The organism is Streptomyces griseus, assembly GCF_001715295.1.
In the GTDB taxonomy this organism is placed as follows: domain Bacteria; phylum Actinomycetota; class Actinomycetes; order Streptomycetales; family Streptomycetaceae; genus Streptomyces; species Streptomyces griseus_G.
Genome location: NZ_MDKB01000003.1, coordinates 323,625 through 381,295, shown reverse-complemented (window position 1 = coordinate 381,295; position 57,671 = coordinate 323,625). Strand labels below are relative to the sequence as shown.

Sequence of the window (57,671 nt, the reverse complement as noted above, 5' to 3'; positions counted from 1 at the left end):
GCGGCGCCGATGGCCGCCTGGTACGCGGAGAGCGGGGCCGAACTCCTCACCGGCGTCCGCGTCGACCGCGTCGAACCGGGCGCCGTCCACCTGACGGACGGCCGGGCCGTCCCGGCCGGAGCGGTGGTCGTCGGTATCGGCGCGCGGCCCGCCACCGGCTGGCTCGCCGGCTCCGGCATCGCCCTGGGCCCGGACGGCTCGGTCCTCGCCGACGCCTCGCTGCGCACCTCGCTCCCCGATGTCCACGCGGTGGGCGACTGCGCCTCCTTCCCCTCGGCCCGTTACGGCGAGCGGCTGCTCGTCCACCACTGGGACAACGCCCTCCAGGGACCCCGGACGGTGGCGGCCGCCCTCGCGGACGGCCGCCCCCGGACGTACGATCCCGTGCCCTACTTCTGGTCCGAGCAGTTCGACCGCTTCGTGCAGTACGCGGGCCACCACGCCGGCGCCGACGCCCTGGTGTGGCGGGGTGACCCCGCCGAGCCGTCCTGGACCGTGTGCTGGCTGCGGCGAGGGGTCCTCGTCGCGCTGCTGGCCGTCAGCAGGCCGCGCGACCTAGCCCAGGGGCGCCGGCTCGTCGAGGCGGGGGCGCGCGTGGACCCGGAGCGGGTGGCGGACCCCTCCGTCCCGCTGAAGTCGGCCACGCTGTAGCGCCGTGCGCGCGGGGACGCCCCCGGCGGGGGCCGAACCGGGTGCCGGCGCGGCGCGCCGCGGCACGCCGCGGCACCCCGGACGGGCGGGCCCGGCTACCGGCTGTCGGTCCGGGATGGCAGGCTTGTCCCTGTGACCGAGATTGACGCAAAGATCGATGCTCTCGTCCCCGCATGGCTCCACCTTCCCGACATCGCGGAAATGCTCGATGTCCAGGTGACGCGTGTAAGGCAGCTGGTCAAGGAGGGCCAGCTCATCGCCGTACGCCGCGGTGAGAACCGGGCGCTCCAGGTGCCTGCCGCCTTCATCGACGGCGACAAGGTGGTCAAGGGCCTCACGGGGACCCTGACGCTCCTGCGGGACGACGGCTACAACGACGAAGAGATGCTCGAGTGGCTCTTCACCCCCGACCCGACCCTGCCCGGGACCCCGGCGCAGGCCCTGAGCGAGAACCGCGGTACGGAGGTGAAGCGCCGGGCCCAGGCGCTCGCCGTCTGAACCGGACGACCGTGAGCGGGAGGCGGGCCGTGGCGTACGGCCCGCGTCCCGCCGTCCCGGGTGCATCGGCACCGTGCCGGCGCACCCCGGACGGCGGGCCACCCGCGTACGTGCTCCACCGGCGTACGCGTTCCATGACGTACGCGTCGGCGCGCACCGCCGCACCGGTGTACGCGCCGCACCGGTGTACGCCCCGGCGCCGCACCGGTGTACGCGATCCGCACCGACGTACGCGATCCACCGACGTAACGGGGGGAACCACCATGTCCACGCCTCGCGCGCGGCTTTCCGACGCCCGGCTCTACCTGTGCACGGACGCCCGCAGACGCCAGGGCGACCTGCCCGCCTTCCTCGACGCCGTGCTCTCCTCCGGCGTGGACGTCGTGCAACTGCGCGACAAGGGCATGGAGGCGGCCGAGGAGCTCGACCACCTGGCCGTGTTCGCCGACGCCTGCCGGCGTCACGGCACCCTCCTCGCGGTGAACGACCGGGCCGACGTCGCCCACGCCATCGGCTCCGACGTGCTGCATCTGGGACAGGGTGACCTGCCGGTGCCCGCCGCCCGGGCCGTCCTCGGCCGGGGCGTGCTGATCGGCCGCTCCACCCACGCCGAGCCGGAGGTCGACGCTGCCGTCGCCGAGGAGGGCGTCGACTACTTCTGCACGGGCCCCTGCTGGCCCACCCCCACCAAGCCCGGCCGACACGCCCCCGGCCTCGGCCTCGTGCGCTACGCCGCCTCGCTCCGCCCGTCCCGTCCGTGGTTCGCCATCGGAGGGATCGACGCCGGCAACCTGGACGAGGTGCTCGACGCGGGTGCCCGCCGGGTGGTCGTCGTCCGGGCGATCACCGAGGCGGAGGACCCGGCCGCGGCCACGAAGGCGCTGGCCACCCGCATCAGGGAGCGCGCCGCCCTCTGACCGGGGAGAGCCCTGCGGGCGCCCGGCCGGGACGGCTTCCCGGGCCTTTGGGGGCAGCTGTCCGAAGGGTGGACAACAACCACCTCATTCCGGGCAATTCCGCTGACACGGTTGGGGTACCGCCCAGCCCTGGTTAACCTCCCAGTATGGCCCTTGGCACACCTTCCACCAGGACTGATCACGCGCGCACCGTGCGGGATCTGCTTGCGACCGGTAAGACGTCGTACTCGTTCGAGTTCCCGTCGCCCAAGACCGAGAAGGGCGAACGGAACCTCTGGAACGCCCTGCGACGGGTCGAGGCGGTGCGCCCGAGCTTCGTCTCCGTGACCTACGGCGCGGGTGGCTCGACGCGTGAGGGGACGGTGCGGGCGACACAGCAGATCGCCGCCGACACCACCCTCACCCCCGTCGCCCACCTCACCGCCGTCGACCACTCCGTCGCGCAGTTGCGCAACATGGTCGGGCAGTACGCCGACGCCGGTATCCGCAACATCCTCGCGGTGCGCGGGGACCCGCCGGGCGACCCGATGGGCGAGTGGGTCGAGCACCCCGAGGGCGTGCGCTACGCGGCCGATCTCGTCCGGCTCATCAAGGAATCCGGCGATTTCTGCGTCGGCGTCGCGGCCTTCCCGGAAATGCACCCGAGGTCGGCCGACTGGGAGACCGACATCCGGCATTTCGTCGACAAGTGCCGGGCCGGTGCGGACTACGCGATCACCCAGATGTTCTTCCATCCGGAGAGTTATCTGCGGATGCGTGACCGGGTGGTCGCGGCGGGTTGTGACACCCCGGTCATTCCCGAGGTGATGCCGCTGACCAACGTCCGGCAACTGGAGCGATTCGCCCAACTCAGCAACGCCGTCGTGCCGTCCGCGCTGAAAGAGCGGATCCTCGCCGTCAAGGACGATCCGGCCGCTGTACGCTCCACTGGCATCGAGTTCGCAACGGAGTTCTGCGCGAAGTTGCTCTCCGAGGGTGTCCCGGGGCTGCACTTCATCACGCTCAACAATTCGACGGCAACGCTCGAGATCTACGAGAATCTCGGACTGCACAAGCAGTCCTGACAGGCCGCATCCGTCACCGACCGGGCGGCCGTAGAAGGGGGCGGGCGTGGGCTGGACGGTCCTCTACATCGCATTCGGCATGGTGGCGCTGTGGCTGCTGGGCGAGGTGCTGCTGCAGTACAAGGCGAGGCTGCGCTGGCGGCTCCTGGCCTTCGCCGGCTTCCTCGGCGTCGTCGTCGGCGTACTGATCCCCTCCGTGCTGGTCATCGCCGTCGGCGCGATCGCCTTCGCCACGGGCCAGACGTACGTGACGCTGTCCTTCCGGCGCGGCTTCTCGACGGGCTGGGCGCTGGGCGGGAACCCGGGCGCGAGCCGCCGCCGGAAGGCGTCCGGCGGCGGGGCGCGGAAGCCCACGCTGGAGGTCTCCGGACTGGAGTACGGGGAAGCCGCCCCGGTGGACGCAGTCCCGGACCCGGCCACCGCGGTCTACGAACCGCAGCCGCTCCCGGACGACACCGGGCAGTACGGCGTCTACACGGACACCGCAGGCGGTGCCCCGGCCGGCGACGGGGAGCGGCAGGACGGGCAGACGCCGTACGACGGCTACGACCCGTACGGCGGGTACGCACCTCAGTTCACCCCCCAGCCTCAGGACGCCTACAGCGCCCAGGCCGCCTACCAGGACCCCGGCACCTTCCAGGGCCACGACGCCGGCTACGGCGACCCGTACGCCAACGGCACGCCGCAGGGTGACTACGCCGCCTACACGGATCCGTACACCGGGACGAGCGACACCCCGGGCGCCGGGCAGTACGCCTCCTACGAGAGCTACGGCGCCACCTACGAGCCCTACGGGCAGCAGCAGGCGGAGCAGCCCCTCGCCGGGCCCTACGACCCCTCCGACACCCCGCCGGGCGGGGTCTGGGTCCCGCAGCAGCGCGGTGCCGGGCAGCACCCCCCGATGCCGCCCGAGGCCCCCACCGGGCCCGCCCCGTACGGCAACGGGTACGACACCGGCCAGAACGAGCAGTACCGCTACTGACCCCCGGGCGGGCCGGAGGCCGACGGCCCGCGGGTCACCGCGACCCGCGAAAGCCGTCGCCCTCCACGACCAGCCCGGCGACCAGCGCGCCCGACATCCCCGCGTGAGCCGGACCGCCCCCCGGGTGCGACCAGCCACCCGCCCGGTACAGGCCGGGCAGCGCGGTGCGGTTCCCACCGTGCAGAAAGGCGCCGTCCGCCCCGGCGAGGGCCGGTGCGGGCACCGCGCCCCCCTCGGCGCCGGTCTCGGCAGCCGTGTCCGCGGGGGTGCGCGGCTCGGCGTGGAGTATCCGCTCGCGCAGGCCCGGGACGGCGGCGGACGCCCTGTCGATCACGAGGTCGGCGAACCGGTCGCGCAGCGCCCCGTCCGTCCAGTCCACAGGGCCGTGCGGTGCCACCGTCGCCATCAGGGTCACCGCCTCGTGCTCCTCGTCCGGGCGGGTGCCGGGGTCGTCCGGCCGCAGCACCGTCACCGTGGGCCGCACGGCCGTCCTGCCGCCGAACACCGCCTCCTGCTCCGCGGCTCCGTCCCCGGTGTGCACCACCGTCCGGTGCACGGTGCCGGGCTCACGCGCGCCGCGCAACGACAGCAGCACCAGGAAACGGCCGGGCACCGAACCGGCATCCGCCGCCGGCTCTCCCACGCCCCCGCCCGCCCCGCCCTCATGACCGGGTATCAGGCCGGGACGCGGCTGCGCGCCCAGGACGACGTGATCGGCCTCCACGCTCGTCCCGTCCGCCAGCTCGACCCCTGCCGCGCGGCCGTCCTTCTCGGCCACCCGGACGACTTCGGCACCGAAGACGAACGTCACCCGGCGGGCCAGGCAGCGCTCGTACACCGCGTCGGCGAGAGCCCGCATCCCTCCGGCGACGTACCAGCTGCCGAAGGTCTGCTCCATGTACGGCAACAGAGCCGCAGCGGCCGGCGCGCGCCGCGGGTCCAGGCCGTACGACAGGGCGTATCCCTCCAGCAGGGCGGCCAGCCGGGGATCCACGAGCTCCTGGGCGCCCACGTCGGCCACCGTCCGGGCCTGCCGTGCGGCGCGGAACAGCCTGCGCCGGCGCACCGCGGGATAGGGGTCCTCGTGCAGCACCCGCGGGTCGGCGGGCAGGGGCTCCTCCAGCAGGGGCCTGCGCGAGCGCTCCCAGGCGGTACCCGCCCGGTCCATGAACGCGTCCCAGCGGGCCCCGGCGCCCTTGCCGAAGGCCTGGTCGAGCGCGCCGAGGACCCCGGCCCGTGAGGCGTTGGGCAGGGAGACGGCGGTGCCGTCCGCGAACAGGTGGCGGCTCGCCGGGTCCACCTGGGTGAGCGTCACGCACTGCTCCAGCGGCTCCCTGCCCGTCTTCAGGAACAGGTCGCGGTAGACCGCGGGCAGATGGAGCAGCGAGGGGCCGGTGTCGAAGACGAAGCCGTCACGGGCGTACCGGCCCATGGCGCCGCCGTGCGTCTGCGACCGCTCGTACACCGTCACCCGGTGGCCTGCCACGGCGAGCCGGGCAGCCGCCGCCATCGCGCCGGTCCCGGCGCCGATCACCGCAATTCGTGCCATGCCTGCGACCCTAAGGGGTGGCACCGACAGCTCACTCCTGGGGCCGGTGGCCGCCCGCTCCCGCCAGGTTCCTCTCCTCACGCCGCCGCGCCCGCCGGCGCAGGAAACGGCGGATCCGGGAGGCGAGGAAGAGGAGCACCACCATGCCGAGCAGCAGCAGGGTCCCGGCGACGACGGCCGCGGCGACCGGGTGGAAGACGGCGAAGACGATGATCCCGGCGACGCCGAGATCCTCCGCGAGGCTGACCCCGACATTGCTGAAGGGCTCGGGCGAGGTGTTGACCGCCATCCTCGTGCCGGCCTTCACCAGATGGCTCATGAGGGCGGCCGACCCGCCCACGGCCGCTGCGGCGAGCTCCGGCAGCGACCCGTCCTCCCCGGCCAGCAGGGCCGCGACGACCGCGCCGGACACCGGCCGGACCACCGTGTGGACGGTGTCCCAGGCCGAGTCCACGTACGGGATCTTGTCGGCCACCGCCTCGCACAGGAAGAGCACGCCGGCGACCACGAGCACGTCGGGCCGCTGCAGCGACTCGGGCACCTCGTCGGTCAGGCCGGTCGCGCCGAGCACGCCGAACAGCAGGATCACCGCGTAGGCGTTGATACCGCTCGCCCAGCCGCTCGTGAACACCAGGGGGAGTACGGACACGGAGGCGATCGTAGCCACTCGCGTACAGGGCCGGGCAGGCTCCGGACCCCAGACCTGAGTATCCCTACCTAGCGGGGGAGATGAGTACGCGCGCGGATGGGCTCCCGCCCGGGCGGACGGAAGAGTGGGGACCACGGAAGGGGCGCGGCGCCCGGACCGCCGGCACGGGGCGGCGGAACGGAGCCGCATCCCGGACCGAACGGGGGTACGGCGCGGGGCCCGAGACCACGGGGGATCGAGGTCACGGGGGAGGGCTCCGTGGATACGAGGACGCCGGGTCCGGCGGAACGCGAGGGGGATCGCGTCCGCCGGACCCGGCGTCGTACGTCCGCGAGGCGCACGACGGGCGGCGCGGCCGTTCCCCGGCACACCGGGGGCTCCGGCCGCGCGCCCCGGGCGGGGTCCGCTCAGCGACCGCTGACGCGGCCGTGCAGGAGCAGGGACAGCGCCGAGTGCACGTCGTCGATCGTCCGTTCGGGCTGGAACGCCTGCCAGTCCAGGGCGGCCACGAGGACCATGCCCACCAGCGCGGCGGCCGTCAGCTGGATGTCGATCTCCTCGCTCAGCTCACCGGCGGCCACTCCGTCGCGCAGGACCCCCTCGACCACGGCCACGGCCTCCTGCCGCAGCACCAGGAGCGTCGACTGCCAGGCGCGGTTGGTGCGCCAGAGCTCCGCCACGTACAGCTGGGTGAAGGCCGGGTAGCGGTCGATGAAGGCCAGACCGGCCCTGATCATCGCGTCCAGGGCCTCCACCCGGGTGCCACCGCGCTCGTCGGTCTGCTCGGCGGCTGAGCGCAGCGACCGGGTGAGCAGGCCGACGCCGTGCCGCAGCAGCTCCTCGAAGAGCTCCGTCTTGCTCTTGAAGTTGTAGTAGACCGTGCCCTTGGCCACTCCGGCGCGATCGGCGATCTCGTCCACCGTGGTCGCCGAGAACCCCTTCTCCGCGATGAGGGTCACCGCCGCCTCGTAGAGTTTCTGCCGGGTGGCCTGGCGGCGCGTGGTGCTACTGCTGTCCATGTCACCGATTCTCACAGGTTGCGGGGCGCTCACAGACTCAGCTCCGGGTGGAGGCGGTCCAGGGTCCACACCTGCTTGCGGCGGGCGGCGAGCGCGGTCAGGGCCAGGGCGCCCGCGGTGAAGGCCGACAGGACGGCGCATCCCAGCCAGACCGGGCCGAGCCCGCCGCCCGTGATCAGCCGGCGCAGCCCCTCCACCACATAGGTCATGGGCAGATACGGATGGATGGCCCCGAAGAAGCCGGGACTGGTCTGCACGGGGTAGGTGCCACCGGCCGAGGTCAGCTGGAGCATCAGCGCCGCGAGGACGAGGATCCGCCCCGCCGCTCCGAAGCGGGCGTTGAGCCACTGGATGATCGCTGCGAAACAGCAGGTCACCAAGGCCAGGAAGGCCATCGTTCCCGCGGTGTGCGTCATCTGCAGCCCCAGCCGCCAGTGCAGGACGGCCATCAGGGCGCCGACCTGGAGCAGGCCGATCCCCACGACCGGCAGCCAGCCCGCGACGGCGATGCGCCAGGCGGGAGCTCCCGCCGAGAGCGCGCGCCGGTTGAGCGGCTGGATCAGCATGTACGCCACCATCGCGCCGACCCAGAGGGAGAGCGGGATGAAGTACGGGGCGAAACCGGTGCCGTAGTTGGGCGCGGCGTGCAGCGAGGAGGAGGCCAGCTGAACGGGGTCGGCCATGACACCGGTGCGCGCGTCGCGGTCGTCCTTGTCGTAGTCGGGGATCTTCCCGGCGCCGTCGTGCAGTCCCTGGGCGAGGGTGGCCGAGCCGTCGCCGAGCCGGTGGAGCCCGCTGTCCAGACTCGTGGCACCGGCCTTCAGCTTCTTGATCCCGGCGTCCAGGTCCTTGGCCCCGGTCCTGGCGGTGCCGAGCCCGGTGTGCAGGGCGTCGGCGCCCTCGGCGACCTTGTGGGCACCGGTGTTGAGCGCGTGGATCTTCTTGACGGCGGCCTCGACATCGGTGTCCAGGTGCGGTGAGCGTTCCGCGAGGGCGTCGGCCTGCTTCTGCAGCGTCGCCAGCCGGGCCCGCAGGTTCGTCAGGTCGCCGTCGTCCGCGGTGACCAGGGCCTGCACGTCGTCCGAGACGTCCGCCACGTCCGCCGCCGCGGTCCTGGCGCGTTCCAGCTCGGGGCAGACGTCGGTGCCGGCCGGTTCCTGTTCCTGTTCCTGTTCCTCGCATCGGAGCCGGTAGATCCCGGCGAGGTCGTCCGAGGCCTTGTGGGCGGCGGCCGAGGCCGGGGGCGCCGCCTCCACGAGCAGGTCGAGGTTGTCCCGTACGGCCTTCGAGGAGCCGGAGACGAGGCGGGCCGTGTCCCCGATGGCCTTGCCGTTGTCCTTGAGGAACGGCCGTACGTCGGCGGCGGCCTTGTCGACCTTGTCGGCGAGCTGCTGCGTGCCGGCGGCGACCTGGCGGGAGCCGGTCTCCAGGTCCCCGGCCCCCTTGTTCAGCCCGGTCACTCCTCCGGCCAGCCTGCCGCTGCCCGACTTCGCGTTCCTGAGCCCGTCCACGAGGTCCTTGGAACCCTTGGTGGCCGTGGTGATCCCGGTCTCCAGGTCCCCGGCCCCCCGGGCCGCCTTCGCCGTCGCGTCGTGGAGGTCGGAGAAGCTGATGAAGATCCGGTCGAGGAATCCGCGCGAGGCCTTGGTCGAGGCGGCGCTGCGGACCTCGGCGAACACCGTCCTGGAGATCTGCCCCACGATGTAGTTGTTGGCGTCGTTCGTACGGACCTGAAGGGCACCGGTCTCCGGGGAGTCGCCCGCGCCGGAGGCGATCCGCTCGCTGAAGTCGGACGGCATGGTCAGCGAGAGGTAGTACGTCCCGTCCTCGACGCCCTGCTCGGCCTCGGCGGAGCCGACCTCGTGCCAGTCGAAGACCTCGGAGTCGAGCAGCCTGCCGGTGATCTCGTCACCTGCCGCGAGACGCCCGCCCTCGGTGCGCGCGCCCTTGTCGTTGTTGACGAGTGCGACGGGGATGCGGTCGAGCCGTCCGTACGGGTCCCAGAAGGACCACAGGTACAGGGCGCCGTACAGCAGGGGCAGCAGCAGCAGGGCCACCAGCGCGGCGCGGGGCATACGCCCCCTGCCGAAGCGCTTCAGCTCAAGCGCGGCCAGTTTCGGCGCTCGCATCCGCCGTCTCCTTCCCGGTCGTCGTGTCGTCGGCGGTGGTGTCGCCGGCCGTGCGGTCGAGGGTCTCGGCCTCCCCGGCCGTGCCGGTGGCCGTCGGGGTCCCGGTCCGGACGGTGAGTGTGTCCTCGGGGGCTTCGCTGCACACGGCGAGCACGGTCGTTCCGCGGTCCGCGAGGGTGCGCAGCAGCTTCCAGGCCTCCGACCGGTCGGAGGCCGGGAGTTTGAGGTCGGTGTCGTCCACCGCCAGCAGGCGTGGACGGCCTATCAGTGCGAGGGCGAGGGAGAGGCGCAGTGCTTCGAGGCGTTCAAGGTCCCGTACGGAGGTGCGCCCGGCCTTCGGCAGGCCGGTGAGGTCCAGCCCGGCTGCCTCCAGGGCGGCGTCGATCGCCGCTCGCGCTGTCGCGGCCCGAGTGGCGGGCGAACGCAGCAGGGAACGCGGCGAACCGTCGAAGCGGCGCTGCAACAGGGCTCGCTCCCGCAGGTGTTCGGCGACGGTGAAGGCCGGGTCCAGTTCGCTGACGCCGGGTACCGGGCCGAGCGCGCTGATCCGCCGCACCGCCGCCGCCCGGCCCGGCAGACGCAGGCCCGCGACCTCCGCCTGCCCCTGGGTGGAGCGCATCCGGCCGGTGAGAGCGAGCAGCAGGCAGGTGCGCCCCGAGCCCGAGGGGCCCTCGATCGCCACCAGCGTTCCGGGATCCGCGTGGAGTTCCACACCCCGGAAGGCCCAGCCACGCGGCCCCTTCAGTCCGAAGTCCTCGGCGCTCACCGCCGCACCCTGCGGGCAGTCCACGGCACCCACCCCCGATATCCGTCTGCTTTTGAACTGACTGGTCAGTGCAAAAGTTAGCCGGAACCCGCGTTCGAAGCAAAGTGGGAGGTCGGAGGCGGTTTCTGAGGGATTGTCAGTGCCGGGCGTCACGATGGGTACATACGGCCACCAAGCCGTCACACGACAGGAGGTTCGTCATGGCCAGCTCGTCCGCAGCCGCCGCCCCGCGGCGCCGCGCAGGCAGCCCTGCCCCCTCACCGACCGGCCCGGCAACCGACGTCCACCCCGTGCTGCGCCGCACCACGGCACCACCCGCCGCACTCGATCTCCTCGTCCAGGCACACGCGGGCCTGGACGAGGCCGCTGTCCTGGACGCGCCCAACGAGCGCTACGCCACCGCGCATCTTGCGGCGCTGCGCACCGCCGCCGCCGTCCTCGCCGCCCGTGGCCGGCCCGAGACGAACAGGCGCCGCCGCGAGAAGATCCGCAGCGCCTGGGAGGTCCTCCCGGAGATCGCGCCGGAACTCACCGAGTGGAGCGCCTTGTTCGCCTCGGGGGCGGGGCGCCGCGCGCGGGCGGAAGCGGGCATACCCGGTGCCGCCACCAGCCGCGACGCCGATGACCTGCTGCGGGACGTGGCGATGTTCCTCCGCCTGGTCGAGCGGCTCCTGGTGCTCCAGCCGGTCCTCCCGCAGTCCCGCGGGGACCGGACCGTGTAGCGGCCCACGGGCCATGGCCCGTGCGCGACCCCGCCGGCGGAACGCCGGGGGCCGGGGCGCGGTCGGCGGCAGGCCCGGCCGAACCCTGCGGTCCCCGGCCAGCCCGCGGCAGGTGACCGTACGCGGGTGACCGGTGCGGCGGCGTGAGGCAATAGGGTGGAGAGCACCCGTACCACCTGCACCGTTCACGCTCCGCCGTCCGTGGCGGCACCGTGCCGAGGAGTCAACTGCCGTGTCGGACCAGCTGCGCCCCCGCGCCTCCCTCCGTACCGCTGTGGTCTGGGAGGTCCTCAGGGACGCTCTCGAGCGCCGGGTCAAGGCGACCGGCAGGGAGGTCCTGGACGTACTCGACACCGGCGGCGGCACCGGAAACTTCGCGGTGCCCGTCGCACGGCTCGGCCACCGGGTCACCGTCGTGGACCCCAGCCCGAACGCCCTGTTCGCCCTGGAGCGCCGCGCGGCCGAAGCGGGCGTCGCCGACCGGGTCAGGGGTGTCCAGGGCGACATCCTCGGCCTGTTCGAGGTGACGGACCGCGCGGGATACGACGCGGTCCTGTGCCACGGGGTCCTGGAGTACGTGGACGACCCCGCCGAGGGCGTACGGAACGCGGTCGACGCGCTCCGGCCGTCCGGCGCCCTCAGCCTTCTCGGCGCGGGGCTCGGCGGCGCCGTCCTGGCGCGGGCGCTCGCCGGGCACTTCACCGAGGCCCGGCAGGCGCTCACCGACCCGGCGGGACGCTGGGGTGAAGGCGACCCGGTGCCCCGCAGGTTCACCGCGGAGCAGCTGACCGGCCTGGTCTCCGCCGCAGGTGTCGACGTCGGCGCGGTGCACGGCGTGCGGGTCTTCGCCGATCTCGTGCCGGGCGCACTGGTGGACACCGAGCCCGGAGCCATGGAGGCCCTCCTGAGGCTGGAAGCGGCCGTCGCCGAACTGCCGTCCTTCCACTCGGTGGCGACCCAGCTGCACGTTCTGGGCGAGAAGCGCGCCTGAGCCGGGCGGAGGGGTCGCCGGTGCGCATCCCGGAGTGACCGGGGCGCGGCTGATCAGCAACGCAGCTGCAGACGGAGTACAGCTCGGAGCACCCGATCGGGGCGCGGGCCCCGTATGATCGGGTGAAACCATCCGGCATGACGGATCGGAGGTCGGGGAATCTACGCCTCAGCAGCCGAGCCGTCGTGGCGGTCCGGACTGGCTAGGGCTAGAGGGCAGGTTTCACGGGGGTGAATCCCTGCCTATCCTGGAAGGGCCGCATCCCCGGCCGCCCCCCGCGGCCGACGACGAGGAGGACTCCGTGCCGCTCTCGGAGCACGAGCAGCGCATGCTCGAGCAGATGGAGCGAGCGCTGTACGCCGAAGATCCCAAGTTCGCGACAGCGCTTGAGGGAAGCGGGCTGCGCAGGTACACCCGGCGACGGGTCTACCAGGCGGTGGTCGGCTTTCTGGTGGGTATCGCGCTCCTCATGGCCGGAATGGTCGCCCAGCAGATCTGGATCAGCGTGGTGGGGTTCCTCGTCATGCTGGGCTGTGCTGTGCTGGCGGTCACCGGGTGGCGCAAGGCGCCCAAGCCTGGTGAGCAGCAGCCGGCAGGGAGCGGGGGCGGAGGCGAACGCCGACATCCCAGGCAAGGCCGGTCGATGATGAACCGGATCGAGCAGCGGTGGCAGCGCCGCCGCGACGAACAAGGTCAGTGAGCGTGCCGAGCCCCGGCCGGCGCCGGGCGGCCCCCGGCCCTGGCCGTGGAGCGCGCACACCGACAGCGTGACGCCGGACCTTCCACGTGAGGGGCGGTCGCCTTCCCGGCGACCGCCCCTCACGCATGCCGTCACACCGCCTCGCGTTCCGCGCGGCGCAGTACCGCCCTGAGCCCGCCGCCCGGCTTCAGGCCGGAGCCGCCTCCGCCCCTGCCGGAGCCGCCTCCTCCCCTGCCGGAGCCGCCTCCTCCCCGCTTCCGCCCCGGCGTGCGCCACGTCCGTCGGCGTGGGCGGGCACGGGACTCGCCCCTGCCGCCCAGTGGCCCTGAGGCGTCGGGCTCCGGACTGGCACGCCTGGGCCGTGCCCCGTTCGGACCGTGCCGGTCCGGGCCCGGGGCCCCGCGCCCGAGCCGTGCGGACCGGGCGCGGGGCCCGGGGAGCGGTCTCAGCCCTGCTGACGAGAGGGGCGGCGCAGGAGCGCGGCCCAGCGGTCGCGGCCCGGCCGCCGTGCCCACCGGCGGGCGAGCGCCGCGCGGTGCTCGGACAGGGCCCATATCACCCGAACGGCCGAACGTGGGGCGAAGGTCGCCCGGAGCCGGTCCAGCCGCCCGGCCGAGGCCCGCAGCCCCTCACGTACGGCCGACACGTCCTCCGCCGTCCCGGTGACCGCTCGCGGCTCGGGGGCGTAGAGCACCTGCTCGACCGCCCCCGCCACCCGGTGGACCGCGGCCGCCGCCGTGTCGTCGAGCCGGCCCAGCCGCACGACACGGGCCGCCGCCTTCCTGGGCGTCTGCGCCTCGTCCGGTGCGATGCCGTGGTCCCAGGCCGTGTCGGTGACCTCCCGCCAGGCGGCCATCACCCGGGACGTCACGTCCGCGGGCGTACGGCCTCCCGACGAGCCCAGCCGCCGCGCGCGGATCCGCAGGCGCCAGAGCATCGGCGACAAGGGGAACGCGAGGACCAGGAGGGCACCGAGCGTCCACAGCGCGACGGTGCCCGCGGGCGTCCCGTGATCCGTGGGGTCCACCGCTCCGGGTGCCTCCGACGCACCGCACTCACCCTGCCGCCGCATCTGCGCGGGGCAGGTCTCCGACGTGGACGGTGCCGACGTGGGCGCCGCGGAGGCCCCCTCCGACACCTCGGCCGGACTGCTCGGGCCGCCCTGCGCGGGTACGTCGGGACGGGTGTACGCGGGGGTGGTGCCCCGGGACGGCGTGGGCTCGAAGCGGGTCCAGCCGACCCCCTCGAAGTACAGCTCGGGCCAGGCGTGCGCGTCCCGCAGCCCGACCGAGACGGAGCCGTCCGCCTGGACCGTGCCGGGGGTGAAGCCCACCGCGACCCGGGCCGGGATACCCAGCGTCCTCGCCATGGCGGCCATCGTGAACGAGAAGTGGACGCAGAAGCCTTCCCTGTCCTTGAGGAAGCGCTCGATCGCCGACACACCCGTCCCGGACGTCACCGTCGTGTCGTAGCGGAAGCCGCCCCCGGACGCGAACCAGTCCTGCAGTTTCACCGCCCGCCCGTAGTCGTCGGCCGCGCCCCGCGTCACCCGCTCGGCGGTCTCCTCGACCACGCCCGGCAGCGAACCGGGAACCCGGGTGTACTCACGCGTCAGCTCCGCACTCGGCGCCCTCGCCCCGGCGAGCTGCTCGGCCGTCGGCTCCACCACCAGGCTGCTGACCTCGTACCGGGCGCCGCCGGTCGTCTGGCCGCCGTCCCCGACCAGGGTCCGCCCCTCGGGCTCGTACCTCCAGCGGCCGTCGACGTCCACCTCGCTCGCCGGGTAGGGGAGCGGCAGATACGTCTGCTGGTACGACGGCGAGGCGGAGACGGCGGTCCGGATCTCGGTGACGGCGACGTCCGTCCCCAGGCCCGCCGGCTGCGGCAGTCTGTCGGGCACGTCCTTCAGCCGCCGGGTCGAGGGCCGCCACTCGTTCCCGTCGAACTGGTCGAGGGCCAGGATGCGCAGATAGAAGTCCTGCGGATCGCCGGCGTCGGTTCGGTACGACAGCACCTCCCGGTTCTCCGGCTGGTTCAGGTTGTTCTGCAGCGAGACCAGCGGGTTGACCGCGGAGATCGTGCCGCCGCCGCTGCCCTTGCCCGTGCCGCCGCCCCGGCCGCCCAGCAGCCCGCCGTCCAGAGTGGGAAGCGCGGCGGGAACCACCAGCGCGATCCCCAGTGTCACGGCGCCGATCCGGCGGCCGGTGCGGACCGGGGCCCGGGACGCAGCCGACGGACTCTCCAGTCCCGAGGCCAGCCCACCCGACGACCGGGAGACCCCGCTGAAGACCTTCCCCCACGCCGAGAGCCGGTCCCGGCTCTCGGCCAGCAGAAGGAGCAGATAACCACTCGCCGCGAGCAGGAAAGTGAGCCGGCCCGCCCCGCCGTCGGAGAGCCCGGCAGCGACCGAGTAGAGCGCGAGCAGCGGCAGGCCGGCCGGTGCCGCGGTACGGAAGGTCACGGCGAGGGCGTCCACGGCGAGCCCTATCAGCAGCACTCCGCCGATCAGCATCAGCTGGATGCCGTCCGTCGCGGGCGCCGGAGTGGCGTACCTGCTGACGTCGTCGGAGCCCGCCGTGAGCAGCTCCGCGAGTGCCCGGACAGCCTGAGGGCCGGGCACCAGGCCCACCACGGCGTGTTCCCGGGCGAACGCCACGGTCAGCAGGACCAGGGTGACCACCACCTGCGACGAGACGGTGAGGATCCGTGCCGGTGAGACCCGGCGGGCCAGCGCCCCCACGCCGCCCTGCACCGCCAGCAGGAACCCGGCCCGCAGGATCCACGTGGACGTCTCGACCAGGGGCACCAGTGCGACGGCCGCCGTCATCGTCGCCACGAAGGCGCACAGCGCCAGCCGCGTACGCGCGCTCATGACCATCCTCCGGAGAACCCCGTCGCCGTGCCGGAGTGTGTGTCTGCGGGGCCCTCGCCCGCCTGCTGCCACAACCGGGCGAGCTCCACCCCGGGCGGCACCGCCACCGCGGTCCAGCCCGCCTCACGCAGGAGCCGCAACCGGTCGGCGGCCGGCGCGGCGGCTGTCGCTTCCCCGCCGCGCACCCACGCGGAGCTGTCCAGTACGAAGGCGACGGCGGCACCGCTGCGCTGCCGCATCCGGGCCGCCACCGCCGTCTGCTCCTCGTCCAGATCGCCGAAGAACGCGATCAGCAACCCCTGGGTGTTCCCCCGCAGGACGTCGTACGCCCGGGAGAGACCACCTCCGTCGGAGTGGTCGACCACCGCCAGGCTGTCCATCATCAGGCCCGCCGCCTCGGCGGACTCCTGGCTCGCCCCCGAGAAGCCGTCGGAGCTCTCGCCCGGTACGGCCCTGCCGTCGTCCGTCAGCAGACGCACGGCGAAGCCGCGCTCCAGCATGTGCACGAGCGCGGAGGCGGCCCCGGAGACCGCCCACTCGAAGGCGGAGCCCGGCCCGGCGCCCTGATAGGCGATCCGCCGGGTGTCCAGCAGCACCGTGCACCTGGCCCGCTGCGGCTGCTCCTCCCGGCGCACCATCAGCTCGCCGTAGCGCGCGGTGGAGCGCCAGTGGACCCGCCGCAGGTCGTCGCCGTGGCGGTACCCGCGCGGAATGATGTCGTCCTCGCCCGCCAGGGCGAGCGACCGCTGTCTGCCGTCGCCGTATCCGGCGGACTCGCCCGCCGGCCGCAGCGCCGGAAGCGGCTCCGTGCGGGGGAGGACGACGAGCGTGTCGTGCGCGCTGAAGGAACGGGTCAGCTCGCACATGCCGAACGGATCGCTCAGCCGCAACTGCAGCGGCCCGAGGGGATAGCGCCCGCGCAGATCGGACCGGACCCGGTAGGAGACCTCGCGACTGCCGCCCGCCTCCACCCGGTCCAGCACGAACCTGGGCCGGGACCCCAGGACGTACGGCACCCGGTCCTGGAGCATCAGCAGCCCCGTGGGCATCCGGGAGACGTTGTCCACCCGGAGGTGGACCCGCGCCTCCGAGCCCGCCGGCACCCGCGCCGGTGAGAGCCACCGGCTGCCGGCGACCCGGTAACGGGTGCGGTGGAGCACGACCACACAGACCAGGGGCAGCACCGCCAGCAGCAGCCCGATCCGCAGCAGATCACCCTGGCCCAGCACATAGGCACAGACCGCGGCGGCCACACCGGCGGCGAAGAAGGAACGCCCCCGTGTCGTCAGGCCCCGCACAACCGAGCGGAGGCTGCCCTTCGCGTCGCCGCTGTCCACGGGGCCGGGCGCACCGGCCGCCATCACAGCCGCCGGGCGCCGGGCTGCCGGCCGTACACCGGGCTGCCGGGCAGGTGCTGCGGATGCACCGGGGCGGCCGCGGTACCGGAGGTCGGTACGGGCGTGCGCTGCAGGATGTCCAGGACGACCTGCTCAGCGGTACGGCGGTTGAGCTGCGCCTGAGCCGTCGGCAGCAGGCGGTGGGCGAGCACCGCGACCGCGAGCGCCTGCACGTCGTCCGGCAGGGCGTAGTCACGCCCCGCGAGGGCGGCCGAGGCCTTCGCCGCCCGCAGCAGGTGCAGGGTCGCACGCGGCGAGGCCCCGAGTCGGAGATCCGGATGGTGGCGGGTGGCCCCGACCAGCTCCACCGCGTACCGCCGCACGGCATCGGCCACGTGCACCGTGCGCACCGTGTCGATCAGCTTCACGATGTCGTGCGCATGCGCCACCGGCCGGAGGTCGTCCAGCGGGGAGAGGCCGCCGTGCACGTCGAGCATCCTGAACTCGGCCTCCGCGCTCGGGTAGCCGATCGACACCCGCGCCATGAAACGGTCCCGCTGCGCTTCGGGCAGCGGATACGTGCCCTCCATCTCCACCGGGTTCTGGGTGGCCACGACCATGAACGGGTCGGGCAGTTCGTAGGTCTGGCCGTCGAGGGTGACCTGGCGCTCCTCCATCGACTCCAGCAAGGCCGACTGGGTCTTGGGGGACGCGCGGTTGATCTCGTCGCCGATCACGATCTGGGCGAAGATCGCGCCGGGCTTGAACTCGAAGTCCCGGCGCTGCTGATCGAAGATCGACACGCCCGTGATGTCCGAGGGCAGCAGGTCGGGTGTGAACTGGATGCGGCGCACCGAGCAGTCGATGGACCGGGCCAGGGCCTTGGCCAGCATCGTCTTGCCGACCCCCGGCACATCCTCGATGAGGAGGTGCCCCTCGGCGAGCAGGACGGTCAGCGACAGCCGTACGACCTCGGGCTTGCCCTCGATCACACTCTCCACCGATCTGCGCACCTGCTCCACCGTGGTGGTCAGATCCGTGAGGCTCGCTCGATCGTCATAGGTCGTCACCCGGCCCTCCTCGGCCCCTCGTGCACGGGCCGACGACGAAACCGCCCGGCCCGCCCCGCGTACGGACCCTCCCCGGAGGACCCGGGGAGATGTCACACCCGCATTCTTGTTGGCGTTGCCGCTTCGTGTCACTCGCCTGTGGACAAGTAGGGGCGATATGCCGGGTGTGGGCCGTAAGTCGGTATGGGCCGGGGGTGCAACCTCAGGAGGCGGGGAGAATTTCGCGCAGCAGGCCGGTCGTCACGTCGAAGACGAATCCGCGCACGTCGTCCGTGTGCAGGAGGAACGGCGAGGTCCGTACGCGCTGCATCGACTGCCGGACGTCCTGGGCGGCGTCCGTGTACGCCTCGACCGCCCGGACCGGATGCTGTCCGACCTCGTGCTCCAGTTCCTGCCGGAACTCCTCGGTGATGCTCTCGAGGCCGCAGTTGGTGTGGTGGATGAGGATGACGCTGCGGGTACCGAGGGCCCGCCGGCTGATGGTGAGCGACCGGATGACGTCGTCGGTGACCACGCCGCCCGCGTTGCGGATGGTGTGGCAGTCGCCGAGTTCCAGGCCGAGCGCGGCGTGAAGGTCCAGGCGGGCGTCCATGCAGGCCACCACGGCGACGTCGAGTACCGGCCGGGCGTCCATGCCGGGCTCGCCGAACCGGTCCGCGTAACGGGCGTTGGCCTGGACGAGCCGGTCGGTGACCGTGCCGGCGCCGGGGGAGACGTCGGTGTCGGCGGAGGTCTGTGCGGAAGTCGACATGGATACGACGCTGTCGCTCACAGATGTGTCCGGCGTGCTGGGGAGGGGACGAAGAACGTCAACGTGGCGTGTTGTGAGGTAATCCACAAGGCTCACCGAACCCCGCCCGGCCCGGTGAGCGTTCCGCCCCGCCGGGGCGGGCGACGCGCAGCCCGCTTCGTTGATCGGGAATCGATCGAATGGCAGGGTGGACTAAAGTGACGGGAAGTTATCGACACGCCTGTACATTCTGCATATTTTTGCATGTTTCGAATTCCCGTGAGGTGCGGCGCACCTGCGGCCCGGCCCTCTCCCGCTCGCCGGTCGGCCGACGCCCCTTCCCCGGCGGCGGCGGGCCTCCCCTTCCGAGCGGGCGGGGACCGGACCGCAGGTGCGGCCCCACGGGACTGAGCCTGAGAGGGCGCATTGAGCCAGACCCGACACGTCCCGGTGATGCTCCAGCGGTGCCTGGACCTGTTGGCCCCGGCTCTGGAGGCGCCAGGACCGCAGCCGCCCGTGGTCGTGGACTGCACCCTCGGACTCGGCGGCCACAGCGAGGCACTGCTCGCCGCCTTCCCCGCCGCGCGCCTGGTCGCGCTGGACCGCGACAAGGAGGCGCTGCGGCTCTCCGGTGAGCGCCTCGCGCCGTACGGGGACCGGGCCACCCTGGTGCACGCCGTCTACGACGAGCTGCCCGAGGTGCTCGACCGGCTGGGAATTCCCAAGGTCCAGGGCATCCTGTTCGACCTGGGAGTCTCCTCCATGCAACTGGACGAGGCGGACCGCGGTTTCGCCTACGCCCAGGACGCCCCGCTCGACATGCGCATGGACCAGACGACCGGCATAGGCGCCGCCGAGGTACTCAACACCTACCCGCCGGGCGAGCTCGTACGGATCCTGCGCGCGTACGGCGAGGAGAAGCAGGCCAAGCGGATCGTCTCCGCCATCGTGCGCGAACGCGAGAAGGAGCCCTTCAGCAACAGCGCCCGGCTCGTCGAGCTGATCCGGGACTCCCTGCCGCAGGCCGCCAAGCGCACCGGCGGCAACCCGGCCAAGCGCACCTTCCAGGCCCTGCGCATCGAGGTCAACGGTGAACTCACCGTCCTGGAGCGTGCCGTTCCGGCGGCGGTCGGGAGCCTGGCCGTCGGGGGACGGATCGCCGTCCTGTCGTACCACTCGCTCGAGGACCGCCTGGTCAAGCAGGTCTTCGCGGCCGGCGCCGCCAACACGGCGCCCCCCGGACTGCCGGTCGTCCCCGAGCGCTACCAGCCCCGGCTGAAACTGCTGACCCGCGGCGCCGAACTGCCCACCGAGGAGGAGGTCGCCGAGAACCGGCGGGCCGCCCCCGCCCGGCTGCGCGGCGCCGAGCGGATCCGCGAGGAGGAGCGATGAGCGCGCGCCGACGGGTGATCCGGACACACCGGAGGGCGGGGGCGCGGCGGTGACCGGGACGGCCGGGCAGAGGAAGGGGCGGGCCGTGCGGCTCGTCCGGCTGATGCCGTCGGGGCCGAGCACCGCGGCCCGCACTCCCTTCGTCCTGCTGGTCGTACTGCTCCTGGCAGGTGGCCTGATCTCGCTCCTCCTGTTGAACTCCGCCCTGAACGAAGGGTCGTTCAGGCTGAGCAGGCTGAAGAAGCAGACCACCGAACTCACCGACGAGCAGCAGGCCCTGCAGCGCGACGTCGACGGCTACTCCGAGCCGGACGCGCTGGAGCGGCGTGCCCGCGAACTCGGCATGGTGCCCGGCGGCAACCCCGCCTTCCTGAATCCGGACGGCACCGTGCGGGGCGTACCCGAGCGGGCAACCGGCGCGCCGTCCCCCCTGACCACGCCCTCACCGATGGCGAGCGAGCCGGTCACGGCCGGATCCGCCGGGGCGGCGGCCTCGCCCACCGCCCCCGCCGTCCCGCCGGCCGCCTCCGGAGCGCCGCCTGCCACGACCTTCCCCGCCCCGCCCCCGACGAGCCCCGGCAGGTGACGAAGTGCCGTCCAAGGAACCGCCGCGCCGCCGCGTGCCCGGCCCCGCCCGCCCCCGTAACGCGGCAGGCGGCGCCGGACGCCCCCGGACCGCCTCCCGCCCCGAGCCGCGGCGGCCCTCCCGCCCGGGGACGCGGCGGCCGCGGGCCGGGGCGGCGGGAGGCGGCCCCCGGCGATCCATCCGGCTGGGCAACCCACGCCCGAGGCTGCGCCTCGTCGGCCTCTGCCTGACCCTCGTCATGCTGGCGTTCGTCGTCCGGCTCCTCCAGGTGCAGGCCGTCGACGCCAGCGCCTACGCGGCCAAGGCGGACAAGAACCGCTACCTCGAGTACACGATCGCCGCCGAGCGCGGCGAGATCACCGACCGCAGCGGCATCGCCCTGGCCACCAGCGTCGACGCCCACGACATCACGGCAGATCCGAAGCTGTTCACACCCGAGGAGAGCAAGGCGCCGGACGCCCCGCAGCAGGCGGCGGCCCTGCTCGCGCCGATCCTCGGCAAGGACGCCGTGGACCTGGCGAAGAAGCTCTCGACGCCCAAGAGCCGGTACACCGTGCTGGCGAGGCGGCAGACCCCGCAGGTCTGGAAGCAGATCAAGGACCTCAAGTCCGTCTTCGCCGAGAAGGCGGCCGAGGATCTGGCCGCCGGGGGCCGGGGCGCCAACGTACTGGCCGGGGTCCTGCAGGAGCCCACCACCAAGCGGGTCTACCCGAACGGTGACCTCGCCGCCGGAATACTGGGCTTCGTCAACGCCGAGGGCAAGGGCGGCGGCGGCCTGGAGGCCCAGCTGAACGACCGGCTGGAGGGCGAGGACGGCACGATCCGGTACGCCCAGGCCGGCGGCCGCCCCGTACCGACCGCCGGCTCGAAGGAGATCCCGGCCGTCGCCGGCACCGACGTCGAACTGACCATCGACCGGGACATCCAGTGGGCGGCCCAGCGGGCGATCGCCGACCAGGTGAAGAACTCCCGGGCGGACCGCGGCTACGTGGTGGTCCAGAACACGAGAACCGGCGAGGTGCTGGCCATGGCCAACGCCCCCGGCTACGACCCGAACGACCTCTCGCAGGTGGACGGGGCGGCCCTCGGCAACGCGGCGCTCCAGGACGTGTACGAGCCCGGCTCCACCAGCAAGGTCATGTCGATGGCCGCCGTGCTGGAGGAGGGGGTCGCGACGCCCGGTACGCACGTCACCGTCCCCAACCGGCTGCACCGCGGCGACCGGCTGTTCCGGGACGACATCGACCACCCCACCTGGTACCTCACGCTCAACGGCGTCCTCGCCAAGTCGAGCAACATCGGCACCATCCTGGCCACCGGCCAGCTCGGCAGGAACCAGGCCGAGGCCAACAAGGTGCTCCACTCCTACCTGCGCAAGTTCGGGATCGGCAGCCCCACGGGGCTCGGCTACCCGGGGGAGACGCCCGGCATCCTCGCCGCACCGAAGGACTGGTCGACCTCGCAGCAGTACACGATCCCCTTCGGCCAGGGGCTCTCGCTCAACGCCATGCAGGCCGCGTCCGTCTACCAGACCATCGCCAACGGAGGCGTCCGGATCGCGCCGACCCTGGTGCGCGGTACCAAGGACGGCGACGGCCGCTACACCGCGGCCGAACCCCCTGAGAAGACCCGGGTGGTCAGCGAGAAGACCGCCAGGACCCTGGCGAGGATGCTGGAGTCCGTGGTGGACGACCAGGAGGGCACCGGGACCAAGGCGCACATCGACGGCTACCGGGTCGCGGGCAAGACCGGCACCGCCAACCGCGTCGACCCCGTGCGCGGTGTCTACAAGGGCTACACCGCGTCCTTCGCGGGCTTCGCACCCGCGGACGATCCTCAGATCGCCGTCTACTGCGCCATCCAGAACCCGACCGAGGGGAGCTATTTCGGCGGCCAGATCTGCGGTCCGATCTACAAGAAGGTCATGGAGTTCGCCCTCAAGACCCTCCAGACCGCTCCCTCCGGCACCGCTCCCGCCCGGCTGCCGGTGTCCTTCGAGCCGGGCGAGTGACGCGGTAGATGCGCAGTGACGACGATCACCCCCGATCCAGGGAACCGGAACGAGAAGTACCGCGACCCCGGCCCCTCGCTTCGCGGGAGGCCGGGTCCGCCCGGTACGCTCACCGCCGTGCCCCACGCTGATCAGTTCCAAACCACTCAGAAGGACGCGCCCGTGACCTATCCGGGAGCGCCCCGACCGGACCGGCTCCGGCCGACCTCCCTCGGAGAGCTGGCAGCCCGGCTGGGAGCCGGACCGCAGGCATCCGGGGAGGTCACCGGCATCACCCACGACTCGCGGGCCGTGCGCCCGGGGGACGTGTACGCGGCCCTGCCCGGGGCCCGCCTGCACGGAGCGGACTTCGCCGCCCAGGCCGCCGGCCTCGGTGCGGCGGCGATCCTCACCGACCCGGCGGGCGCCGAGCGCGCGGCGGCCACCGGCCTCCCGGTCCTGGTCGCCGACGACCCGCGCGGCCGGATGGGCGACCTCGCCGCCGAGATCTACGGCCGTCCGGGTGCCGATCTCCTGCAGATCGGCATCACCGGGACGTCCGGCAAGACCACCACGGCCTACCTCGTCGAGGGCGGCCTGCGCGGCGCCGGCCGCAGCACCGGCCTGATCGGCACGGTCGAGATGCGTATCGGGGACGAGCGCATCAAGTCGGAGCGCACCACCCCCGAAGCGACCGACCTGCAGGCTCTGTTCGCGGTCATGCGCGAGCGCGGTGTCGAGGCGGTGGCCATGGAGGTCTCCAGCCACGCGCTCGTACTGGGCCGGGTCGACGGCTGCGTCTTCGACGTCGCCGTCTTCAACAACCTCAGCCCGGAGCACATGGAGTTCCACTCCGGGATGGAGGACTACTTCCAGGCCAAGGCCCAGCTGTTCACCCCGCGGCGCAGCAGGCTCGGTGTACTCAACTTCGACGACGCCTACGGCCGCAGGCTGGTCACGGAGGCGACCGTCCCGGTCGTCACCTTCTCCGCGGAGGGCCATCCGGACGCCGACTGGCGGGCCGAGGACGTCGAAGTGGGCCCGCAGGACAGCACCTTCACCGCGGTCGGCCCGGGAGGCGAGCGGATCGCCGCCAGGGCGCCGCTGCCCGGTCCCTTCAACGTCGCCAACACCCTCGCCGCGATCGTGACGCTGGCCGCCGCCGGCGTCGACCCGCAGACCGCCGCCGACGGTGTCGCCGCCGTTCCAGGGGTCCCCGGCCGGCTGGAACGCGTCGACGCCGGACAGCCGTACCTGGCGGTCGTCGACTACGCGCACAAGACGGACGCCGTCGAGTCCGTCCTGCGCTCCCTGCGGAAGGTCACCGAGGGCCGGGTGCACATCGTGCTCGGCTGCGGCGGCGACCGCGACACGACGAAGCGCGGCCCGATGGGCGCCGCCGCGGCCCGCCTCGCCGACACCGCCGTACTGACCTCGGACAACCCCCGCTCCGAAGACCCCCTGGCGATCCTCGCCGCCATGCTCTCGGGAGCCGCCGAGGTGCCCGTCCACGAGCGCGGCGACGTGCTCGTCGACGCGGACCGGGCCGCGGCCATCGCCGCGGCCGTCGCCCGCGCAGAGCCCGGCGACACCGTGCTGGTGGCCGGAAAGGGCCACGAGCAGGGCCAGGACATCCACGGAGTGGTCCGTCCCTTCGACGACCGCAAGGTCCTGCGTGAGGCCATCGAGCGCGCCTCGGGGCGTACGAGCGCCGTGCACGCCCCCGACGACCGCGTACACACCCACGAGAACAACAGTCAGGGATGACCAAGTGATCGCCCTTTCCCTCGCCGAGATCGCCGACATCGTCGGCGGGCAGCCGCACGACACACCGGACCTGTCCGTCCTCGTCACCGGACCCGTCGTCATCGACTCCCGGGAGGTGCGGCAGGGCTCCCTGTTCGCCGCGTTCGCGGGTGAGCGGGCCGACGGCCACGACTTCGCGCGGCGTGCCGTCGAGGCGGGCGCGGCGGCGGTACTCGCCGCCCGCCCCGTCGGCGTGCCGGCGATCGTCGTCGACGACGTCGTGTCGGCGCTCGGCACCCTCGCCCGGAACGTGGTCGAGCGCCTCGGCACCACCGTCGTCGCGCTCACCGGTTCGGCGGGCAAGACCTCCACCAAGGACCTGATCGCGCAACTGCTGGAGCGCAAGGCCCCCACCGTGTGGACCCCAGGGTCCCTCAACAACGAGATCGGCCTGCCGCTCACCGCGCTGAGCGCCACCCCCGAGACCCGGCACCTCGTGCTCGAGATGGGTGCGCGGGGCATCGGGCACATCCACTACCTCGCCGAGCTCACCCCGCCACGGATCGGGCTGGTCCTGAACGTGGGCAGCGCCCACCTCGGCGAGTTCGGCAGCCGCGAGGCCATCGCCCAGGCCAAGGGCGAGCTCGTGGAGGTCCTCCCGGAGGACGGCGTCGCCGTACTCAACGCCGACGACCCGCTGGTGCGGGCGATGGCGTCCCGCACAAAGGCCCGGGTGACCCTCTTCGGGGAGGCCCCGGATGCGGACGTACGGGGAGAGAACGTCCGGCTCACGGACGACGGACGCCCCGCTTTCGCGCTCCGGACACCCACCGGGTGCAGCGACGTGACCTTGCGCCTGTACGGTGAGCATCACGTGTCGAACGCGCTCGCCGCGGCCGCCGTCGCCCATGAGTTGGGCATGTCCGTGACCGAGATCGCCGATGCGCTCTCCGGGGCGGGCACCCTCTCCCGCTGGCGCATGGAGGTCACCGAGCGTCCGGACGGTGTGACGGTCGTCAATGACGCCTACAACGCGAACCCCGAATCCATGCGAGCCGCGCTGCGTGCGCTGGCCGCCATGGGCAAGGCCTCACGGGCAGAGGGGGGACGCACGTGGGCGGTGCTCGGTCAGATGGCCGAGCTCGGCGACGCGTCGCTCGCCGAGCACGACGCGGTCGGACGGCTCGCCGTCCGGCTCAACGTCAGCAAGCTCGTCGCTGTCGGGGGAAGAGAAGCCTCCTGGCTGCAACTGGGCGCATATAACGAGGGTTCGTGGGGTGAGGAGTCGGTGCACGTGTCCGACGCACAGGCGGCCGTCGACCTGTTGCGCAGTGAACTGCGCCCGGGAGACGTCGTGCTGGTGAAGGCGTCCCGGTCGGTCGGCCTGGAGAAGGTCGCCCTGGCACTGCTGGAGACGACCGAGGGCGAGGTCGCCGTCCGATGAGGCAGATCCTCTTCGCGGGGGCCATAGGGCTCTTCCTGACGCTGGTCGGCACCCCGCTGCTGATCAAACTTCTGGCCCGCAAGGGCTACGGGCAGTTCATCCGGGACGACGGCCCGCGTACCCACGGCAGCAAGCAGGGCACGCCCACGATGGGTGGTATCGCCTTCATCCTGGCGACCCTCATCGCGTACGTCCTGGCGAAGGTGATCACCGGCGAGGAGATGCGCTTCTCCGGTGTCCTGGTCCTCTTCCTCATGGCGGGCATGGGTCTCGTCGGCTTCCTCGACGACTACATCAAGATCGTCAAGCAGCGCTCGCTGGGCCTGCGGGCGAAGGCCAAGATGGCCGGCCAGCTGATCGTCGGCATCGCCTTCGCCGTGCTCTCGCTGCAGTTCGCGGACGCCCGGGGCAACACCCCGGCCTCCACCCGGCTCTCCTTCGTCGAAGACTTCGGCTGGTCGATCGGACCGGTGCTCTTCTGCGTCTGGGCGCTGTTCATGATTCTGGCCATGTCCAACGGCGTGAACCTGACGGACGGTCTGGACGGCCTCGCGACCGGCGCCTCGGTGATGGTCTTCGGCGCCTACACCTTCATCGGGCTGTGGCAGTTCCAGGAATCCTGCGCCAACGCCACCACGCTGACCAACCCTCAGGCGTGCTTCGAGGTACGCGATCCACTCGACCTGGCGGTCGTCGCCTCGGCGTTGATGGGTGCCTGCTTCGGCTTCCTGTGGTGGAACACCTCACCCGCCAAGATCTTCATGGGTGACACGGGTTCCCTCGCCCTCGGTGGCGCGCTCGCAGGCCTCGCGATCTGCTCCCGTACGGAGTTCCTGCTCGCGCTCCTCGGCGGCCTCTTCGTGATGATCACCATGTCCGTGGTCATCCAGGTCGGCTCCTTCAAGATGACCGGCAAGCGGGTCTTCCGGATGGCGCCGCTCCAGCACCACTTCGAACTCAAGGGGTGGTCCGAGGTCCTTGTGGTGGTCCGCTTCTGGATCATCCAGGGCATGTGCGTCATCGTCGGCCTCGGCCTCTTCTACGCGGGATGGGCAGCCAAGAAGTGAGCACAGTGGACTGGCAGGGCAAGCACGTCACGGTCGCCGGCCTCGGCGTCAGCGGTATCCCGGCCGCCCGCGCCCTGCACGAGCGCGGGGCCCTCGTCACCGTCGTCGACGACGGCGACGGCGAGCGCGCCCGCGCCCAGGCCGCCGAGCTGGAGGAGTGGGCCGCGGCGCACAGCGCCTCCGGCAAGGGCGGAATCACCGTGCGCCTCGGCGACGGGGCGACCCTGCCCGAGTCCACCGAGCTCATCGTCACGGCCCCCGGCTGGAAGCCGGACAAGCCGCTCTTCCTCGCAGCCGCCGAGGCCGGCGTCCCCGTCTGGGGCGACGTCGAACTCGCCTGGCGGCTGCGGGGCCCCGGGGCGGCACCCTGGCTCGCGGTCACCGGGACCAACGGCAAGACCACGACCGTACGGATGCTCGCCTCGATCCTCGAAGCGGCCGGCCTGCGCACGGCAGCGGTCGGCAACATCGGGGTCTCCCTGCTGGACGCGGTGCTCGGCGACGAGCCGTACGACGTGCTCGCCGTCGAGCTCTCCAGCTACCAGCTGCACTGGGCGCCCTCCCTGCGCGCCCATTCCGCCGCCGTCCTCAACCTGGCCCCCGACCACCTCGACTGGCACGGTTCCATGGCCGGGTACGCGGCCGACAAGGGCCGGATCTACGAGGGCAACAGCGTCGCCTGCGTCTACAACGTCCAGGACGGCGCCACCGAGGACCTCGTCCGCGAGGCCGACGTCGTGGAGGGCTGCCGGGCCATCGGCTTCACCCTCGGTACGCCGGGCCCCTCGCAACTCGGTGTGGTCGACGGCATCCTCGTCGACCGGGCCTTCGTGGCCGGCCGGCACAAGCAGGCCCAGGAGCTCGCCGAGGTCGGCGACGTGAACCCGCCCGCCCCCCACAACATCGCCAACGCCCTGGCGGCGGCGGCCCTGGCACGCGCCTTCGGCGTCCCGCCGGCGGCCGTCCGGGACGGGCTGCGGGCCTTCCGCCCGGACGCCCACCGCATCGAGCATGTCGCGGAGACCGGCGGGGTCACGTACATCGACGACTCCAAGGCCACCAACACCCATGCCGCCGAGGCCTCCCTCGCGGCCTACGACAGCGTCGTCTGGATCGCCGGCGGCCTCGCCAAGGGCGCCACCTTCGACGAGCTCGTGACCGGGGCGGCGAAGCGGCTCAGGGGCGTCGTGCTGATCGGCGCCGACCGGGCCCTGATCCGCGAAGCCCTGGCGCGACACGCCCCCGAGGTACCCGTGGTCGACCTCGACCGGACCGACACTGGGGCGATGTCCGGGGCGGTCCGGGAAGCGGCACGGCTGGCACGGCCGGGCGACACCGTACTCCTGGCCCCCGCCTGCGCCTCGATGGACATGTTCGCCAACTACAACAAGCGGGGCGAGGCGTTCGCTGACGCGGTGCGCCGGCTCGCCGACGAGAGCGCCTGACGGCACGGCCGGGGCGCCGTACTCCCCCGGGGGACCCGGGCACCGGCGGCACCGCCCCGGGCCCGGGTGACAGCCCCCGGGCACGAGCAGTGGAGGGGACAGCGACAATGCCGGCCGACGAGAGCCCATCCGCACGCGGAGCGGCGCCCTCGCGGGCGACCGCGGCGATCAGCAGGGCGTTCACCCCGGGCCGGCTCGCCGGTGCGCTGCCGACGGGCTCCGGGCTGCCCGCGGGGCACCTCCTGCGGAGCCGGCCCGCCACGGGCCCCCGCCGCCCCGCCGCCCCTCGGGGCGGCCACCGCCCGGCGCCGGCTCCCCGGCCGCCCCGCGGCGCGGGGGCGCGACGGATGTACGAGCAGGCGCGGCGGGCCTGGGACCGCCCTCTGACGGCGTACTACGTGATCCTCGGCTCCAGCCTGCTGATCACCGTGCTCGGCCTCGTGATGGTCTACTCCGCCTCGATGATCAAGGCGCTGGAGCTCGCCAAACCCGGTACGTACTTCTTCCGCAAGCAGTTCCTCGCCGCCGTCATCGGGGCCGCGCTGATGCTGCTGGCCTCCCGGATGCCCGTCAAGCTCCACCGGGCGCTGGCCTATCCGCTGCTCATGGGCACGGTCTTCCTCATGGTCCTGGTTCAGGTGCCGGGGATAGGGATGTCGGTCAACGGCAACCAGAACTGGATCTACCTCGGCGGTCCCTTCCAGCTCCAGCCCAGCGAGTTCGGAAAGCTCGCCCTCATCCTGTGGGGTGCCGACCTGCTCGCCCGCAAACAGGACAAGCGGCTGCTGACGCAGTGGAAGCACATGCTCGTCCCGCTCGTCCCCGTCGCCTTCATGCTGCTCGGGCTGATCATGCTGGGCGGGGACATGGGCACGGCGATCATCCTCACCGCGATCCTCTTCGGCCTGCTCTGGCTGGTGGGCGCGCCCACCCGGCTCTTCGCCGGCGTGCTCTCCGTCGCGGGCCTGCTGGCCTTCCTGCTGATCAAGACCAGCCCGAACCGGATGTCGCGGCTCAGCTGCATGGGGGTCAGCGAACCCGGCCCCGACGGCTCCTGCTGGCAGGCGGTGCATGGAATCTACGCCCTGGCCTCCGGCGGATGGTTCGGTTCCGGGCTCGGTGCGAGTGTGGAAAAATGGGGTCAACTCCCGGAACCTCACACCGACTTCATCTTCGCCATCACCGGGGAGGAACTGGGTCTGGCGGGGACGCTGTCGGTACTCGCCCTCTTCGCGGCTCTAGGCTATGCGGGTATCCGCGTGGCCGGACGCACGGAGGACCCCTTCGTGAGGTACGCAGCGGGAGGCGTGACCACCTGGATCACGGCCCAGGCCGTGATCAACATCGGTGCGGTGCTCGGCCTGTTGCCGATCGCCGGTGTCCCGCTGCCGCTGTTCTCCTACGGAGGTTCGGCCCTGCTGCCGACCATGTTCGCTGTCGGGCTCATGATCGCCTTCGCGCGAGACGATCCCGCGGCGAAAGCGGCCCTGGCCATGCGGAGGCCCGGGGTCAGATGGAAGACGATGAGACGGCGCGTCACGAAGCGTCCGTCCGGAGAGCGGTGAATTTCGGTGCATGTCGTACTCGCCGGTGGGGGGACCGCCGGCCACATCGAGCCCGCGCTTGCCCTCGCAGACGCCCTGCGCAGGCAGGACCCGGCCGTGGGAATCACTGCCCTCGGCACGGAACGCGGACTCGAGACCAGGCTCGTACCCGAGCGGGGGTACGAGCTGGCACTGATCCCTGCCGTGCCGCTGCCGCGCAAACCCACCCCTGAGCTGATCACCGTCCCGGGGCGGCTGCGCGGCACCATCAAGGCCGCGGAGCAGGTCCTGGAACGCACCGGGGCGGACTGTGTGGTCGGCTTCGGGGGGTACGTCGCCCTCCCCGGCTACCTCGCCGCCAAGCGGGCGGGCGTCCCCATCGTCGTCCACGAGGCGAATGCCCGGCCGGGCCTCGCCAACAAGATCGGCTCGCGGTACGCCCACGGCGTGGCCGTCTCCACCCCCGACAGCAAGCTGCGCGGGGCCCGCTACATCGGTATCCCGCTGCGCCGGACCATCGCCACCCTCGACCGGGCCCGGGTCCGCCCGGAGGCGCGCGCCGCCTTCGGTCTCGACCCCAACCTGCCGACGCTGCTGGTCTCCGGAGGTTCGCAGGGCGCCCGGCACCTCAACGAGGTCGTCCAGCGGGTCGCACCGCTGCTCCAGCGCTCCGGGATCCAGATCCTCCACGTGGTCGGTCCCAAGAACGAATTGCCGCGCATCGACAACATGCCCGGGATGCCGCCCTACATCCCGGTACCGTACGTGGACCGGATGGACCTCGCGTACGCGGCGGCCGACATGATGCTCTGCCGTGCGGGCGCGATGACCGTCGCCGAGCTGTCCGCCGTCGGGCTGCCCGCGGCCTACGTGCCGTTGCCGATCGGCAACGGCGAACAGCGGCTCAACGCCCAGCCGGTGGTCAACGCCGGCGGCGGCCTGCTGGTGGACGACGCGGCGCTCACCCCCGAGTGGGTGCAGGGCAACGTCCTTCCGGTGCTGTCGGATCCGCACCGGCTGTACGAAATGTCCCGCGCCGCGGCCGAGTTCGGGCGCAGGGACGCCGACGACCTGCTCGTCGGCATGGTGTACGAGGCGATTGCCGCACGCCGCCAGGCGTGAGGTGGTGCGGGCCCGGGGCGTGCGCCCCGGGCCCGGCGAAGGAGCGAGCGTGGCCGGACCGACGACCGCCCAGCGCGGCGAAGCCAGGCGGGCCGACACCCCGGCCCGCCCTCCGCACATCGGCCCCGAGGGGCGCCGGCTCGGCGGCCGGACGCGGCTGGTCCTGGCCGCCGTTGCCGCCGCGCTGCTCGCCGCAGGGGTGGTCTGGGTGCTCTATGGGTCCTCCTGGCTGCGGGTCGAGCAGGTGACGACCTCGGGCACCGAGGTGCTGACTCCGGCGGAGGTGAAGGCAGCTGCGGAGGTCCCGGTCGGGTCCCCGCTGGTCTCCGTGGACCTTGACGCCATGGAGGCCGCCCTGCGCAGGAAGCTGCCCCGTATCGACTCCGTGGAGGCGGTACGGTCATGGCCGCACGGAATCACCCTCGAAGTGACCGAACGCACGCCGGTTCTGCTGGTCGAAAAGGGCGCAAAGTTCATTGAAGTGGACGCGAAGGGCGTGCGTTTCGCCACGGTCGACAAAGCGCCCGGTCGCGTGCCGCTGCTGGAGATGACGCCGGATCGGTCCGCGAGCCTGCGGCGTTTCGGCAGTGACCGGCTGGTGAGGGAAGCGGTGCGGGTCGCGGGTGACCTGCCGGAGAAGGTGGCCGGGGAGACGGACGCCGTGAAGGTCACCTCGTACGATGCCGTTGTTCTCCGGTTGACCCGGAATCGCACCGTTATGTGGGGCAGTAGTGAAGAAGGGCCCGTCAAGGCGCGGGTTCTGACCGCTCTCATGAAAGCGTCCCCCAAAGCGGGGCACTTCGACGTGAGTGCGCCCAGCGCCCCCGCCGCGTCGGCGAGTTGACGCACGTTTGCCCTGGCCAGCACCCTGGTTGGTCAGCGCTACGGGTGATCACATAGGGTGAAAAGAAAAACGGGAGGTTCGGCGTGTTCGTTGAACGTGCGCCACTTGTCGACTTAGTGTCCTGTTCGGAAGAGTCCAAGAAGCAGACACACTGGTAACCCTGAACTTCACGGTTAGGGTTTGGGTCGGCGTCCGGACCGTCCCAATCGGCATCCGTCGTCGCGGCGGGACTACCGCGAAGCGACGACACGTAACTCGAGGCGAGAGGCCTTCGACGTGGCAGCACCGCAGAACTACCTCGCAGTCATCAAGGTCATCGGTGTCGGCGGCGGTGGTGTCAATGCCATCAACCGAATGATCGAGGTCGGCCTCAAGGGCGTCGAGTTCATCGCGATCAACACCGATGCGCAGGCACTGTTGATGAGCGACGCCGACGTCAAGCTCGACGTCGGCCGTGAACTCACCCGTGGCCTCGGCGCCGGGGCGAACCCGGCCGTCGGTCGTAAGGCGGCAGAGGACCACCGTGAGGAGATCGAGGAGGTCCTCAAGGGGGCCGACATGGTCTTCGTCACCGCCGGGGAAGGCGGCGGCACCGGCACCGGCGGCGCACCCGTCGTCGCCAACATCGCTCGCTCGCTGGGCGCCCTGACGATCGGTGTGGTCACCCGCCCGTTCACCTTCGAGGGCCGGCGGCGCGCGAACCAGGCGGAGGACGGCATCGCCGAGCTCCGCGAAGAGGTCGACACCCTCATCGTCATTCCCAACGACCGCCTGCTGTCCATCTCGGACCGCCAGGTCAGTGTTCTGGACGCCTTCAAGTCGGCCGACCAGGTGCTGCTCTCGGGCGTCCAGGGCATCACCGACCTCATCACGACCCCGGGTCTGATCAACCTCGACTTCGCCGACGTCAAGTCGGTCATGTCCGAGGCCGGATCGGCACTCATGGGTATCGGATCGGCCCGGGGTGACGACCGTGCGGTGGCGGCCGCGGAGATGGCGATCTCCTCGCCGCTCCTGGAGGCGTCCATCGACGGCGCCCGGGGCGTCCTGCTCTCCATCTCCGGCGGTAGCGACCTCGGTCTCTTCGAGATCAACGAGGCGGCCCAGCTGGTGAGCGAGGCGGCCCACCCGGAGGCCAACATCATCTTCGGCGCGGTCATCGACGACGCGCTGGGCGACGAGGTCCGGGTCACCGTCATCGCCGCGGGCTTCGACGGCGGCCAGCCGCCGGCCCGCCGGGAGACCGTGCTCGGGGCGAGCGGCAAGCGTGAGGAGCCGGCGCCGCCGGCCCGTACCGCCGAGCCGGTGCGTCAGACGAGCACGCTGGGCTCGGTGCCCCCGCGCGAGGAGCCCCCGGCGCCCGCCGAGCCGGCGCCCGCCGCGAACGAGAGCTCGCTGCCGCCGGTCCCGCCCCCGCACGTCCCGACGGCCCGTCCCTACCAGGACAGCCAGGCCGAAGAGCTGGACGTACCGGATTTCTTGAAGTGATAGAGCCGCGGCACGCGGTACGGACCGCGGTGGCTTCGGCGGGCGGCGCCCACTTCGCTTTCACCGACAGGTGGGGCGGAGTGAGCGCCGTTCCGTACGAGGAGCTCAACCTCGGCGGCGCGGTCGGTGACGACCCCGCCGCCGTCGGCGCGAACCGGGAGCGCGCGGCCCGGTCCCTCGGCCTGGACCCGCGGACGGTCGTCTGGATGAACCAGGTACACGGGCGCGAGGTGGCGGTGGTCGACGGGCCGTGGGGCGACCTCGCGGAGATCCCGGCGGTCGACGCGGTGGTGACGGCGCGGCGCGGGCTTCCGCTCGCGGTGCTGACCGCCGATTGCACGCCCGTCCTGCTCGCCGATCCGGTGGCCGGCGTCGCCGGGGCCGCCCACGCGGGCCGGCCGGGGCTGGTCGCCGGTGTCGTGCCGGCCGCGGTCGAGGCGATGATCGCCCTGGGTGCCGAACCGTCACGGATCGTCGCCCGTACCGGGCCGGCCGTCTGCGGACGGTGCTACGAGGTCCCGGAGGAGATGCGGGCCGAGGTCGCCCGGGCCGTTCCGGCGGCCTGGTCGCAGACCTCCTGGGGGACCCCGGCCGTGGACGTCACCGCCGGAGTCCACGCACAGCTCGACGCGCTCGGTGTGCGTGAGCGGCACCGTTCGCCGTTCTGCACCATGGAGTCGGGCGACCACTTCTCGTACCGCCGCGACCGCACGACAGGTCGGCTCGCCGGATATGTCTGGTTGGACAGGTAGGACATGACGGATCGTAAGGATCAACTCGCGGCGAACCTGGCGCAGGTGGAGGAACGTATCGCGTCCGCCTGTGCTGCGGCGGGCCGCGGGCGTGAGGAAGTGACCCTCATCGTGGTCACCAAGACGTACCCCGCGAGCGATGTGCGGATCCTGCACGAACTCGGTGTGCGGCATGTCGCGGAGAACCGTGACCAGGACGCGGCCCCGAAAGCCGCAGCCTGTGCGGATCTGTCGCTCACCTGGCATTTCGTCGGGCAGTTGCAGACGAACAAGGTTCGTTCCGTGACCGGTTATGCCGATGTGGTGCAGTCGGTGGACCGGATCAAGCTCGTCACCGCGCTGTCCGCGGCCGCGGTGAAGGGTGGGCGGGAACTCGGCTGCCTCATCCAGGTCGCCCTCGACGCGGAGAGCGGCGAGCGCGGCGACCGGGGAGGCGTCGCACCCGACGCGATCGAGGAGTTGGCCGCGGCGGTGGACGCGGCGCCGGGGCTCCGGCTCGGTGGTCTGATGACCGTCGCGCCGCTCGCGGGGCCCTATGCGGGCCGGCAACGGGCCGCGTTCGACCGGCTGATGGAAATCTCATCCCGCCTGCGCGGGAACCATCCGGCTGCGAACATGGTCTCCGCCGGGATGAGTGCGGATCTCGAGGACGCCGTGGCGGCCGGGGCGACACATGTACGCGTCGGTACGGCGGTACTCGGAGTCCGACCCCGGCTCGGGTAACGTCGCGAAGCAAGTCGGACCACAGTAGAAAATATGGTCATTCCCGCTCATGGCGGGCAGGCCGGAGTGGATCTCGGGCACTTGGTGACACGAATGCCGATCCACCACAGAGCGGAGGACTCGGAGCATGGCCGGCGCGATGCGCAAGATGGCGGTCTACCTCGGCCTCGTGGAGGACGATGGGTACGACGGTCCGGGGTTCGACCCCGATGACGAATTCGAACCCGAGCCGGAACCCGAGCGGGACCGGCGGCGGCATCAGCCCCCGCATCAGGTGGAGCGGGAACGGGACGAACCGGTGCGAGTGGTGCAGCCCCCCGCACAGCGTGAACCGGTTCAGCTCCCGGCGGAAAGCGGACGACCCGCCCGAATCGCCCCCGTGGCATCCATCACACCTGAACGCCCGAACATGGAGAAGAACGCACCGGTGATCATGCCCAAGGTCGTGTCCGAGCGGGAGCCCTACCGCATCACCACGCTGCACCCCAGGACCTACAACGAGGCCCGTACCATCGGGGAACACTTCCGCGAGGGCACTCCGGTGATCATGAATCTGACGGAGATGGACGACACGGACGCGAAGCGACTTGTCGACTTTGCCGCAGGACTTGTCTTCGGTCTCCATGGCAGCATTGAGCGCGTGACGCAGAAGGTGTTCCTGTTGTCGCCTGCTAACGTCGATGTCACGGCGGAGGACAAGGCCCGCATCGCAGAGGGCGGATTCTTCAACCAGAGCTGAGAACACGACACCGGGAACGACCCGGCCGCGAGGCCGGAGCAACGTAAAGCCAGGGGAGAGGGAAGCGCGGGGACATGGGCGTCGCACTGGATGTGGTCTATATCGCGCTGATGTGTTTCCTCATCGTGCTGATCTTCCGGCTGATCATGGACTACGTCTTCCAGTTCGCGCGTTCATGGCAGCCAGGCAAGGCGATGGTGATCGTTCTCGAGGGCACTTACACTGTCACGGATCCTCCGCTGAAGCTTCTTCGGCGGTTCATACCGCCGTTGCGTCTCGGGGGCGTGGCACTTGACCTGTCCTTCTTCGTTCTGATGATCATCGTCTACATTCTGCTCAACATCGTGGGCAAGCTTGCGAGCAGCGTGTGAACGATACGGTCCTGCCGACTGCCGACGACTACGTAGAGGTGAAGAAGAGATGCCGCTGACCCCCGAGGACGTGCGGAACAAGCAGTTCACGACCGTCCGCCTCCGAGAAGGCTATGACGAGGACGAGGTCGATGCCTTCCTCGACGAGGTCGAATCGGAACTGACCCGCCTGCTCCGTGAGAACGAGGACCTGCGCGCCAAGCTGGCCGCCGCCACGCGCGCGGCCGCGCAGAACCAGCAGCAGCAACAGCAACAGCAGCAGCAGGGTATGCGCAAGCCGCCGGAGCCGCAGGACCGGCCCGGTGGACCGGTGCCCGCCGCCATATCGGGTCCGCCGGTGCAGCAGCAGCCCCCGCAGATGGGTCCCCCCCAGCTGCCCGGAGGCGCTCCTCAGCTGCCCGCCGGCCCCAGCGGCCATGGCCCCCAGGGCGGCCACGGTCCCGGTCCGCAGGGCCCCCACGGCCCCGGCCCGATGCAGGGCGGTCCCATGGGTGGCCCGATGGGCGGCCCCATGGGCGGTCACGCCCCGCAGCAGCAGATGCAGCAGATGCAGCAGCCGCAGATGCAGCAGCCCGGTCAGGGCCCCGGCGGCGACAGTGCCGCCCGTGTCCTCTCCCTCGCCCAGCAGACCGCCGACCAGGCGATCGCGGAGGCCCGTTCCGAGGCCAACAAGATCGTGGGTGAGGCACGCAGCCGTGCCGAGGGTCTGGAGCGCGACGCCCGTGCCAAGGCGGACGCCCTGGAGCGGGACGCGCAGGAGAAGCACCGCGTGGCGATGGGCTCCCTGGAGTCGGCCCGCGCGACGCTCGAGCGCAAGGTCGAGGACCTGCGTGGCTTCGAGCGCGAGTACCGGACCCGCCTGAAGTCCTACCTGGAGAGCCAGCTGCGTCAGCTGGAGACCCAGGCGGACGACTCGCTGGCTCCGCCGCGCACGCCGGCCGCCGCTTCCCTGCCGCCGTCCCCCTCGCTGGCCCCGGCCGGTGCGGGTGCGATGGGACACAGCATGAGCGGCAACCACGGTGGCCACGGCAACCAGCAGATGGGTGGCGGCAACCAGTCGATGGGCGGTGCGCCGTCCTACGGCGGACAGCAGCAGATGTCGCCCGCGATGACGCAGCCGATGGCGCCGGTGCGGCCGCAGGCTCCGCAGCCGATGCAGCAGGCGCCTTCGCCGATGCGCGGGTTCCTCATCGACGAGGACGACAACTGAGCGGTGTGCGCTCGCTGAGCGCGTAGCCGTCGGCAGGCTGAGGGCCGGGCCCCGGGATTTCCCGGGGCCCGGCCCTTTTGCGGTTCCGCCGCGGGTGCTGCGGGCCGCAGCGTGGGCGGCCGGGTGCGGGGTCGCGGGGGCGGGTCCCGCCCCGTCCCCTTCCCTTGACCGGGGCTCCGCCCAGGGCCGCGAGCACCGGACGCGCCGGCGGGGCCGGAAGGGCGGCCCGGAGCCGGTGAAGGGGGCGGCCCGGCTGCCGTCGCTCCGGGAGCGGCCGGGCCCGGGAGGGTGGTGGTGACGCGGCGCCTTGCTGGGGGAGTGTTGGTCCGTAGCGGGGCGCGTTCGGCCTGTGGGTATGAGGCCGGGAGGGTCGTGGTGACGCGGCGCCTGCGGGGGAGGGGTGGGTCCGTGGCGAGAAGGGCCGGCCCGGCCTGGGTGTGGGGCCGGGAGGGTGGCGGCGAGGCGGCGCCTGCCGGGGATGCGGTGGGTCCGTGGCGAGGAGGGCCGGCCCGGCCTGGGTGTGGGGCCGGGAGGGTGGCGGCGAGGCGGCGCCTGCCGGGGATGCGGGGGGTCCGTGGCGAGGAGGGCCGGCCCGGCCTGGGTGTGGGGCCGGGAGGGTGGTGGTGACGCGGCGCCTGCCGGGGATGCGGGGGGTCCGTGGCGAGGAGGGCCGGCCCGGCCTGGGTGTGGGGCCGGGAGGGTGGCGGCGACGCGGCGCCTGCCGGGGATGCGGGGGGTCCGTAGCGGCGAGGGTCGGCCAGGCCTGGGTGGGGGCCGGGAGGGTCGTGGCGGGGTGGCGCCCTGCTGGGCGAGTGGTGGTCCGTAGTGGGCAGGGGCGGGTCGGGCGGTGGGGATACGGGCGAGGGCCCGGCCGGGGATGTCCGGCCGGGCCCTCGGGGGTGGGTCAGTGTGCCGTCCTGCGGAGGTGGAAGGTGAGTTCCAGGCTCGCGTCGTCGAAGGCGGGTCCGTACGTGTCGTCCGGCTCGCCCTGGGCGTAGTCCACGGCCAGGACCTCGTCCTTGATCAGGGAGGCGTGCGCGGTCAGTGCCTCGGTCGTTGCGGTGGACGCCGAGGTCCAGCGGACGGCGATCCGGTCCGCCACGTCGAGGCCGCTGTTCTTGCGGGCCTCCTGGATCAGCCGGATCGCGTCACGGGCCAGGCCCGCCGCCCGCAGTTCCGGGGTGATCTCCAGGTCCAGGGCGACCGTCGCACCCGAGTCGGACGCCACCGACCAGCCCTCGCGCGGGGTCTCCGTGATGATGACCTCGTCCGGGGCGAGAGTGATCCGCTCGCCGTCGACCTCGACCGACGCCGTACCCTCGCGCAACGCCAGGGACAGGGCCGCGGCGTCCGCGTTCGCGACCGCCTTGGCCACCGCCTGGACGCCCTTGCCGAACCGCTTGCCCAAGGCGCGGAAGTTCGCCTTGGCCGTGGTGTCGACCAGCGAACCGCCGACCTCCGACAGCGAGGCCAGGGAGGCGACGTTCAGCTCCTCCGTGATCTGGGCGCGCAGCTCGGGCGGCAGCGACTCGAAGCCCGAGGCCGCGACCAGTGCCCGGGACAGGGGCTGGCGGGTCTTGACCCCCGACTCCGCGCGGGTGGCCCGCCCCAGCTCGACCAGGCGGCGTACCAGGGCCATCTGCGTGGAGAGCGCCGGGTCGACCGACGCCGGGTCGGCCGTCGGCCAGGTGGAGAGGTGGACCGACTCCGGGGCGTCCGGCGTGACCGGCACGATCAGGTCCTGCCACACCCGCTCGGTGATGAACGGGGTCAGGGGAGCCATCAGCCGGGTGACCGTCTCCACGACCTCGTGCAGGGTGCGCAGCGCCGCCTTGTCGCCCTGCCAGAAGCGGCGGCGGGAACGGCGTACGTACCAGTTGGACAGGTCGTCGACGAACGCCGACAGCAGCTTGCCGGCACGCTGGGTGTCGTACCCCTCCAGCGCCTGGGTGACCTGCTCCACCAGGGTGCCCAGCTCGCTCAGCAGCCAGCGGTCCAGGACCGTGCGCGCGGCCGGCGCGGGGTCGGCCGCGGACGGCGCCCAGCCGGACGTACGGGCGTACAGGGCCTGGAAGGCGACCGTGTTCCAGTACGTGAGGAGTGTCTTGCGGACGACCTCCTGGATGGTGCCGTGGCCCACCCGGCGCGCCGCCCACGGGGAGCCGCCCGCCGCCATGAACCAGCGCACGGCGTCCGCGCCGTGCTGGTCCATGAGGGGGATGGGCTGCAGGATGTTCCCCAGGTGCTTGGACATCTTGCGGCCGTCCTCGGCGAGGATGTGGCCGAGGCAGACGACGTTCTCGTAGGAGGACTTGTCGAAGACGAGCGTGCCCACCGCCATCAGCGTGTAGAACCAGCCGCGGGTCTGGTCGATGGCCTCCGAGATGAACTGCGCCGGATAGCGGCTCTCGAAGACCTCCTTGTTCTTGTACGGGTAGCCCCACTGTGCGAACGGCATCGAACCCGAGTCGTACCAGGCGTCGATGACCTCGGGGACGCGGTACGCCTCCAGCTGGCAGTTCTCCTGGGTGCAGGTGAACGTGATCTCGTCGATGAAGGGGCGGTGCGGGTCGAGCTCCGACTGGTCGGTGCCCGTGAGTTCGGAGAGCTCGGCGCGGGAGCCGACACAGCTGAGGTGGTCGTCCTCGCAGCGCCAGATGGGCAGCGGGGTGCCCCAGTAGCGGTTACGGGACAGCGCCCAGTCCACGTTGTTGTTCAGCCAGTCGCCGAAGCGGCCGTTCTTGACCGAGTCCGGGAACCAGTTGGTCTTCTCGTTCTCCTGGAGAAGCCGGTCCTTGACGGCGGTCGTGCGGATGTACCAGGACGGCTGCGCGTAGTACAGCAGCGCGGTGTGACAGCGCCAGCAGTGCGGGTAGCTGTGCTCGTACGGGACGTGCCGGAAGAGCTTCCCGCGCGCGTCCAGGTCCCCGGTGAGCGCCTCGTCGGCCTTCTTGAAGAAGACGCCGCCCACCAGCGGGAGATCCTCCTCGAAGGTGCCGTCGGGGCGGACCGGGTTCACGACCGGGAGACCGTAGGAGCGGCAGACCGCGAGGTCGTCGGCGCCGAAGGCGGGGGACTGGTGGACCAGACCGGTGCCGTCCTCCGTCGTGACGTACTCGGCGTTGACGACGTAGTGCGCCTCGGCGGGGAACTCCACGAGCTGGAACGGGCGCTCGTAGGTCCAGCGCTCCATCTCCCGCCCGGTGAACGTCTCGCCGGTGAGCTCCCAGCCCTCGCCGAGCGCCTTGTCGGTCAGGGGCGCGGCGACGACCAGCTGCTCCTCGCCGTTCGACGCGACGACGTAGGTGACGTCCGGGTGGGCCGCGACCGCCGTGTTGGAGACCAGGGTCCACGGCGTCGTCGTCCAGACCAGCAGCGCCGCCCGGCCGGCCAGCGGGCCGCTCGTCAGCGGGAAGCGGACGAAGACCGACGGGTCGACGACCGTCTCGTAGCCCTGGGCCAGCTCGTGGTCGGAGAGACCGGTGCCGCAGCGGGGGCACCAGGGGGCGACACGGTGGTCCTGGACCAGGAGGTCCTTGTTGAAGATCTCCTTCAGCGACCACCACACGGAGTCGACGTACTCGGGGTCCATCGTGCGGTAGGCGTCGTCCAGGTCGACCCAGTAGCCCATACGGGTCGTGAGCTCGGCGAAGGCGTCGGTGTGGCGGGTCACGGACTCACGGCAGCGGGCGTTGAACTCGGCGATGCCGTACGCCTCGATGTCCTTCTTGCCGTTGAAGCCCAGCTCCTTCTCCACCGCGAGCTCGACCGGCAGGCCGTGGCAGTCCCAGCCGGCCTTGCGGCCGACGTGGTAGCCCTGCATCGTGCGGAAGCGCGGGAAGACGTCCTTGAAGACGCGGGCCTCGATGTGGTGGGCCCCGGGCATGCCGTTGGCGGTGGGCGGGCCCTCGTAGAAGACCCACTCGGGGCGCCCCTCGGACTGCTGGAGGCTCTTTCCGAAGACCTTGCTGTCGCGCCAGAAGTCGAGCACGGCGTGCTCGAGGGCGGGCAGGTCGACCTGGGCGGGTACCTGGCGGTACTGCGGCGATGTCATGTGCGGGCTTCCTCCGGCGGACGTCTTCCACTTCCGTCGGAGGGACGAGAACCGTCACCGGCTCCCGCGGTACCACCCTCCTTGGCCCCGGGCGTGTGCCCGACGGCCCCCTCATTGGGGTCGCGACGCCGGTTCTAATGACTCTGCGCCCGTGGACACGACCCACGGGTCAAAGCGTTCTTCCGGCGGCTCCGGGGTGATCTTCACGCCGCGCTCGCCCCCGGGCTCCCACCGTCCCCGGGTCGCTCCTGGCTGCGTACGACGCTACTCGTCCCGTCCATGCCTCTCGCTGCGGCCAGTGTACGGGCCCGTACACGCGACGGCCGACCGGTTCATCCGCAGCGGGCCGGGTGACCCGAACGGCCAGACCCGGCGGACGGATTCCCGGAGGCCGCACGGGAGCGGATTACCGGGCCGAGAGCTGGGCACAACGCTTGGAGGTGCGCCGATGCCCGGCCGCGGGGAGGGGCGAACCGGCGGCGTGCCCCGTTGCCGCGGAGCTGAGGCCGATTTATCGTCCCAGCACGATTCGCGTGCAAGATCACAAAATGTGAAGGGGCCGCGGCCATGGTGGCGAAGAAGACCGCCGTATCGAGAACGGCGTCCGCGAGATCCACGGTCGCGGCGGCCGGGGAGATGTCCGCGGACGCGGCCGGGGAGGCCGGCACGGCTCCCCTCGCACCGACGGGTCCGCAGGCGCCGGCGGAGGTGGCCGGAAACGCGGAGGGACGTCCGCCGCAGGAACAGGAACCGGACGATCCGGATCCCGGGCACCGGGAGCCGGGGAGGAAGAGCGCGGCGAAGAGGACCGCGGCGAAGAAGAGCACGGCGAAGAAGAGCGCGGCCGGGAAGAAGCCGGCCGAGAAGGCCTCGAAGAAGGCCACGGGGGCGGCTGAGGCCGCCGAGCAGACAGGAGCCCACACGGTGGCAGCCAAGAAGAGTGCCGGCCCGACCACGACCGTCCCGGAGGACGGCCCGAACGCGGTACCGCCGGCCCGGGCCGGCGCCACGGCACCCGGCGAGCTGGCGGTCAGACCGGGGGAGGACCCCTGGACGCCCGAGGAGGTCGCCGAGGCGCGAACGGAGCTCACGGGCGAGGCCATGCGCCTGCGCAGCGAGCTGGAGGCGTCCGGTGCCGCGCTGGCCGGGCTGATGCGTGACTCCGGTGACGGGGCCGGTGACGACGAGGCCGACACCGGCACCAAGAACATCACCCGCGAGCACGAGCTGTCCCTGGCGGCCCACGCCCAGGAGACGCTGGACCAGACCGAACGCGCTCTGGCGCGTCTGGAGGCGGGGACCTACGGCCTGTGCGAGGTCTGCGGGAAGCCGATCGGCAAGGCCAGGATGCAGGCCTTCCCCCGGGCCACCCTCTGCGTGGAGGACAAACAGAAGCAGGAGCGGCGGGGCTGATGCCCCGGGTGTGTCGTACCCTCGTCCTCAGTCAGGCACCTAGGTTGAGGGACTCACGTGGCAGAGGCGGAGCGCATCATCGGTACGCCGGACATCCCTGAGGCCGAGGGGGCCGACGGGACGGAGTCCCAGCGGCTCTCCGCGGACACGGACGGGGCCGGCGGCACGGACGGCGGGCGGGGCGGGAAGAAGATCCTCGTCCTTCTCGGCGTGGCCGTCCTCGCCTACGTCCTGGACCTGGTCAGCAAGATGATCGTGGTCGCCGAGCTGGAGCATCAGGAGCCCATCGAGATCTTCGGCGACTGGCTCAAGCTCAACGCCATCCGGAACGCGGGTGCCGCGTTCGGGTTCGGCGAGGCGTTCACGGTGATCTTCACGGTCATCGCCGCGGGTGTGATCGTCGTCATCGCGCGGCTCGCGCGCAAGCTCTACAGCCTGCCCTGGGCCATCGCCCTCGGCCTGCTGCTCGGAGGGGCGCTCGGCAACCTCACCGACCGCGTCTTCCGTTCGCCCGGTGTGTTCGAAGGCGCGGTGGTGGACTTCATCGCCCCCGCGCACTTCGCCGTCTTCAACCTCGCCGACTCCGCGATCGTGTGCGGCGGGATCCTCATCGTGATCCTCTCCTTCAAGGGCCTGGACCCCGACGGCACCGTGCACAAGGACTAGCGGGCGCAAGGCATACTCGACAGGTGAGTACGTATCCCGAGGTCCGCACCCTGCCCGTACCCGACGGCCTGGAGGGCGAGCGCGTCGACGCCGCCATCTCCCGGATGTTCGGTTTCTCCCGTACCAAGGCCGCCGAGCTGGCCGCCGCGGGGAAGGTCCAGGTGGACGGCTCGGTGGCCGGGAAGTCGGAGCGGGTGCACGGCGGTGCCTGGCTGGAAGTGGAGATGCCGCAGGCGCCCGCTCCCGTCCGGATCGTCGCCGAACCCGTCGAGGGCATGGAGATCGTGCACGACGACGACGACATCGTCGTCATCATGAAGCCGGTCGGCGTCGCCGCCCACCCCAGCCCCGGGTGGACCGGCACCACCGTCATCGGCGGCCTGGCGGCGGCCGGCTACCGCATCTCGACCTCGGGCGCCGCCGAGCGCCAGGGCATCGTGCACCGGCTGGACGTCGGCACCTCCGGCCTGATGGTCGTCGCCAAGTCGGAGCGGGCCTACACCCTGCTGAAGGCCCAGTTCCGCGACCGGGTCGTCGAGAAGAAGTACCACGCCCTGGTGCAGGGCCACCCCGACCCGATGAGCGGCACCATCGACGCCCCCATCGGGCGCCACCCGCAGCACGACTACAAGTGGGCCGTCACCGCCGAGGGCAAGCCGTCCGTGACGCACTACGACCTCATCGAGGCCTACCGTGCGGCCAGCCTGCTCGACATCAAGCTGGAGACGGGCCGCACCCACCAGATCCGGGTGCACATGTCCGCCCACCGCCATCCCTGCGCGGGCGACCTGACCTACGGCGCCGACCCCACGATGGCCAAGCGCCTCGGTCTAACCCGGCAGTGGCTCCACGCGGTCCGCCTCGGCTTCGAGCACCCCGCGGACGGCAGCTGGGTGGAGTTCTCCAGCACCTACCCGGAGGACCTCCAGCGCGCCCTCGACACCATCGCGGCGGAGAGCGAGTGAACCCCGGGCAGGCCCCCTGCAGCACCCGCCGGGCTGTCGGCGACAGTGATCTCGCGGCCTGCTTCCGGATCCGCAGGCGGGTCTTCGTCGGGGAGCAGCGGGTGCCCGAGGAGATCGAGTACGACGCCCACGACGCCACGGCGGTACACGTCCTGGCCGTCGCCGCGGACGGCTCCGCGCTCGGTACGGGACGGCTGCTGCACGGCGCGGCGGCGGCGGACCGGACCGGCGGCGACCCCGCGGTCGGCTCGCTCGGCAGGCTGGCGGTGACCCGCGAGGCCCGCGGCCTCGGCGTCGGGGCAGCGCTCGTCCGCGCGATCGAGCAGGAGGCCCGCCTCCTCGGCCTGGCCGGTGTCGACCTGCACGCCCAGACGCACGCGCTCGGCTTCTACGAACGGCTCGGCTACGTGCCGTACGGCCCCGGGTTCGCCGACGCGGGGATGCCGCACCGGGCCATGCGCCGCACGCTCTGACCGGGCGGCGCACCGGGGGCCGTGCGGTCCGCGCGCCCCGGCATGGCACGCTTGACGGCCTGATCGGCTGATCGCCGGGCGCCCGACCGCCCGGCGCGCTGCGAAAGGCACACCGTGGACCAACTGGCACTCCTGCTCCTGCTCCTGCTCGGAGCGGTGGTCACGGTCCCGCTGGGGGAGAGGCTGGGCCTGCCCGCGCCGGTGCTGATGACGCTCGCCGGGATCGGCATGGCCTTCGCCAGCTTCGTCCCCGACGTGAACATCCCGCCGGAGATCATCCTTCCCGCCCTATTGCCTCCGCTGCTCTACGCCTCCGTGCAGCGCACCTCGTGGCGGCAGTTCGCCGCCAACAGGCGGCCCATCTTCCTGCTGGCGGTGGCCCTCGTCTTCGTCACGACCGCGGCCGTCGCCGCCGTCGCCGACGCGATCGTCCCCGGGCTGCCCATCGCCGCCGCCGTCGCCCTGGGCGCGCTCGTGGCCCCGCCCGACCCGGTCGCGGCGACGGCTGTGGCGGGCTCCCTCGGGCTGCCGCGCAGACTCGTCTCGATCCTGGAGGGCGAGGGCCTGTTCAACGACGTCACGGCCATCGTGCTCTACCACGTGGCGGTCGCCGCCGCGGTGAGCGGGACCTTCTCCCTGCCCGCCGCGTTCGGCCTGCTCCTGCTCTCCGCGGTCGTCGCGGTGGTGGTCGGCCTGGTGCTGGGCTGGCTCACCATCAAGCTGATGGGGCTCCTGGGCGACGCCACCCTCCAGGTCGGCCTGAGCCTGCTCGTTCCCTTCGTGAGCTACGTGCTCGCCGAGGAGCTGAAGGGCTCGGGCGTGCTCGCCGTCCTCACCACGGCCCTCTTCCTCGCCGAGCACACGGCGGACGCCGACGACGTCCTCGGCCGCCTCACCGGCCGGTCCTTCTGGAACATCGTCGACACGCTGGTCACCGGTGTGGCCTTCGGCCTGATCGGCCTCGAACTCCACAGCGTCTTCGGCACCGCCGACGGACGCGAGTTCCGGCTGCTGGGCTGGGGCCTGGCGATCGTCGCGGTCGTCGTCGGCGTACGGCTCCTCTGGCTGCTGCCCGCGACCTGGCTGGCCAAGCGGCTGCACACCCGCCGTGACTACAGCGAGGAGATCCCCACCAGCTGGCGGGAGACCGTCGTCATGTGGTGGGCCGGGATGCGCGGGGTGGCCTCCGTCGCGCTGGCCCTCGCCATCCCGCTGCAGACGGACGACGGCAAGCCGTTCCCCGGCCGCGACGAGATCGTCTTCATCGCCTTCTCCGTCATCATGGCCACCCTCGTCCTGCAGGGCCTGACCCTGCCCTGGCTCGTGCGCAGGCTCGGGGTCAGGGCGGACACCAGGGCCGAGCAGGCGCTGGAGCACGACCTCGCGGTCCGCGCGGCCCAGGCCGCCAAGCAGCGGCTCAAGGAGGTCCAGGCCGGCGAGGACTTCCCCGAGGAGGTGCTGGAGAGACTGCAGCGCGCCGCGTACGACATCGGGGCGCGGATCAGCCCCGACATGGTCGACGAGGAGCGGCGCGAGGCCTACGCGCAGCGCGCCGAGCGGTTCAGGGCGGTGAGCCGGGTCCAGCGCGAGATGCTCTCGGCCGCCCGGCACGAGGTGCTCGCCGCGCGCAGCGAGCCGGGATCGGACCCCGAGGTGGTCGACCGGGTCCTGCGGTATCTGGACGTGCGGAGCCTGCGCTGAGCCGTCCCGCCGTCCGGTGGGGGTCAGCCACGGCCGGTGCGGGGGGCGGCGGCGCTGCCCGGGGCCGGGATCCGGGCGTCCTCCGCGGCGGAGAGTCCCGGCCACCGGTCGCCCGGCGGGAGCGGCGCAGGGGACGTCACGACCCGCGGCAGGGCGTACGGGTGGTGGTCGCGGAGCCAGCCGATCAGCTGCTCGCGCACGGCGCACCGCACGGTCCAGATGTCGTCGGCGTCCTTCGCGGTGACCACCGCCCGCACCTCGATCGTCGTCGGGGTGGTGCCGGTCACGGCCAGCGACCAGTCGCGGCCGTCCCACGCGGCGCACTCGCCGAGGATCTCGCGCAGCCGGTCGCGCATGGCGGCGATGGGCGCCGAGTGGTCGAGCTGGAAGAAGACCGTGCCGGACATCTGCGCCCCGCCGCGCGACCAGTTCTCGAAGGGCTTGCTGGTGAAGTACGACACGGGCATCGTGATCCGCCGCTCGTCCCAGGTGCGCACCGTCAGGAAGGTCAACGTGATCTCGTCCACGGTGCCCCACTCGCCGTCCACGACCACCGTGTCACCGAGGCGGACCATGTCGCCGAAGGCGATCTGGAATCCGGCGAAGAGATTGCCCAGGGTCGACTGGGCGGCCACACCGGCGACGATGCCGAGCACACCGGCGGAGGCCAGCATCGACGTGCCGACCGTCCGCATCGCCGGGAAGGTCAGCAGCATCGCCGCGAGCGCGACGGTGGTGACGACGGCGGTGACCACGCGCTGGATGAGCGCGACCTGTGTACGGACCCGGCGTACCCGGGCCGCGTCCCGGGTGGCCGTCGCGTAGCGGGCGTACGAGGACTCCACGACGGTGGCGGCGACCCGTACCACCAGCCAGGCGGACGCCGCGATCAGCACGAGGGTGAGGACCTGGCCGATCGCACCCCGGTGGTCGCGCACGGCGGCGAGCCGGATCTGGCCGAAGCTGGCCCGCAGCATCGCCGTGCAGAGCACCACCTGCAGCGGCGGCCGGCAGCGCCGCAGGAGTCCCCACAGGGGGGTGTCGTGGTGCCGGTCGTCGGCCCTGCGCAGCAGCAGGTCCACCAGCCATCCCAGCACCAGGGTGACCGCCAGCGATCCGCCCACCACCAGCAGCGGCCGCAGTACGTTCTCCATTCCGTCGTCCTCCAAGCATCGGGGCACAGCTGGCACCATGGGACGCATGAACATCATGCTTTTCCACTCGACCTGTGGTCTGCGGCCCGCTGTGCACGCGGCTGCCGACCGGCTGCGTGCGGCCGGGCACGAGGTGCGCGTGCCCGATCTCTTCGAAGGGCACACCTTCGACACGGTCGAGGAGGGAATGGCCTTCAAGGAGCAGGTGGGCAAGGACGAGCTGCTCAGGAGGGCCGTGCTGGCCGCCGCGCCCTTCTCCGACCAGGGCCTCGTGTACGCGGGATTCTCGCTGGGGGCGTCGGTGGCGCAGACCCTGGCCCTCGGCGACGCGAAGGCGCGCGGGCTGCTGCTGCTCCACGGCACCTCGGACATCGCCGAGAGCGCGACGGTGGACGAACTGCCCGTGCAGCTGCACGTCGCCGACCCGGATCCGTTCGAGTCGCACGACTGGCTGAACAGCTGGTACCTGCAGATGCAGCGGACGGGCGCGGACGTGGAGGTCTACCGCTACCGGGGAGCCGGCCACCTGTTCACCGACCCGGAGCTGCCCGACTACGACGAGGACTCGGCCGAGCTGGCCTGGAAGGTCGCGCTCGGGTTCCTCGCCACGCTGTAGCCGCGCGCGCCGGGGCCCCGCACCGGACGGTGCGGGGCCCCGGTGGCTTGCCGAGGGGTCAGCCGGCCCGGTAGGCGGTCCAGCTGTCGGCCATGCGCTGCACCTGGCCCGCGGTGAACTGGTACATGCACGCGTCGTACGTGTAGTCCATGAAGTTGTGGATCGGGTCCACGCCGGTCTTGGTGGTGCAGGTGTCACGGCCGGTGGGGCACTGGTAGGCGGCGCTCTTCTCCGCCGGGGTGTCGGAGACGTAGTCGCCGTTGCCGTTGCAGCCGCCCTGGAAGGTGTGGTAGAGGCCCATCCAGTGGCCGACCTCGTGGGTGGCCGTGTCGCCCTCGGCGTAGTTGGTCGCCGTTCCGCCCGGCAGCGAGGCGTCGAGGATGACCACGCCGTCCATCGACGGGCTGGACGTGTAGGAGCTCGGGAAAGTGGCCCAGCCCAGGAGGCCGCCGCCCAGGTTGGCGGTGTAGACGTTGAGCGCGCCCGCGCCGCCCTTGCGCAGTGCCGACTTCATCGCCTTCTCGGCGGTCGAGCCGGAGCTGAGGTTGTACCAGGTGGCGTTGTCCGTGTAGTCCGTGCCCGCGAGGGTGAAGCGGAAGCCGGAGTCGGTGTTGCCGGTGCCCTGGCCGCTGTAGGCGGCGTTGAGCACGCTGAGCTGGTTGCTGACCTGCGTCGAGGTCAGCTTGCCGGTGGTCCCGTCGTGGATCACGTGGAAGTAGACCGGGACGGTCGCGCCCGCGGCGAGCGCGGAACCGTTCACTCTGCGGTCCGCGAGCCGCTTCCTGAGGTCCGCGTCCATGGCCTTGGCCTTGGCCGCGGTGACCTCGTTGGGCTCGGCCGCGTGGTCGGACCCGCCGGGACGGGCCTCACGCGCCGTCGCGCTCGTGGGGGACTCGGCGCACTTCTCGGCGGAGGGCGCCGCCGCGACCGCGCTGCCCGGCGCCGTGGAGAGCGGAGTCAGGGCCAGGGTTCCGGCCAGCACGGCTGTGCTCAGGACGGAACGGCGCAGACGGGGGGATATGCGTACAAGAGCGCGCACGGTGACTCCTCGCGGACATGTGGGGGAGGAACTTCCTCACCCGCCGCCCGGAGATTACGTGCGCATGTCACCGCCTGAAGAGAATCGATCAAGCCCAATCAATGCTGGTGCGTACCGGGGCAATGCCGGGAAAACCTCCGGCGCCGCTCGGGGGTCGAGAGGAGAACGTCATGCAGGGAGCCACTTTCGCGGGTGATGTGTCCCCATACGGAATCCGAGAGACGCCACTCGACATGACGCCGTGTCACCGTGTTAACAGAGTGGCGCATGGCTGAAAATGATCGGTGGCGTGCCGGGAGAGCCTCCCTCTGCCTCCCGCGTGCTCTGCCGCCCGCTGCGGAACGCGGATCCGGTCCGCCGTGGCGTCCTTCCAGGTCATGCCCGGGATCGCAGGGCCCGGTGCGGGCCCCGACGGCGGCGGCACGTGCGCGAAGGTGCCCGGCGGGGCGTGGCTGCCCCCTCCCCGGCCGTGCTCCGGCCGGGTGCGGGGCGGATTCTTCGGCTGTCGCGCGGGCCCGCCACGTCGACGTTCGGCCACTTCGCTGTTCGGCACGGGCCGAGCCCCGTCCGCTGAACGAACGGACAGGCGGGCGAACTCGAGAGTCCGCCCGCCTGTCCGTGACGGGCACCGGGGTCGTGGCCCGGTGCCCTCCTGCCCTGTTCCTCCGTCAGCCCTTCAGGGCCTTGGTGATCGCGGCGTCGAATTCGGGCACCGTCATGGGAGCGTTCTTGCTGCCCTCGGCGGTGACCGTCTTGCCGTCCATCTTCAGCGTGGGCGTGCCCTGGACGCCGCTCTTGTCGAAGGCCTTGGACATCTTGATCGCCCAGGCGTCGTACGTGCCGTTCTCGACGTCCTTCTTGAACGCCGCGTTGCCCTTCAGCGCGTCCACGGAGTCCGCGACCTCGATCAGGAAGCTGTCCTTGGCGAACTTGTCGTCCGTCTCCTCGGGGTGGTACTTCGCGGAGTACAGCGCGGCCTTGTAGTCCATGAAGGCCTCGGGGCTGACGTCGAGCGCCGCGCCCAGCGCGCTCAGGGCGTTCTTGGAGCCCTCTCCGCTGTCGGAGTTGTCGATGAAGGTCGCGCCGACGTACTTGATCCTGTACTTGCCGGCCTCGACGTCCTTGGCGACCGTCTCGCCGACGTTCTGCTCGAACGTGGCACAGATCGGGCAGCGGGAGTCCTCGTACAGCTCCAGGGTCTTCTTGGCGCTCGCCTTGCCGATCACGACGGTCGTGCCGTCGTCGCCGGAGGTGTTCTTCGGGGCGGTGACGTTCTTCGCGTCGGCGGCGGCCTCCCAGGCGGAGGGCTTGTTCAGCTGCATCACGCCGTAGCTGATGCCGCCCGCGATCGCGAGGACGGCGACCACCGAGACGCCGACGACGATCTGCTTGCGTGCCTTGTCCTTCTTGGCCTGCCGCTCGCGTTCCTGCCGCAGCCGCTCGCGGGCGGCGGACTTGCTGGCCTGGCTGTTGCGCTTGCTCATGGGACTGCTCCGTATGTGGGGTGACTCGGGGATCTCCGGATGCTCAGGCGGTGGCGCGGGCCGAGCCGGGAGGTCCTCTCCGTCCCACGCAGTGCACGAGGAGCCGGGCCGGGAAGAGCGGGAGGGGCCGCCCCGTGCGGCGGAGGTCCCTGCGTACCCGGAGCCGGGCGGTGCCCACCACGGCGACCGCCGTCAGCAGCGGCCGGAAGGCTACGGCGGCCGCCGCGCGCAGCAGCCCCGCCAGAGCGGACTCACCGTGCCGCAGCCAGGCCGCGGCCAGCAGGCCCACCGTCACGTGCGTGGCCAGGAGCAGCCACGGCACGGCGGGGCCGGGAGAGGCCAGCAGGGCGGCGGCCCTGTCGCCGGCCCCGGTCACCCCCGCCAGCGGGGTGCCCACCGCGGCGACCCCGGCGAGCCGGCCGGAGCCCGCACCCGCCTCGCCGCCGCAGAGCACGTCCACACCCACGGAGCGCAGCGGACCCGCGATCGGCCCGCCCGCCGCTCCGTAGCAGAGGTGCTGTCCGGTGGTGAACACCGTGTCGGCCGCCAGTTCCAGCGGAACGAGCAGTCCGGCGATCGCTCCGAACCCACGCTCGCGTCCGGCCAGGGCGAACGCCGCGGCGAACACGGCACCGGCCAGCAACGCGACCGCCGTCAGCGGCAGCGGGACCCGGGAGAGCAGCACATGGGACGCCGAGGAGAGCGTGACGACGAGGGCGGTGAACACCGCCGCGCGTACCGCCCTGATCTGCGTCCCTGATACGTCCATCGCCGCAGAGTGTGCCATGGCTTCCTGTGATCGAGCCCGCAGGACCCGGGGGCGCACCGTCCTACAGGCCCGGGATACGGCCGTTGCGGAAGAGGTCCACGAAGATCTGGTGGTCCGCGCGGGCCCGGGCGCCGTAGCCGTGGGCGAAGTCGACCAGCAGCTCGGCGAAGCCCTGCTCGTCCGCCGCGATCGCCGCGTCGATCGCGCGCTCCGTGGAGAACGGCACCAGGGAGTGCCCGCTCTCGTCGTCGGCCGCCGCGTGCATCGTCGCCGTCGCCCGGCCCAGGTCGGCCACGACCGCGGCGATCTCCTCCGGCTCGTCGATGTCGGACCAGTCCAGGTCCACCGCGTACGGCGAGACCTCCGCGACCAGCTGGCCGGTGCCGTTCAGCTCGGTCCAGCCCAGCCACGGGTCGGCGTGCGCCTGCAGCGCGCGCTGCGAGATGACCGTGCGGTGGCCCTCGTGCCGGAAGTACTCCCGGACGGCCGCGTCCGTGATGTGGCGGGAGACCGCGGGCGTCTGCGCCTGCTTGAGGTAGATCACGACGTCGTTCTCCAGGGCGTCGCTGTTGCCCTCGAGGAGGATGTTGTACGAGGGCAGGCCCGCCGAGCCGATGCCGATCCCGCGGCGGCCGACGACGTCCTTCACACGGTAGGAGTCGGGCCGGGTCAGGCTCGACTCCGGCAGCGTCTCCAGGTAGCCGTCGAAGGCGGCGAGCACCTTGTAGCGCGTCGCGGCGTCCAGGTCGATCGCACCGCCGCCGGCGGTGAACCTGCGCTCGAAGTCCCGGATCTCCGTCATCGAGTCGAGCAGCCCGAACCGGGTCAGCGACCGCGCGGCCCGCAGCGCGCCGAGCAGCGGGCCCTCGGCGGTGTCCAGGGTGAAGGGCGGCAGCTCCGCCGTCGCGCCGCTCCCCGCTCCCGTCGCCAGCGCGTGGATGCGCTCCCGGTAGGCGGCGGCGTAGATCCGCACCAGCTCGCCGATCTGGTCGTCGCTCAGCGCCTTCGCGTAACCGATCAGGGCGACGGAGGCGGCGAAGCGCTTGAGGTCCCAGGTGAACGGGCCCACGTAGGCCTCGTCGAAGTCGTTGACGTTGAAGATCAGCCGGCCGTTGGCGTCCATGTACGTGCCGAAGTTCTCGGCGTGCAGGTCGCCGTGGATCCACACCCTGCTCGTGCGCTCGTCCAGATACGGGCCCGCGTGCTGCTCCCGCTCCAGATCGGCGTAGAACAGCCCGGCGGAACCGCGGTAGAACGCGAAGGCGGAGCCCGCCATCTTGCGGAACTTGACCTGGAAGGCGGCGGGGTCGGCGGCCAGGAGCTCCCCGAAAGCGGTGTCGAAAACGGCGAGAATCTGCTCCCCGCGCTCCTGTGCGCGGGTCTGCGTGTCCGACATCGCTGAGTGCCTCCTGCTCCATGGCGTTCATGACAAATGGGACGGCCGTCCCGGACGTTCCAACGCGCGACCGTACCCCGGAGTGCCCGTCGCCCGGGACCGCCAGGACGTAGACTTCCAGGCTGTCCCCCCTGTCCGTCACCGCCCACCCGTCGCCCCACCACCACCCCTCGTCGAGGCGCTTCGCGCCGCCCTGAAGACCCGCCCCGGAGGAACAGCGCCGTGAGCAAGCCGCCTTTCACGCACCTGCACGTCCACACCCAGTACTCGCTGCTGGACGGTGCCGCGCGGCTGAAGGACATGTTCGAGGCCTGCAACGACATGGGCATGTCGCACATCGCGATGACCGACCACGGCAACCTGCACGGGGCGTACGACTTCTTCCACTCGGCGAAGAAGGCCGGGGTGACGCCGATCATCGGCATCGAGGCCTACGTCGCCCCCGAGTCGCGCAAGCACAAGCGCAAGATCCAGTGGGGGCAGCCGCACCAGAAGCGCGACGACGTCTCGGGTTCCGGCGGCTACACCCACAAGACGATCTGGGCGGCGAACAGCACCGGCCTGCACAACCTCTTCCGGCTCTCCTCCGACGCGTACGCCGAGGGCTGGCTGCAGAAGTGGCCGCGTATGGACAAGGAGACCATCGCCCAGTGGTCCGAGGGTCTCATCGCGTCCACCGGATGCCCCTCCGGCGAGGTGCAGACCCGGCTGCGGCTCGGCCAGTTCGACGAGGCGGTCCAGGCGGCCTCGGACTACAAGGACATCTTCGGTGAGGGCCGGTACTTCCTGGAGCTCATGGACCACGGCATCGAGATCGAGCGCCGGGTCCGCGACGGGCTCCTGGAGATCGGCAGGAAACTGGGCATCCCGCCGCTCGTGACGAACGACTCCCACTACACGTACGCCCACGAGGCGACGGCCCACGACGCCCTGCTCTGCATCCAGACCGGCAAGAACCTCTCCGACCCGGACCGCTTCCGCTTCGACGGCACCGGCTACTACCTCAAGACGACGGACGAGATGTACGGCGTCGACTCCTCGGACGCCTGGCAGGAGGGCTGCGCCAACACCCTCCTGGTCGCGGAGCAGATCGACACCACGGGCATGTTCGAGAAGCGCGACCTGATGCCCAAGTTCGAGATCCCGGAGGGCTACACCGAGGTCACCTGGTTCCAGGAGGAGGTCCGGGCCGGCATGGACCGCCGCTACCCGGGAGGCGTCCCCGAGGACCGGCAGAAGCAGGCCGAGTACGAGATGGACATCATCATCCAGATGGGGTTCCCCGGGTACTTCCTCGTCGTCGCCGACTTCATCATGTGGGCCAAGAACAACGGCATCGCGGTCGGCCCGGGCCGCGGCTCGGCCGCCGGTTCGATCGTCGCGTACGCCATGGGCATCACCGACCTCGACCCGATCACGCACGGGCTGATCTTCGAGCGGTTCCTCAACCCCGAGCGCGTCTCCATGCCCGACGTCGACATCGACTTCGACGAGCGCAGGCGCGTCGAGGTGATCAGGTACGTGACCGAGAAGTACGGCGCCGACAAGGTCGCCATGATCGGCACCTACGGCAAGATCAAGGCCAAGAACGCGATCAAGGACTCCGCGCGGGTCCTGGGCTACCCGTACGCCATGGGCGACCGGCTCACCAAGGCCATGCCCGCCGACGTCCTCGGCAAGGGCATCGACCTGAGCGGCATCACCGACCCGAAGCACCCCCGCTACAGCGAGGCCGGCGAGATCCGGGGGATGTACGAGAACGAGCCCGACGTCCGCAAGGTCATCGACACCGCGAAGGGCGTCGAGGGCCTCGTCCGCCAGATGGGCGTGCACGCCGCAGGCGTGATCATGTCCAGCGAGCCCATCGTCGACCACGCCCCGGTCTGGGTGCGGCACACCGACGGCGTCACCATCACGCAGTGGGACTACCCGCAGTGCGAGTCGCTCGGCCTGCTCAAGATGGACTTCCTGGGCCTGCGCAACCTGACGATCATGGACGACGCCATCAAGATGGTGAAGGCCAACAAGGGCGTCGACCTGGAGATGCTCGCCCTGCCCCTGGACGATCCCAAGACGTACGAGCTGCTGTGCCGCGGTGACACGCTCGGGGTGTTCCAGTTCGACGGCGGACCGATGCGCTCGCTGCTGCGCCAGATGCAGCCCGACAACTTCGAGGACATCTCCGCCGTCTCGGCCCTCTACCGGCCGGGCCCGATGGGCATGAACTCGCACACGAACTACGCCGAGCGCAAGAACGGCCGCCAGGAGATCACCCCGATCCACCCGGAGCTGGAGGAGCCCCTCAAGGAGGTCCTCGGCCTCACCTACGGCCTGATCGTGTACCAGGAGCAGGTGCAGAAGGCCGCCCAGATCGTCGCCGGCTACTCGCTCGGCGAGGCCGACATCCTGCGCCGCGTGATGGGTAAGAAGAAGGCCGACGAGCTGGCGAAGAACTTCGTCCTCTTCGAGGCCGGGGCCAAGAAGAACGGCTTCTCCGACGCGGCGATCAAGGCCCTGTGGGACGTCCTCGTCCCGTTCGCCGGATACGCCTTCAACAAGGCGCACTCCTCCGCGTACGGTCTGGTCACCTACTGGACCGCCTACCTCAAGGCCAACTACCCGGCCGAGTACATGGCGGCGCTGCTGACCTCCGTCAAGGACGACAAGGACAAGTCGGCGGTCTACCTCAACGAGTGCCGCCGCATGGGTATCAAGGTGCTCCCCCCGAACGTCAACGAGTCCGAGTCGAACTTCGCCGCCCAGGGCGACGACGTGATCCTCTTCGGCCTGACCGCCGTCCGCAACGTCGGGCAGAACGTGGTCGACTCGATCATCCGGTCCCGCAAGGCGAAGGGGAAGTACTCCTCGTTCCCCGACTTCCTCGACAAGGTCGAAGCGGTCGTCTGCAACAAGCGGACCATCGAATCGCTCATCAAGGCGGGTGCCTTCGACGAGATGGGCCACACCCGCAAGGGCCTCGTCGCCCACCACGAGCCGATGATCGACAACGTGGTGCAGGTCAAGCGCAAGGAGGCCGAGGGGCAGTTCGACCTCTTCGGCGGCATGGGCGAACCGGACGACGGCGCCTCCGAGCCGGGTTTCGGGCTCGACGTGGAGTTCTCCGACATCGAGTGGGAGAAGTCCTACCTGCTCGCCCAGGAGCGCGAGATGCTCGGCCTGTACGTCTCCGACCACCCGCTCTTCGGCCTGGAGCACGTGCTGTCCGACAAGTCGGACGCGGCCATCTCCCAGCTCACCGGCGGGGAGCACGCGGACGGTGCCATCGTCACCGTCGGCGGCATCATCTCCGGCCTCCAGCGCAAGATGACCAAGCAGGGCAACGCCTGGGCCATCGCCACCGTCGAGGACCTCGCGGGCTCCATCGAGTGCATGTTCTTCCCCGCGACCTACCAGCTGGTCTCCACCCAGCTCGTCGAGGACACCGTCGTCTTCGTCAAGGGGCGCCTCGACAAGCGCGAGGACATTCCCCGCCTGGTCGCCATGGAGATGCAGGTGCCCGACATCTCGTCGGCCGGGACCAACGCCCCCGTCGTCCTCACCATCCCCACGGTCAAGATCACCCCGCCCATGGTCAGCCGGCTCGGCGAGGTCCTCAGCAGCCACCGGGGCGACACGGAGGTCCGCATCAGGCTCCAGGGACCCCGCAAGACCACCGTGCTCCGGCTCGACCGTCACCGGGTCAAGCCCGACCCGGCACTCTTCGGCGACCTGAAGGTCCTGCTCGGTCCTTCCTGTCTGGCCGGCTGACCCAAGGGACCGGGAACAGGCCGAGAGGGGCGCCCCGCCACCGGCGGGGCGCCCCTCTCGGCCTGTGCGGCCCGCGAACCGGTCAGTTGTGGCCGAAGCGCTTCTGGTGCTTGCGCGCCACGTCGGCGGGGCTGCCCTGGGCCTGCGACTCGTACGCCGTCGACCTGGCCTCCTCCGTGCCGCGCTCCGCGGTGGATGCGCGGTCGTTCCGGCCGCCCTGCTTACGGTTCTTGTTCTTGGCCATGGTGATGCCTCCTACGGGGAATCTCGGGGCCAGGACCGCTGTCAGACTCACATAGCACCGTAAAAGCCGCATGTTGGATCATTACGGTGTGTAGTAGGCGGGGTATCATGCGCCGTTTCCCGATCCGCCACGCCGATGATCGAGTTCCGGACCTGAACGCCGGTGCCGTCGGGCAGACTCGAAGGAAACCCTGAGTGAGCGAACCCGGGCAGACGGACCCACCCCCCCCACACGACCGGGTCCGCCGGGCAGCTCCCGACTCCTGGAAGAGGGTGGAACGCGTGGACCGTTGCGTCGTCCTGGTGGACGCCGGCTATCTGCTGGGCGCAGCCGCGAGCCTGCTGGCCGGAGAGCCCGCCCGTTCCCGCATCACCGTCGACCACGCCGCCCTGATCCAGGGCCTGCGTGAGCGCGCCGAGGCCGACACGGAACAGCCCCTGCTCCGCATCTACTGGTTCGACGGCGCCCCCGACCGCGTCCCGCAGCCCGAGCACCGCCGCCTGCGCGTGATGCCCCGGGTGACGGTACGGCTGGGCGCGCTCACGCGCAGTGACGGGCGGTGGGCGCAGAAGGGCGTCGACGCGGCCATGCACGCCGAGCTCACCGAACTCGCCAGGAACCGCGCCTGCTCCGACGTCGTCCTCGTCACCGGCGACGGTGACCTGCTGCCCGGACTGATGTCGGCGAAGGAACACGGGGTCGCCGTCCACCTCTGGGCCGTCCAGGCCGCCGACGGCGACTACAACCAGTCCGAGGACCTGGTCGCCGAGGCCGACGAACGACGCGTGCTCGACCGGATCTGGATCACCAGGGCGGTCCG

Annotated in this window: 48 protein-coding genes (2 of these 48 cut by a window edge); 32 read left to right on the top strand and 16 right to left on the bottom strand. The window is 71.8% G+C overall.

Annotated features, from left to right (window positions below; genetic code table 11):
- The 5 genes from BA175_RS17940 to BA175_RS17920 all read left to right on the top strand — a co-directional run.
- A protein-coding gene (locus tag BA175_RS17940; RefSeq protein ID WP_069172444.1) for an FAD-dependent oxidoreductase crosses the window boundary here: on the top strand, positions 1-651 show its 3' portion. Its footprint begins 582 nt before the window's first position; 651 of the gene's 1,233 nt are visible here — the last part of the coding sequence; its start codon lies off the left edge, out of view; it ends in the stop codon at positions 649-651.
- Positions 652-783: 132 nt separating this feature from the next.
- On the top strand, positions 784-1,149 hold the full coding sequence (locus BA175_RS17935) for an Rv2175c family DNA-binding protein (RefSeq protein WP_069172443.1): 366 nt from the start codon (positions 784-786) through the stop codon (positions 1,147-1,149).
- A 263-nt stretch (positions 1,150-1,412) separates the two neighbouring features.
- Positions 1,413-2,066 (top strand): thiamine phosphate synthase, encoded by a 654-nt coding sequence (gene thiE / locus BA175_RS17930; protein ID WP_069172442.1) that lies wholly within the window; start codon positions 1,413-1,415, stop codon positions 2,064-2,066.
- Between the two features lie 146 nt (positions 2,067-2,212).
- Positions 2,213-3,130, top strand: a complete 918-nt coding sequence (metF, locus tag BA175_RS17925) for a methylenetetrahydrofolate reductase [NAD(P)H] (protein WP_069172441.1) — start codon at positions 2,213-2,215, stop codon at positions 3,128-3,130.
- A 46-nt stretch (positions 3,131-3,176) separates the two neighbouring features.
- Complete coding sequence (locus tag BA175_RS17920; protein ID WP_069172440.1) at positions 3,177-4,112, top strand: hypothetical protein; 936 nt, start codon at positions 3,177-3,179, stop codon at positions 4,110-4,112.
- 34 nt (positions 4,113-4,146) lie between these two features.
- Here BA175_RS17920 and BA175_RS17915 read toward each other — a convergent pair whose 3' ends face one another.
- The 5 genes from BA175_RS17915 to BA175_RS17895 all read right to left on the bottom strand — a co-directional run bounded on the left by BA175_RS17915 (position 4,147) and on the right by BA175_RS17895 (position 10,248).
- A complete protein-coding gene (locus tag BA175_RS17915; protein ID WP_069172439.1) occupies positions 4,147-5,661 on the bottom strand; it encodes a phytoene desaturase family protein in 1,515 nt (504 codons plus the stop codon).
- 31 nt (positions 5,662-5,692) lie between these two features.
- Positions 5,693-6,310, bottom strand: a complete 618-nt coding sequence (locus BA175_RS17910; RefSeq protein ID WP_069173093.1) for a DUF4126 domain-containing protein — start codon at positions 6,308-6,310, stop codon at positions 5,693-5,695.
- A 407-nt stretch (positions 6,311-6,717) separates the two neighbouring features.
- Positions 6,718-7,329: a TetR/AcrR family transcriptional regulator gene (locus BA175_RS17905; protein ID WP_069173091.1), complete on the bottom strand. Its 612-nt coding sequence runs from the start codon at positions 7,327-7,329 to the stop codon at positions 6,718-6,720.
- A 29-nt stretch (positions 7,330-7,358) separates the two neighbouring features.
- Positions 7,359-9,458 (bottom strand): YhgE/Pip family protein, encoded by a 2,100-nt coding sequence (locus tag BA175_RS17900; RefSeq protein ID WP_069172438.1) that lies wholly within the window; start codon positions 9,456-9,458, stop codon positions 7,359-7,361.
- Positions 9,430-10,248 (bottom strand): ATP-binding cassette domain-containing protein, encoded by an 819-nt coding sequence (locus BA175_RS17895; protein ID WP_069173092.1) that lies wholly within the window; start codon positions 10,246-10,248, stop codon positions 9,430-9,432. Before BA175_RS17895 ends, BA175_RS17900 begins: the two co-directional genes overlap by 29 nt.
- A 176-nt stretch (positions 10,249-10,424) precedes the next feature.
- On the opposite strand from BA175_RS17895, the gene BA175_RS17890 reads away from it, so the two are divergent.
- The 3 genes from BA175_RS17890 (at position 10,425) to BA175_RS17880 (ending at position 12,637) form a co-directional block, all read left to right on the top strand.
- Positions 10,425-10,946, top strand: coding sequence for an SAV_6107 family HEPN domain-containing protein (locus tag BA175_RS17890; RefSeq protein WP_069172437.1), 522 nt, complete (start codon positions 10,425-10,427; stop codon positions 10,944-10,946).
- Positions 10,947-11,178: 232 nt separating this feature from the next.
- Entirely contained in the window at positions 11,179-11,937 is a 759-nt protein-coding gene (locus BA175_RS17885; protein ID WP_069172436.1) for a class I SAM-dependent methyltransferase, read from the top strand.
- Between the two features lie 301 nt (positions 11,938-12,238).
- Entirely contained in the window at positions 12,239-12,637 is a 399-nt protein-coding gene (locus tag BA175_RS17880) for a DUF3040 domain-containing protein (RefSeq protein WP_069172435.1), read from the top strand.
- Positions 12,638-13,082: 445 nt separating this feature from the next.
- On the opposite strand, the gene BA175_RS17875 is transcribed toward BA175_RS17880, so the two are convergent.
- From BA175_RS17875 to BA175_RS17860, 4 genes are all read right to left on the bottom strand, one after another.
- Positions 13,083-15,509, bottom strand: coding sequence for a transglutaminase TgpA family protein (locus tag BA175_RS17875; RefSeq protein ID WP_069172434.1), 2,427 nt, complete (start codon positions 15,507-15,509; stop codon positions 13,083-13,085).
- On the bottom strand, positions 15,506-16,870 hold the full coding sequence (locus tag BA175_RS17870; RefSeq protein ID WP_069172433.1) for a DUF58 domain-containing protein: 1,365 nt from the start codon (positions 16,868-16,870) through the stop codon (positions 15,506-15,508). The genes BA175_RS17875 and BA175_RS17870 overlap by 4 nt, the downstream gene beginning before the upstream one ends.
- Complete coding sequence (locus BA175_RS17865) at positions 16,870-17,916, bottom strand: AAA family ATPase (RefSeq protein WP_069172432.1); 1,047 nt, start codon at positions 17,914-17,916, stop codon at positions 16,870-16,872. The genes BA175_RS17870 and BA175_RS17865 overlap by 1 nt, the downstream gene beginning before the upstream one ends.
- A gap of 202 nt (positions 17,917-18,118) precedes the next feature.
- A complete protein-coding gene (locus tag BA175_RS17860) occupies positions 18,119-18,667 on the bottom strand; it encodes a beta-class carbonic anhydrase (protein ID WP_069172431.1) in 549 nt (182 codons plus the stop codon).
- Positions 18,668-19,072: 405 nt separating this feature from the next.
- Here BA175_RS17860 and rsmH point away from each other — a divergent pair, with 405 nt between their 5' ends.
- The 16 genes from rsmH to BA175_RS17780 all read left to right on the top strand — a co-directional run bounded on the left by rsmH (position 19,073) and on the right by BA175_RS17780 (position 37,109).
- Positions 19,073-20,038, top strand: coding sequence for a 16S rRNA (cytosine(1402)-N(4))-methyltransferase RsmH (rsmH, locus tag BA175_RS17855; RefSeq protein WP_069172430.1), 966 nt, complete (start codon positions 19,073-19,075; stop codon positions 20,036-20,038).
- A gap of 49 nt (positions 20,039-20,087) precedes the next feature.
- Positions 20,088-20,624: a septum formation initiator family protein gene (locus BA175_RS17850; protein WP_069172429.1), complete on the top strand. Its 537-nt coding sequence runs from the start codon at positions 20,088-20,090 to the stop codon at positions 20,622-20,624.
- Between the two features lie 4 nt (positions 20,625-20,628).
- Positions 20,629-22,635, top strand: a complete 2,007-nt coding sequence (locus BA175_RS17845) for a peptidoglycan D,D-transpeptidase FtsI family protein (RefSeq protein WP_069172428.1) — start codon at positions 20,629-20,631, stop codon at positions 22,633-22,635.
- Positions 22,636-22,650: 15 nt separating this feature from the next.
- Positions 22,651-24,381 carry a UDP-N-acetylmuramoyl-L-alanyl-D-glutamate--2,6-diaminopimelate ligase gene (locus BA175_RS17840; RefSeq protein WP_069172427.1) on the top strand — a complete coding sequence of 577 codons (1,731 nt, stop codon included), beginning with the start codon at positions 22,651-22,653 and terminating at the stop codon, positions 24,379-24,381.
- 4 nt (positions 24,382-24,385) lie between these two features.
- Positions 24,386-25,804 (top strand): UDP-N-acetylmuramoyl-tripeptide--D-alanyl-D-alanine ligase, encoded by a 1,419-nt coding sequence (locus BA175_RS17835; protein ID WP_069172426.1) that lies wholly within the window; start codon positions 24,386-24,388, stop codon positions 25,802-25,804.
- Positions 25,801-26,871 carry a phospho-N-acetylmuramoyl-pentapeptide-transferase gene (mraY, locus tag BA175_RS17830; RefSeq protein ID WP_069172425.1) on the top strand — a complete coding sequence of 357 codons (1,071 nt, stop codon included), beginning with the start codon at positions 25,801-25,803 and terminating at the stop codon, positions 26,869-26,871. The genes BA175_RS17835 and mraY overlap by 4 nt, the downstream gene beginning before the upstream one ends.
- On the top strand, positions 26,853-28,316 hold the full coding sequence (murD, locus tag BA175_RS17825) for a UDP-N-acetylmuramoyl-L-alanine--D-glutamate ligase (RefSeq protein WP_069172424.1): 1,464 nt from the start codon (positions 26,853-26,855) through the stop codon (positions 28,314-28,316). The genes mraY and murD overlap by 19 nt, the downstream gene beginning before the upstream one ends.
- A gap of 107 nt (positions 28,317-28,423) precedes the next feature.
- Positions 28,424-29,881, top strand: coding sequence for a putative lipid II flippase FtsW (gene ftsW, locus BA175_RS17820; protein WP_254667909.1), 1,458 nt, complete (start codon positions 28,424-28,426; stop codon positions 29,879-29,881).
- Positions 29,882-29,887: 6 nt separating this feature from the next.
- Positions 29,888-30,982, top strand: coding sequence for an undecaprenyldiphospho-muramoylpentapeptide beta-N-acetylglucosaminyltransferase (gene murG / locus BA175_RS17815; RefSeq protein ID WP_069172423.1), 1,095 nt, complete (start codon positions 29,888-29,890; stop codon positions 30,980-30,982).
- 49 nt (positions 30,983-31,031) lie between these two features.
- Positions 31,032-31,826 (top strand): cell division protein FtsQ/DivIB, encoded by a 795-nt coding sequence (locus BA175_RS17810; protein WP_069172422.1) that lies wholly within the window; start codon positions 31,032-31,034, stop codon positions 31,824-31,826.
- 276 nt (positions 31,827-32,102) lie between these two features.
- Positions 32,103-33,314, top strand: a complete 1,212-nt coding sequence (gene ftsZ, locus BA175_RS17805; protein ID WP_069172421.1) for a cell division protein FtsZ — start codon at positions 32,103-32,105, stop codon at positions 33,312-33,314.
- Positions 33,311-34,066 carry a peptidoglycan editing factor PgeF gene (gene pgeF, locus BA175_RS17800; RefSeq protein ID WP_079159660.1) on the top strand — a complete coding sequence of 252 codons (756 nt, stop codon included), beginning with the start codon at positions 33,311-33,313 and terminating at the stop codon, positions 34,064-34,066. Before ftsZ ends, pgeF begins: the two co-directional genes overlap by 4 nt.
- A gap of 3 nt (positions 34,067-34,069) precedes the next feature.
- Complete coding sequence (locus BA175_RS17795) at positions 34,070-34,789, top strand: YggS family pyridoxal phosphate-dependent enzyme (protein ID WP_069172419.1); 720 nt, start codon at positions 34,070-34,072, stop codon at positions 34,787-34,789.
- A 127-nt stretch (positions 34,790-34,916) separates the two neighbouring features.
- The gene (locus BA175_RS17790) at positions 34,917-35,528 is read left to right on the top strand and encodes a cell division protein SepF (protein ID WP_069172418.1); all 612 of its coding nucleotides are present in this window, start codon (positions 34,917-34,919) and stop codon (positions 35,526-35,528) included.
- A 74-nt stretch (positions 35,529-35,602) separates the two neighbouring features.
- Positions 35,603-35,899 (top strand): YggT family protein, encoded by a 297-nt coding sequence (locus tag BA175_RS17785; RefSeq protein WP_069172417.1) that lies wholly within the window; start codon positions 35,603-35,605, stop codon positions 35,897-35,899.
- A 49-nt stretch (positions 35,900-35,948) separates the two neighbouring features.
- Positions 35,949-37,109: a DivIVA domain-containing protein gene (locus BA175_RS17780; RefSeq protein ID WP_069172416.1), complete on the top strand. Its 1,161-nt coding sequence runs from the start codon at positions 35,949-35,951 to the stop codon at positions 37,107-37,109.
- A 904-nt stretch (positions 37,110-38,013) separates the two neighbouring features.
- Here the strand turns inward: BA175_RS17780 and ileS are convergent.
- Complete coding sequence (gene ileS / locus BA175_RS17775) at positions 38,014-41,163, bottom strand: isoleucine--tRNA ligase (protein WP_069172415.1); 3,150 nt, start codon at positions 41,161-41,163, stop codon at positions 38,014-38,016.
- A gap of 567 nt (positions 41,164-41,730) precedes the next feature.
- On the opposite strand from ileS, the gene BA175_RS17770 reads away from it, so the two are divergent.
- The 5 genes from BA175_RS17770 to BA175_RS17750 all read left to right on the top strand — a co-directional run bounded on the left by BA175_RS17770 (position 41,731) and on the right by BA175_RS17750 (position 46,381).
- On the top strand, positions 41,731-42,576 hold the full coding sequence (locus BA175_RS17770; RefSeq protein ID WP_254667908.1) for a TraR/DksA family transcriptional regulator: 846 nt from the start codon (positions 41,731-41,733) through the stop codon (positions 42,574-42,576).
- A gap of 57 nt (positions 42,577-42,633) precedes the next feature.
- Complete coding sequence (lspA, locus tag BA175_RS17765; RefSeq protein WP_069172414.1) at positions 42,634-43,242, top strand: signal peptidase II; 609 nt, start codon at positions 42,634-42,636, stop codon at positions 43,240-43,242.
- A 23-nt stretch (positions 43,243-43,265) separates the two neighbouring features.
- Entirely contained in the window at positions 43,266-44,207 is a 942-nt protein-coding gene (locus tag BA175_RS17760; RefSeq protein WP_069172413.1) for an RluA family pseudouridine synthase, read from the top strand.
- The gene (locus BA175_RS17755) at positions 44,204-44,680 is read left to right on the top strand and encodes a GNAT family N-acetyltransferase (protein WP_069172412.1); all 477 of its coding nucleotides are present in this window, start codon (positions 44,204-44,206) and stop codon (positions 44,678-44,680) included. Before BA175_RS17760 ends, BA175_RS17755 begins: the two co-directional genes overlap by 4 nt.
- A 114-nt stretch (positions 44,681-44,794) precedes the next feature.
- Positions 44,795-46,381: a Na+/H+ antiporter gene (locus tag BA175_RS17750; RefSeq protein ID WP_069172411.1), complete on the top strand. Its 1,587-nt coding sequence runs from the start codon at positions 44,795-44,797 to the stop codon at positions 46,379-46,381.
- Positions 46,382-46,404: 23 nt separating this feature from the next.
- Here BA175_RS17750 and BA175_RS17745 read toward each other — a convergent pair whose 3' ends face one another.
- Positions 46,405-47,535 carry a mechanosensitive ion channel family protein gene (locus BA175_RS17745; RefSeq protein ID WP_069172410.1) on the bottom strand — a complete coding sequence of 377 codons (1,131 nt, stop codon included), beginning with the start codon at positions 47,533-47,535 and terminating at the stop codon, positions 46,405-46,407.
- A 37-nt stretch (positions 47,536-47,572) separates the two neighbouring features.
- Here BA175_RS17745 and BA175_RS17740 point away from each other — a divergent pair, with 37 nt between their 5' ends.
- Positions 47,573-48,151, top strand: coding sequence for a dienelactone hydrolase family protein (locus tag BA175_RS17740; protein ID WP_069172409.1), 579 nt, complete (start codon positions 47,573-47,575; stop codon positions 48,149-48,151).
- A gap of 58 nt (positions 48,152-48,209) precedes the next feature.
- Here the strand turns inward: BA175_RS17740 and BA175_RS17735 are convergent, their stop codons facing one another.
- The 4 genes from BA175_RS17735 to BA175_RS17720 form a co-directional block, all read right to left on the bottom strand.
- A complete protein-coding gene (locus BA175_RS17735) occupies positions 48,210-49,190 on the bottom strand; it encodes a zinc metalloprotease (RefSeq protein WP_069172408.1) in 981 nt (326 codons plus the stop codon).
- 668 nt (positions 49,191-49,858) lie between these two features.
- On the bottom strand, positions 49,859-50,674 hold the full coding sequence (locus BA175_RS17730) for a DsbA family protein (protein WP_069172407.1): 816 nt from the start codon (positions 50,672-50,674) through the stop codon (positions 49,859-49,861).
- Between the two features lie 43 nt (positions 50,675-50,717).
- Complete coding sequence (locus BA175_RS17725; protein ID WP_069172406.1) at positions 50,718-51,443, bottom strand: hypothetical protein; 726 nt, start codon at positions 51,441-51,443, stop codon at positions 50,718-50,720.
- 61 nt (positions 51,444-51,504) lie between these two features.
- The gene (locus BA175_RS17720; protein WP_069172405.1) at positions 51,505-52,839 is read right to left on the bottom strand and encodes a DUF2252 domain-containing protein; all 1,335 of its coding nucleotides are present in this window, start codon (positions 52,837-52,839) and stop codon (positions 51,505-51,507) included.
- 222 nt (positions 52,840-53,061) lie between these two features.
- Between BA175_RS17720 and dnaE the strand changes: the two genes are divergently transcribed.
- Positions 53,062-56,607, top strand: coding sequence for a DNA polymerase III subunit alpha (gene dnaE, locus BA175_RS17715; protein WP_069172404.1), 3,546 nt, complete (start codon positions 53,062-53,064; stop codon positions 56,605-56,607).
- Between the two features lie 82 nt (positions 56,608-56,689).
- On the opposite strand, the gene BA175_RS31200 is transcribed toward dnaE, so the two are convergent.
- Positions 56,690-56,851 carry a hypothetical protein gene (locus BA175_RS31200; RefSeq protein ID WP_175420862.1) on the bottom strand — a complete coding sequence of 54 codons (162 nt, stop codon included), beginning with the start codon at positions 56,849-56,851 and terminating at the stop codon, positions 56,690-56,692.
- Positions 56,852-57,123: 272 nt separating this feature from the next.
- Between BA175_RS31200 and BA175_RS17710 the strand changes: the two genes are divergently transcribed.
- Positions 57,124-57,671, top strand: partial view of an NYN domain-containing protein gene (locus tag BA175_RS17710; RefSeq protein ID WP_069172403.1) — the 5' end (the start) only. The gene runs 709 nt beyond the window's last position; the window shows 548 of its 1,257 coding nt (coding positions 1-548); its start codon is at positions 57,124-57,126; the stop codon falls past the right edge of the window.

What these genes read in the sequence shown, in the direction of transcription:
- BA175_RS17870 (WP_069172433.1), bottom strand. Translation starts at nt 16,870, where the DNA reads ATGGCGGCCGGTGCGCCCGGCCCCGTGGACAGCGGCGACGCGAAGGGC.
- BA175_RS17720 (WP_069172405.1), bottom strand. Translation starts at nt 52,839, where the DNA reads ATGTCGGACACGCAGACCCGCGCACAGGAGCGCGGGGAGCAGATTCTC.
- BA175_RS17875 (WP_069172434.1), bottom strand. Translation starts at nt 15,509, where the DNA reads ATGAGCGCGCGTACGCGGCTGGCGCTGTGCGCCTTCGTGGCGACGATG.
- BA175_RS17725 (WP_069172406.1), bottom strand. Translation starts at nt 51,443, where the DNA reads ATGGACGTATCAGGGACGCAGATCAGGGCGGTACGCGCGGCGGTGTTC.
- BA175_RS31200 (WP_175420862.1), bottom strand. Translation starts at nt 56,851, where the DNA reads ATGGCCAAGAACAAGAACCGTAAGCAGGGCGGCCGGAACGACCGCGCA.
- BA175_RS17860 (WP_069172431.1), bottom strand. Translation starts at nt 18,667, where the DNA reads ATGTCGACTTCCGCACAGACCTCCGCCGACACCGACGTCTCCCCCGGC.
- BA175_RS17890 (WP_069172437.1), top strand. Translation starts at nt 10,425, where the DNA reads ATGGCCAGCTCGTCCGCAGCCGCCGCCCCGCGGCGCCGCGCAGGCAGC.
- BA175_RS17795 (WP_069172419.1), top strand. Translation starts at nt 34,070, where the DNA reads ATGACGGATCGTAAGGATCAACTCGCGGCGAACCTGGCGCAGGTGGAG.
- BA175_RS17730 (WP_069172407.1), bottom strand. Translation starts at nt 50,674, where the DNA reads ATGAGCAAGCGCAACAGCCAGGCCAGCAAGTCCGCCGCCCGCGAGCGG.
- BA175_RS17790 (WP_069172418.1), top strand. Translation starts at nt 34,917, where the DNA reads ATGGCCGGCGCGATGCGCAAGATGGCGGTCTACCTCGGCCTCGTGGAG.
- ftsW (WP_254667909.1), top strand. Translation starts at nt 28,424, where the DNA reads ATGCCGGCCGACGAGAGCCCATCCGCACGCGGAGCGGCGCCCTCGCGG.
- BA175_RS17915 (WP_069172439.1), bottom strand. Translation starts at nt 5,661, where the DNA reads ATGGCACGAATTGCGGTGATCGGCGCCGGGACCGGCGCGATGGCGGCG.
- BA175_RS17745 (WP_069172410.1), bottom strand. Translation starts at nt 47,535, where the DNA reads ATGGAGAACGTACTGCGGCCGCTGCTGGTGGTGGGCGGATCGCTGGCG.
- mraY (WP_069172425.1), top strand. Translation starts at nt 25,801, where the DNA reads ATGAGGCAGATCCTCTTCGCGGGGGCCATAGGGCTCTTCCTGACGCTG.
- ileS (WP_069172415.1), bottom strand. Translation starts at nt 41,163, where the DNA reads ATGACATCGCCGCAGTACCGCCAGGTACCCGCCCAGGTCGACCTGCCC.
- murD (WP_069172424.1), top strand. Translation starts at nt 26,853, where the DNA reads ATGGGCAGCCAAGAAGTGAGCACAGTGGACTGGCAGGGCAAGCACGTC.
- BA175_RS17740 (WP_069172409.1), top strand. Translation starts at nt 47,573, where the DNA reads ATGGGACGCATGAACATCATGCTTTTCCACTCGACCTGTGGTCTGCGG.
- metF (WP_069172441.1), top strand. Translation starts at nt 2,213, where the DNA reads ATGGCCCTTGGCACACCTTCCACCAGGACTGATCACGCGCGCACCGTG.
- BA175_RS17785 (WP_069172417.1), top strand. Translation starts at nt 35,603, where the DNA reads ATGGGCGTCGCACTGGATGTGGTCTATATCGCGCTGATGTGTTTCCTC.
- BA175_RS17905 (WP_069173091.1), bottom strand. Translation starts at nt 7,329, where the DNA reads ATGGACAGCAGTAGCACCACGCGCCGCCAGGCCACCCGGCAGAAACTC.
- BA175_RS17900 (WP_069172438.1), bottom strand. Translation starts at nt 9,458, where the DNA reads ATGCGAGCGCCGAAACTGGCCGCGCTTGAGCTGAAGCGCTTCGGCAGG.
- thiE (WP_069172442.1), top strand. Translation starts at nt 1,413, where the DNA reads ATGTCCACGCCTCGCGCGCGGCTTTCCGACGCCCGGCTCTACCTGTGC.
- BA175_RS17770 (WP_254667908.1), top strand. Translation starts at nt 41,731, where the DNA reads ATGGTGGCGAAGAAGACCGCCGTATCGAGAACGGCGTCCGCGAGATCC.
- BA175_RS17780 (WP_069172416.1), top strand. Translation starts at nt 35,949, where the DNA reads ATGCCGCTGACCCCCGAGGACGTGCGGAACAAGCAGTTCACGACCGTC.